Source organism: Pinirhizobacter sp. (assembly GCF_036499745.1).
Classification (GTDB): domain Bacteria; phylum Pseudomonadota; class Gammaproteobacteria; order Xanthomonadales; family Rhodanobacteraceae; genus Pinirhizobacter.
In genome coordinates this window covers 56746-103418 of sequence record NZ_DASYDG010000050.1, presented here as the reverse complement: position 1 = coordinate 103418, position 46673 = coordinate 56746, and the positions used below count along the sequence as shown (strand labels likewise).

The window sequence follows — 46673 nt, the reverse complement described above, 5'->3', positions numbered from 1 at the left end:
TCCAGGATCAACGGCGAGCCCTTGAGCGCGCGCGCATGCTGCAGCAAATGGCGGCCTGCGCCTTTGCCCATGTGCGAAGGATCGACGAACAGCGCTTCCACCTTGCGTCCGTTCAGGCTTACGAAGCCCAGGATGTCGCCGCGGTCCACCAGCACCCAGGTCTCGATCACCGGGAACACATGGCGCCGGACGATCGGCACGAGCTGCCCGATCACCGCTGCGCCCAGGAAGTCGTGCGTGGCGCGCACGCTGCGTTCCCACAGGGACATCAGCGGCTCGAGATCGGGAAGGTCGTAGGGACGAATGCGCATGGCGTGGATAAGAAGGGAGCCGGCGAACCGGCTCCCTGGTATCGATCAGCGATTGGCCACGAGCCTTTCCAGGGCGGCGTTGAAGGTCGGGCTGGGGCGCATGGCCTTGGCCAGGAGATTCAGGTCCGGGTGGTAGTAGCCTCGGATTTCGACCGGCTGGCCCTGCACGCTGTTGAGCTCGCCGACGATGGTGTCTTCGTTGTCGGTGAGGGTTTTGGCGATCTCGGTGAACAGCGCCTGCAGGGGCTTGTCTTCATCCTGGGCTGCCAGGGCCTGGGCCCAGTACATGGCCAGGTAGAAATGACTGCCGCGGTTGTCGAGCTCGCCCACCTTGCGTGCCGGTGACTTGTTGCTGTCGAGGAACTTGCCGTTGGCCTGGTCCAGCGTACGCGCCAGCAAGGAGGCACGGGCGTTGTGGTAGTGCTCGCCCAGGTGCTCTAGCGAGGCGGCCAGGGCCAGGAATTCACCCAGCGAATCCCAGCGCAGGTAATTTTCCTCGACGAACTGCTGCACGTGCTTGGGCGCCGAACCGCCGGCGCCAGTCTCGAACAACCCGCCACCGGCCATCAGCGGCACCACCGAGAGCATCTTGGCGCTGGTGCCCAGCTCCATGATCGGGAAGAGGTCGGTGAGGTAGTCGCGCAGCACGTTGCCCGTGACGGAAATCGTGTCCTGCCCCTTGCGGATGCGCTCGAGCGAATGCTTCGTGGCGTCCACCGGATTCATGACGCGGATGTCCAGGCCCGACGTGTCGTGATCCTTCAGGTAGCGCTCGACCTTGGCGATCATCTGGGCATCGTGGCCGCGCTTTGCATCGAGCCAGAACACAGCCGGCGTATCGGACAGGCGGGCACGGCTGACGGCAAGCTTCACCCAATCCTGGATGGGCGCGTCCTTGGTCTGGCACATGCGGAAGATGTCGCCTTCTTCCACGGGCTGTTCAAGCACCGCGTTACCGGTGTCGTCCACCACGCGCACCTGGCCTGCGCCGGGCAGCTGGAAGGTCTTGTCGTGCGAACCGTATTCCTCGGCCTTCTGCGCCATCAGGCCGACATTGGGCACGCTGCCCATGGTGGCGGGGTCAAAGGCGCCATGGGCTTTGCAGTCCTCGATCACGGCCTGGTACACGCCGGCGTACGAGCGATCCGGGATCACCGCCTTGGTGTCCTGGAGCTTGCCCTCGGCGTTCCACATGCCACCGGAGTCGCGGATCATCGCCGGCATCGAGGCGTCGATGATGACATCGCTGGGCACGTGCAGGCTGGTGATGCCCTTGTCGGAGTTCACCATGGCAAGCTTCGGGCGGTCGGCGTAAAGGGCATTGATATCCGCCTCGATGGCGGACTTCTGATCGGCAGGGAGGCTTGCGATGCGGGTGTAAAGGTCGCCGATGCCGTTGTTGGGGTTGAATCCCACCGACTTCAGCGCCGCGGCATGCTTGTGGAGCACGCCCTTGTAGAACTCGCCCACCGCGACGCCGAACATGATCGGGTCGGACACCTTCATCATGGTGGCCTTCAGGTGCAGCGAGAACAGCACGTTCGAAGCCTTTGCATCGGCGATCTGCACATCGATGAAGCTTGCCAGTGCCTTGCGGCTCATCACGGCCGCATCCACCACTTCGGCCAGTTCCGCCTTGATCTTGTCTTTGAGCACCGTGACGGTGCCGTCTTTGGCCACGAACTCGATGCGTAGCGTGCCCGCCTTGCCGATGGTGGCGGAGGTTTCGCTGCCGTAGAAATCGCCGCCGTCCATGTGCGCCACGTGCGTCTTCGAATCACCGGCCCACTTGCCCATGCGATGCGGATGCTTGCGGGCGTAGTTTTTCACCGAGAGCGGCGCGCGGCGGTCGGAATTGCCCTCGCGAAGCACGGGATTCACCGCGCTGCCCATCACCCGTCCGTAGCGCGCCTGGATATCCTTCGAGGTTTCGTCGCTGGCGACGTCCGGATAGTCGGGCAGGGCGTAACCCTGGGATTGCAGTTCCTTCACCGCGGCCTTCAGCTGGGGCACCGAGGCGCTGATGTTGGGCAGCTTGATGATGTTGGCGTCGGGCGTGGTGGCCAGCTTGCCCAGTTCGGCCAGGTCGTCGGCCACGCGCTGGTTGTCCTTGAGCACATCAGGAAATTGCGAAAGGATGCGCCCGGCGAGCGAGATGTCGCGGGTTTCCACCTTCACGCCGGCGGTACCGGTGAAGGCGTCGATGATGGGGAGCAGTGATTGCGTGGCCAGGAACGGCGCTTCGTCGGTCAGCGTGTAGATGATCGTCGGGGAGTGGGACATGTAGGGATGGACCTCTCGGTACGGCATGGCGCCAGTTAAGGGTCACCGGACCATCGCGTAACGCGCAGGGCCGGGCAAGCCGCTCATTGTCGCGCGCGGAGGTGCCGGAGGCAAAGCGCGGGCGCAGCATAAGGGTCATTCCCGGGGCGCATGGAAGAGCGTGGCACTTACACGCAGCGCCCGCGCGCATTCGGGACGGCCATCACGAATTCCCACCTTACTTCGCATGGCCTATGCACTCCGTTGAATTGCCTGAGAATGTGCGTGAGGGTCTACTTCAACGCGGAGCGGGCGGCTGAGGGGCGCCCCTACCTTCTTCGTACGACTGCATCGGAGCTATGCGGCCAACTACCACCGGCCACGGCACACCTTTCGTGACCGGACGCCCGCAGCGGCGGCTTTCGCACATCGGCATCGAACCGAACCGAACAGGCCTGTACGGCGGGCCTGCGGTGCCGGCCGCCCATGTGCCATCGGGGATGTGCGCCTGACCGGGCGCCGACCAGGAGATGAGCATGCCAGTGACCCTGAGTTATCCAGGCGTATACGTCGAGGAAATTCCCAGCGGCGTCCACACCATTACCGGCGTGGCCACCTCCATCGCCGCCTTCGTCGGCTGGGCACCCACAGGCCCCACCGACAAGGCCGGGCTGGTATTGAGCTTCACCGATTTCGTGCGCAGCTACGGCGGCATTGATGCACGCAGCAAGCTGGGCAATGCGGTAAACCAGTTCTTCCAGAACGGTGGTGGCCAGGCTTATATCGTGCGCCTGGCCGCGGCGGACGCCAAAGCCGCTACCGTCACCCTGGACGGCAAGATCAAGCTCACCGCCAAGAGTGTTGGTGGATGGGCCGGCGACTACGCCGTGCTGACCAAGGCCGCGAGCGACGGCAAGACGTTCCGCCTGACGGTACTGAACACGAAAACGGGCGCCAGCGAGGTGTTCGACGCGCTGTCGATCACATCGACCGATCCCCGATTCGTGGCCAACGTGCTGACCCACCAATCCGCCTTCGTCAATGCAGAACTGGTGGGAACGCCGACCTCGCCGCCGGCCGACACGGTATTGAACGCCGATGGCACGCCACCGGACACGGCCAAGCTTGCTGGCGGCGCGGATGGCGCCATCCTCGCCGAGACGGACCCAACGTTCATTGCGGCGATGCAACCAGCGGATCAGGCTGGCGGGGTCTACCTGCTTGACCGGGTCGACCTCTTCAACCTGCTGGTGGTGCCAGGCTTGTCCGATGGCACCGCGCTTGGCGCACTGGAAGCCTTCTGCAAGGCGCGTCGGGCGTTCCTGATCGCCGACGCCGATGCGGAGCTCACTTTCGATACGCTCAAGGACGGCCTGCCCGCGGGCCTTGCCAGCGATGCGGCCACCAACGCGGCGTTCTATTTCCCCTGGCTGCTCACGCCTGATCCCTTGCAGATGAACCGGCCCACGCCGTTTCCGCCCAGCGGCGCCTTGGCTGGCATCTATGCGCGCACTGATGCGACCCGCGGCGTGTGGAAGGCGCCGGCCGGCGTGGATGCGTCCGTGACTGGCGCCATGGGCCTTGCCACCGTGCTTACCGACGGCGAGAACGGTGTGCTGAACCCGATGGCGGTGAACTGCCTGCGCAACCGGCCCGGCTACGGCACCGTGGTGTGGGGCGCGCGCACCCTGCGTGGCGCCGATGCCACGCCCGACGACTGGAAATATATCCCGGTGCGGCGCACGGCGCTGTTCATCGAGGAGAGCCTTTTCCGCGGCACGCAATGGGTGGTGTTCGAACCCAACGACGAGCCGCTGTGGTCGCAGATCCGCCTGAACGTCGGTGCGTTCATGCACGACCTCTTCCGCCAGGGAGCCTTCCAGGGCACCACGCCGCAGGATGCCTACTTCGTCAAGTGCGACAAGGAAACGACGACGCAAAGCGACATCAACAACGGCATCGTCAACATCCTGGTCGGCTTCGCGCCGCTCAAGCCCGCCGAATTCGTCGTCATCCAGTTGCAGCAGATGGCCGGCCAGATCCAGACCTGAAGGAACCGACATGGCCCAGTTCAGTGTCAACGCCCAGCGTTTCGATCCATACAAGAACTTCAAATTCCGCCTGAAATGGGATGGCCGCTACGTGGCGGGCGTCAGCAAGGTATCGGGCTTGAAGCGCAGCACCGAGGTGGTCAAGCACCGCGAAGGCGGCGATCCCAGCAGTAGCCGCAAATCGCCCGGCCGCACCGAGTACGACGCCATCACCATCGAGCGCGGTGTCACCCACGACGTTGAATTCGAGAAGTGGGCGAACAAAGTGTGGAATTACGGCTCGGGCCTGGGTGCCGAGGTATCGCTGAAGGACTTCCGCAAGGACCTTATCCTGGAGATCTACAACGAAGCCGGGCAGGTGGCGCTGTCGTACAAGATCTACCGCTGCTGGGTGTCCGAATACCAGGCGATGCCCGACCTCGACGCCAATGCCAACGCGGTAGCCATCCAGCACATCAAGCTTGAGAACGAAGGCTTCGAACGCGACCAGGGTGTGCCGGAGCCGGCCGAACCCACCTTCACCAATCCTGCCGTGGGCTAAGGCCATGCGCGCGCCCACGCCAGCCACCTTGCTGGACGCCTGGGAACGCGGTGGCGAAGGGAGCCCCGCGATGCGCGGGCTGTTGTTGCTCGACACCGCCGATACCGGGCTGGGCCGCGATGGCCTGGCGCGCCTGGCCATCGGGCGCCGCGATGCCTTGTTGTTGCGCCTTCGCCAGCGCCTGTTCGGCGATGCGATGGAAGCGGTGGTGGCGTGCCCGGCGTGTGCCGCGCGCGTCGAGTTGTCGCTTTCGTGCGCTGGGCTGCTTGCGGTGGATGCCGGTGATGGCGAGGTTCCCGTCGCGATTGATATTCCACTGGCAGGGAAGGTGGTGACGGCGCAGCTTCCCGCCACCGTAGACCTGCTGGCCGTCGAGGCCTGCCAAACACCTGCCGAGGCCCGCGACCTGCTGTTGCAGCGATGTACCGGAAGCCTGGCATGGACCGATGAGGAAGCTACGCGGCTGGAGGCGGCCATGGCCGCTGCCGATCCCCTGGCCGACATCGAGCTTGCCTGCCATTGCCCGGAATGCTCGCGCCCCTGGACACCCGGCTTTGATATCGCGCGCTACCTGTGGTCTGAAGTGCACGCATGGGCGCTGCGCTTCCTTCGTGAGGTGGACCTGATTGCCCGTACCTACCACTGGCGTGAGGAGGACATCCTGGCGCTGTCGCCCTCACGGCGCCAGGCCTACCTGGAGTTGTGCGCGTCATGAACGGATTCCTTGGCAGGCTTGCTGCACGTGTCGTCGACCCAGCGCCCATGCTGGGGCCCCGGCAGCCGTCGATGTTCGAGGCGGCGCGACTTGCGGACAGTGCCGGCGATGCCACCGATGGTGGATGGGCGGCTGCAGCGCACGCTGCTTCTTCCGATCGCGTGAAGGTTGTGGCCGCGCCGCCAGCCGTGAATCCCGTAACGGCCGTCGGTGGAGTAGGGCGCGTGCCCGATCGGCGTTCACGCCGGGGGCGGTTATCGTCGATCGAATCGCCGGACAGCACACCCGGAAGCGTTCCGCCGAACCCGGCCCCGGCAGCGTTGTCGATCGAGGCTGAACATCCGCGGATATTCCCGCGGGCAACGCTTGTTGCCGGTGTTCCTGCCATCGACGCCCGCCGGTCGCTGCCCGGTGACGAAACCCTTCGGCACGGTACGCTGGCCGCCCGTGCGCCGTTGTATCAGGCACCACCGGCAAACGCGTCCTCGCCACGCATGGGAAGCATGCCCGCGGTGTCCCGTACGTCGCCCGAGCCCGTAGTGCATGTCAGCATCGGTCGCATCGAGCTGCGTGCCACGGCGCCATCGAAGCCGGTGCGCCGCCAGGACGCGCCCCAGGGCACATCGCTCGACGACTACCTGCGCCAGCGCGGCGACCGGGCGCGGCCATGAGCAATTCGCTTGCCATCGCAGCGGCCAGCCGCACCCTTCGCAATGTGCTGTTGACGCGCATGCCCGAGCTCGATCCAGAGCTTGCGGATCTCGAAGTGACGCTTCAATCGCCGGAGGACGCGCGCAAGAACGTAACCAAGGCGCAGCTGAATGTGTTCCTGTTCCAGGTGGTTACCAATGCGGCGTGGCGAAACATGGACATGCCAGGCCAGGTACGCCCGGGTGAGACCGCGCCGCCGGCGCTGGCGCTGAACCTGCATTACCTGTTCACCGCCTGGGGGCGGGGCGACGTCGACAACGACGCCATCGCACACCGCGTGCTGGCCGCGGCGATGAGCTGCCTGCACGACCGGCCGTTACTGGACCCGTCGGACATCAGCGGCGCCCTGTCGGGCAACGACCTGGCAAGCCAGGTCGAGCGCGTGCGCCTGACGCCGCTGCCGCAAAGCGTGGAGGAACTCTCCAAGCTATGGACCGCGATCGGTTCCGGCTACCGGCTTTCCGTGGCCTACGAGGCCGCCGTGGTGCTGATCGACAGCAATGCTGCCCGTCGCTCGCCGCTGCCGGTGTTGAAGCGCGGTGCGCAGGACCAGGGTGTATTCGCCGTGGCGTCCGGCACACCCATCCTTGACGCCATTGCTTACCCACGGGGCCAGGGTGCCGCGCGCCTGGGCGATAGCGTGGATATCGCGGGGCGTAACCTTGCCGGTGCCACCTTGCGCATCGATGGTGGTCCGCTAACCGCCGCCTTTGCCGTGTCCGGGACGACGGTGGACGATGGCCTGGCCCTGGTCATTCCTGCCGTTTCGGACGATGCCACGGCGATGGCCACCTGGGCGCCCGGTGTGTTCGCCATCGCAGCGTTGTCGCAAACGGCGGGCCTGCCGGCCACGGCGAGCAACGTTCTGCCGCTGGCGATCGCGCCCACCATCACCATCACGCCTGACGCAGCCGCGCCGGGGGACATCGCGTTGACCATCACCTGCGCGCCGCGCGTACGTGACGGCCAGCGCGTGATGCTGCTTTTCGGCGAGCAACCGGTGCCACTGGGGACCATCAGCAACCCGGCCGACACCACCTTGCCCACGACACTCACCTTTACCGTGCCGGCGGTGGCAGCGGGTACCTACACGGTGCGCCTGCGCGTGGATGGTGTCGACAGCATACCGGTGGACTTCACAGGTACCACGCCGGCATTCGCGGCGAGTCAGCAGGTGGTGGTGTCATGAGCGCGCGCGGCGACTGGCTCGAAGCCAATGACCGCTACCTTGCCGATGGCCTGGCGCGCTTGCGGACGGTGCTTTTCACCAGGGCATCCGGGCCCGCGCCCGTTCAATCATCCCCGCCTGGCGTGATCGAGGTCGAAGAACCCGCTGAAGGTACGCAGCTTGCGATTTCGCTGGATGACACGGCCGGTGGTGATGCCCACGTACCGGCATTGGAACTACTGGCTGAACGCATGGAGCTCACCGACTTCGAGCGCGACATCCTGTTGCTGTGCATCGGCATGGAAATGGATACGCGTTGGCCGGCACTGTGCGCCGATGCGCAGCACGATGCGACCAAGCCGTTCCCCACCTTCGGCCTGGCCTTCGCCGCGCTGGAGGGCCCAAGCTGGGATGCGATGTCGCCGCAACGGCCTTTGCGCTACTGGCAGCTGCTGGACATCCACCAACCCGGCACCCAACCGATGATCGGCGCAGCTCTGATGGCCGATGAGCGCATCGTCAATTTCGCCAAGGGTATGAATTACCTCGACCCGCGTATCGCACCCCTGGTCATGGTGTTGCCTTCGGCGGCGTTACCCGCCTCGCAAGAAGGCGTCGCGCGTTCCATCGCCACCACACTTGGACAGGTGCCGCGAGGGCAGCCTCTGCCGGTGGTGCAGTTGCTCGGATCCGACGGCGCCAGCAAGCGCGCCGTGGCCCGCGCTGTGGCCGACCTGATGCAGGCGCAGGGGCTGGAACTGGCGTCCGACCTGCTGCCGGCTAGCGTGGCCGAACAGGAGAACCTGCTGCGGCTTTGGCAGCGTGAAAACCAGTTGTTGTCGCTGGCACTGCTGGTGGCCGCCACCGATACGCAAGACGAACAAGGCACGCCGCGCCTGCGCAGGTTCCTGGCACGCGCGGGCGGACTGACGCTGGTGGATGTACGCGAGCCACTGGCATCACTGGGCGTGGACACCATCGCCATCGATGTGGACAAACCCACCGCCTCCGAGCAGCGCGCGGCCTGGAAGGGGGTGCTCGGTGACGGCAGCGACGATCACGCCAGGCAACTGGCAGGTCATTTCGACTTCGACACCGGCAGCATCCAGCGTATTGCCCAGGCCGCGCTTGGCGCGGTGACCCAGGCGTCGCCGGCCTCGGCCGCGGTGCCGACATCCGGCAAGAGCAACCAAACCGGTGCGCCCGACCTCGTTGCCGCGCTCTGGCAAGGCGCCATCGACCGCACGCGTCCCGCGCTGGAAGGCCTCGCCCAGCGCATCGAGCCGAAAGCCGGCTGGGCCGACCTGAAATTACCCGATGCCGAGAAGAATCTGCTGCAGCAGATCGCCGACCAGGTGGCCCATCGGGGCACGGTCTACGAAGACTGGGGTTTCCGCGATCGCATGAACCGCGGGCTCGCCATCACTGCGCTGTTCGCCGGCGAAAGTGGCACGGGCAAGACCATGGCAGCGGAAGTGCTGGCCAATCACCTGAAGCTGCCGCTCTACCGCATCGACCTCTCCGCCGTGGTCAGCAAGTACATCGGTGAGACGGAGAAGAACCTGGCGCGTCTGTTCGATGCGGCCGAGCAGGGTGGGGCAATCCTCTTCTTCGACGAAGCCGATGCGCTGTTCGGCCGCCGCAGCGAGGTGAAGGACAGTCACGACCGCTACGCCAACATCGAGGTGAATTACCTTCTGCAGCGGCTGGAATCGTTCAAGGGGCTGGCCATCCTCGCTACCAACATGAAGGGGGCGCTCGACGGCGCGTTCCTGCGCCGCATCCGCTTCGTAGTGAATTTCCCATTCCCGGGAGTAGCCGAACGGCAGGCCATCTGGTCTTCGGTGTTCCCCGCGCAGGCAGCGACCAACGCCCTGGACGTGGCCCGGCTTGCGCGGCTGGCGCTTAGCGGCGGTAGCATCCAGGGCATTGCATTGAATGCGGCTTTCATGGCTGCCCGCGCCGGTGTGCAGGTAGGCATGCCCTTGCTGCTGCAGGCGGCGCGCGAGGAGTTTCGCAAGCTCGACAAGCCGGTGAACGAAGCCGACTTCCATGTGCAAGGCAGCGGGGCATCGACATGAGCATCCACCTGCGTATCGATCGCCTGATCGTCGATCCGGCCTTGCTCGCGGGGGTAACACCCCGGCAGTTCCAAAAAGCGCTGCAGGCGGAGCTTGCCATGCACCTTGCAGGTCCAGATGCGCACGAAAGCCTAAAGGCACTGGGTAACGTTCCCGCGTTGCCAACGACCACTGCCGGCCACGTGGGTAAACCGCTGGCCATCGGCGTGGGCGCGAGCCTCGCTGGGGCGATGGGCATCTCCCGGAGTCCGCGCCGTGGCTAACGCAAGCCTCCAATCCGCCGGACCGGTACGGACGATCGACCCAGGCCATGTGCTTCGTCGCAAATGTGCCTGCGGCACGCACACGGTAGCCGGTGGTGAGTGCGATGCATGCAAGAGGGACAAACTCCAGCGTAAGTCGATAAGTGGTGGGGCACCATCATCGGTGCCGTCCAGTGTCCACCATGTGCTCAGTTCGACAGGTGCGGCGCTTTCCACCGGGGTCCGCGCTCATTTCGAGCACGGCTTTGGCCACGATTTCAGCCATGTTCGCGTCCACGACGACAGCGCCGCGGCGCGCTCAGCGGCCGATGTCGATGCCCTGGCCTATACGGTGGGCTCGCACGTGGTCTTCGGCGCGGGCCAGTTCTCCCCAGGATCCCCAAACGGACGTCATCTGCTTGCCCATGAACTGGCTCACGTGGTGCAGCAGCGAGGAGATCATCTGCAGCACCAGGCCACATCCGCGCTCGTCATCGGCGGAGCAGGGGATGCGGCGGAGAAGGAGGCCGATGCCGCTGCCCACCTCGTCACCGTCGGTGGTACGGCGGCTGGGCTATCGCCCGGACCCCAGGTACTGCAACGCGAACCACGGCCGGGGCAAAGGGTCGTGCCACCGGCGCCGCCCGGGCAAGTGCACCCCAACGAGGGGGCACATCAGGATAAACCGGATACCGATGCCGCCGGGAAGGATGCCGAACTCAAGCGATGCATGAAAGGCACCGACGGCATTCCAGATGCTTGCCCGCAGCCGCCCCTTGCCTGGTCGGATTTCAAGGCCGACGATTCCATCGGCTGGCCTGCCCAGGTGCAGCCGGAGTTAAAACCCAAGGTCATGGATCCGGCGGCCGCGTCTTGCGTGGAACGCGTTCTCGGCTGGTCCCCGGAACGCACTCACGTGTTCCAGGCCGTGCTGGGTAAGGCGCAGGCGCGCAAGTTGACGTTGGGCATGCTCGACGACACCAAGAACGGGTGTGGAGCACTCTGGTCGCGGTGCCAGGACTATTTTGCCGGGGCAGGTGAACGGTCAGCTGCACCCTTCACCGTCACCGGGCGTACTCGAACGACCTGCCCGGCCACCGTGACAGTAGAAGGCATGCAGGCGAAGTCGTTCGAGGAATGCTCGGCACTTTCCAAACCGTGCCATGAGCGCGCCGAACTCGACCAGGCGCGCCTGCTTCGACACGAACAGGGCCACATGGACATCGCCTGCGTACTGGCGCGCAAGATCAACGCATCGATCGCGGCGGGTGCACAGGCATGCGCCTTCGATCAGACCGGAACGGACAAGTTGAACAAACTGACAAAGCAATATGACGACGAGACCAGGCACGGTTGCCTTCCAGGCAAGCAGGCAGGTTGGGAAACCAAGATCCGTCTGGGTCTTACCGACCAGACGGTCCGGCGCGGTGCGTGCCCCACGCCGCGTCCGCCACGGCCACCGCGAGGCGGCAGGCCAAGCGGGCGCGCTCCCGGGTCACGGCCGACCACCATGAGGTTGCCATGAGCGCCTTCCCCGGTTCCCCGCGCATCCTCAAGGGCGGCATCGTGCTGATCGATCCGGATACTTCCGCGGTCAGGCGCGTGGTGTCGCTGCAGTACAACCCCGACACACTCACGCGCACGTTGAGCGTGCAATCGATGGCTGCCGATGGCGGCGACCGTGCCGAGGTGTTGCGGCTGAAGGGACCGCCGGTGGAAACCTTCAAGCTGGAAGCCGAGATCGACGCTACCGACCAGCTGGAAACGCCCGACCAGTTCCCCGGTGCGGTGCAGTCGGGCATCTTTGCCCAGCTCGCCGCACTGGAGACCATGCTCTATCCGACATCGGCGCAGCTGCGTGCCAACGACGCGCTGGCCGCGGCAGGCACGCTTGAGATCGTGCCAGTGGAAACGCCGCTGGCGTTGTTCGTCTGGAGCGCATCGCGCATCGTGCCGGTGCGCATCACCGAGTTCAGCGTGACCGAAGAAGCCTTCGATCCATCGCTCAATCCCATTCGCGCCCGGGTATCGCTTGGATTCCGCGTGTTGTCCGTGACCGATGTGCCCACCGGCCACAAGGCCGCGGGGCTGTTCATGAATTACCTCCAGCAGAAGGAAAAGCTCGCCGGCAGTTTCACCGCTGCGCCGCTTTCCGCGCTGGGCGTGACGGGGGTGCCTTAGATGGTCACGATTGCCGCCAACAGCCGATACCTCACCACGCCGACGGCCACCTTCACCCAGGCCGACGGCACGCCGGTCGTTTACTTCACGCGGCGCTTCGTTCCGCAGCCAGGGAAATTCGCCACGATGCAGTGGCACGTGGTGAAGCAGGGCGAACGCCTGGACCAGATCGCCTGGGCTGCCTTCGGCGACGCGGAACTGTTCTGGCGCATCTGCGATGCCAACCGTACGCTCCGGCCCGAAGACCTCACCGATGAGATCGGTACCCGCCTCCGCATCACCTTGCCTGAAGGCGTACCGGGAGTGGGCGATGCTTAAGGGCGTACACCTGACCTTGATGGTGGGGCCCGTGGTGCCGATCCCGGTGCCACAGGTGGTGCTTGATGCCCTGACTGATGTCGAGGTGGTGGCACCGGACGAGGCCGCCGGTGCCTTCACCCTGACGTTCTCAATGAGCGTGCGCTCGCCGCTTCATACCCTGTTCCTGCTCAGCGGCGGGGCAGTCATCCCGTTGCTGCGGGTGATTCTGGTGGCCACGGTGAACGGCTCGCCCACGGTGCTGATCGATGGGGTGGTCACGCGTACGGAAATCCTTCCTGGTTCCGACGCGCGGCATACCAGCCTGCAGGTGACCGGTGACGACCTCACCGCAGTGATGCAGCAGTTGCTGTTCTCCGGCATCCCGGGCACGCCGTATCCAGCGATGCCGGCGGAAGCCGTGGTAGCGCTGATACTGGCCAAGTATGCGTTCCTGGGTGTGATACCGATGGTGCTGCCGAGCATCGCGCTGGATGTGCCCATCCCCACCAACCGCGTTCCCAGCCAGCGGGGTAACGACCTGGAGTACATCCGCGTGCTCGCCGAGCGCGTGGGTTATGTCTTCTACATCGACCCGGGTCCGGCTCCTGGCATGAGCCTGGCCTACTGGGGACCGAAGGTGAAGGTGGGTGCACCGCAGCCGGCGCTGAACGTGGACATGGATGCGGCCAGCAACGTGGACTCCTTGAGCTTCAGTTACCAGGGCAATGCCCGCAGCCTGCCGCTGGTGTACATCCAGAACGAACAGACCAAGGTCCCGCTGCCGATCCCGATTCCCGACATCGGACCGCTGAACCCGCCGCTTGGCCTGATCGATCCGCCTCCGCAAACACTGAGGCCACTACCTGAGACGGCGAAGTATTCCCCCGTGCGGGCGATGTTGCTGGGCATGGCGGAGGCGGCGAAATCTGCCGACACCGTCACCGGGCGCGGCAGCCTGGATGTCACCCGCTACGGCCGGGTGCTGAAGTCGCGGCAGCTGGTGGGCGTGCGCGGGGCAGGGCCCGCATTCGATGGCCTGCATTATGTCAGCGAGGTGCGGCACACCATCCGCCGCGGTGAGTACAAGCAGGCTTTCACCTTGTCCCGGAAGGGACTTCTTTCCACCGTGCCGGCAGTACCGGCATGAACGCCATCCGGGAGCAAGCGCGCTTGGACAAGTATTACGGCAAGTACCGCGGCACCGTGGTCAACAATGTCGACCCCGAACAGCGCGGCCGCATCATGGCCATCGTGCCTGATGTCGCGGGTGTTATTCCCGGTAGCTGGGCCTTGCCGTGCGTGGCCTTCGCGGGCAAGCAGAGTGGCGTGTACGTGGTGCCCCAGGTGGGCGCCGGCGTGTGGATCGAGTTCGAACAGGGCGATCCGGATTACCCGATCTGGACCGGCGGCTTCTGGGGCTCGGCGGCCGAAGTGCCGACCTTGGCGGTGGCAGGCAATCCGGTGAGCCCGAGCGTGATCCTGGCATCGGGGTTGCTGAACTCGATCAGCATCAGTGACGTTCCGGGACCCGCCGGCGGCATCATGATCAAGGCGATCAGCGGCGCCATGATCCTGGTCAACGAGATCGGCATCACCATCTCCAACGGGCAGGGCGCGAGCATCGTGATGACGGGGCCGACGGTGAACGTCAACAACGGCGCGCTGGCGATTACGTGAGGGAATGACCATGCCCGGACCCCTCATTCATGTCGGTGCCACCGTGATGTGCATGCACGCAGGGCAGGCGCAGCCAACGACTCCCAACGCGCGCGTTACGGTAAGCGGGCAGGCGACGGTCACCATGGCTCCGCCCTGGACTGTCACCGGCTGCATCCTGCCTCCGCCCAGCGCCGGCAACGGCCCCTGCATCACGGCGCAGTTCACCACCGCCGCCACCAGGGTCACGTCCAGCGGCCAACCGCTGCTGTTGTTCGACAGCCAGGCCATGTGTGCGCCCACGGCCACGCCGCTGATGATCATGGCCGGCCAGACCCGCGCGGTGGCGCAGTGAGGACGCGATGAACATCCACTATCCCTTTGCCTTTGATCGACGTGGCCGGGTGGCGGAAACACCCCGCGACGACCACGTGCGCGACATGATCGAACAGCTGCTCTTCACCGGCCCCGGGGAACGGGTGAATCGTCCGGATTTCGGCAGCGGCCTGCAGCAGCTGGTGTTCGCGCCCAACAGCGTGGAACTGGCGGCAGCGTTGCAGTTCACCATGCAGGCGTCGCTGCAGCGCTGGCTGGGTGACGTGATCAGTGTGGATGCCTTAAGTGTGGATGTGCGTGACGCCACGCTTGATGTTGCGTTGTCGTACACCATCCTTGCCACCGGTGAAGTGCGCAACGATATGCTGTCCAGGAGCGTGTCGTGAATGCCGCGCTGGACCGTTGCCTGGCTTCGCCAGCCTGCGCGTTGCCCTTGCGACGCCTGAAACTTCTGGGCGGTGAATCGCTTAACGGTATCGACTACGTAGAGGTGGGCGAGGACGGCACCAGCCTGTGCGTGCACCTCTTCGGCGCCATCCCGCAAGGCTTGGGCGTGGCCAACGTACGCATCGAAGGTGGTGACCGCATCACCGGGCTGAAGGCGCTCAGCGTCACACCGGAGACCGAGCCGGACCTGCATGACGATCCGTGCCTGCGCGTCATGTTGGACCGACAGGGTGACCACACGGCGTATTGCCTGTGCCTGGTCGATGCCGGTTCCGGCGCCGACCCTGCGACATGGCAGCCATTGGCAGGCTTCGATCCGCGCCATGCCTGCACCACCTTGCGCTTCCGCCTGGATTGCGGACGCGACCTGGACTGTGCCGCCGCTGCGCCATGCGTGCCCGAACCTGCACCCGGGCCTGCCATCGATTACCTGGCCCGCGACTTCGAGGGCTTCCGCCAGATGTTCCTGGACCGGCTGGCGGTATCGATGCCCTCGTGGAAGGAACGGCATATTCCCGACATCGGCATCGCCCTGGTGGAGGTGCTGGCCTATACGGCGGACTACCTGGCGTACTACCAGGACGCCGTGGCTACCGAGGCCTACCTGGATACCTCGCGCCGGCGGATCTCCGTGCGACGTCATGCGCGCCTGGTCGACTATGTCATGCATGAGGGTTGCAACGCCCGCGCCTTCGTCACCATCGCCCACGAGGGCGACGACTTCGACCTGGTGCTCGGCGATACGCTATTGCTCGCCCCGCCTGCCGATGCGCGCGATGCCAAGCCGGGTGCGATCGACCCGGCTGCGCTTGCTGCTGCACGCACGGCCGGTGCCACGGTCTACGCGCCGATGGTGCTCGACGGACAGGCGACGCGCACGATCGTCGCCGCTCACTCCACGATCCACATATATACATGGGGCGACGAACTGTGTTGCCTGCACAAGGGCGCCACGCGCGCAACGCTGGTGGACGGTAGCGCACCCAACCCCGACGGCGGCGGTGGTCGTGCGTTGAAGCTGGCCGTCGGCGACTTCATCGTGTTCGAGGAAGTGCTGGGAATAGTCACGGGCAATCCTGCCGATGCGGACCCTGCCCATCGCCAGGTCGTGCGACTGACGGCGGTGGAGCCTTCGCAGGATCCCCTCGATGGCACACCCCTGGTGGACGTCACCTGGGATGCGTGCGACACACTCACCTTTGACCTGTGCCTGTCGATCCGGCGCGCATCACCGGACTGTTCGCTGGTCACCGGGGTAAGCGTGGTTCGGGGCAATGTGTTGCTGGTGGATCACGGCGACGATGGCAATACCGACACCTGGACGGTGCCGGGTGCGCCGACACCCGGATGCTGCCACTGCGAGGGTGCGGTGGTGGATGTGACGTATGGTGCGCAGCGCGACGACCACGTGGTTCCCGGTACACCGCTGACCTTCGCTGAAGCCCAGCCTGCCGGAGCACCGGTTTGCAAGCTGTTGCAACGTGACCCGCGGCAGGCCCGGCCCGGGATCAGCGTGGCATCGTCAGGTTCCACGTGGGCTGCGCAGGGTGATCTGCTTTCAAGCGCGCCGGATGATCGCCAGTTCGTGGTCGAGATCGACGATGAGGCCCGCACGCACCTGCGTTTCGGCGATGGCGCGAATGGCCGCCGGCCCCAGGCGGGCGATGTATTTACTGCCACGCCACGCCTTGGCAACGGGCCAGCTGGCAATGTTGGCGCAGACAGCATCATCTGGATAGCCTCCAGAACCGGAACGCTTGGGCTTGATCTGCGCCCGCGCAATCCGATCGCAGCCACCGGTGGCACCGCCGCTGAAACACTGGCGGAGGTGAAGGCATACGCACCAGGCGCGTTCCGGGCGGTGCCCTTGCGGGCCATCGTGCCGGCCGACTACGCCGCATTCGCCCAGCAGGTGGCCGGGGTACAGGGGGCCAGTTGCGCCATGGCATGGACGGGCAGTGGCTACGAGGCCCGGGTATCGGTAGATCCCTTGGGTACCGAAGTGATGCCGGTATCGCTTGCGCCGCTGGTGCGTGCGGACCTTTGGCGCTATCGCCGCATCGGCCACGACGTGGCTGTGGTGCCGGCCCGCTATGTACCAGTGCTGGTGGAGGTGTTCGTCTGCGTGTTGCCCGACTTCATCGTGGCCCACGTCAAGGCGGCGCTCATCGAGCGATTCGGCAACCGGCGCCGCAGCGACGGAACCCTGGGCTTCTTCCACCCTGATCGCTTGAACCTGGGAGCGCCGGTGCTCGCTAGCGCGATCATCGCCCAGGCCCAGGCCGTAACGGGCGTGGCCCACGTTGAGTTGCGCACCTTGGTACGGCAGGAAATCGGTACCTCGGGAGATATTCCCGCCGACGGGATACTCCATCTGGCGCCCGACGAAGTGGCGCAAGCCGACAATGACCCCGACCACCCGGACCACGGGCGGATCGCCTTCACCTTTGGAGGTGGCCGATGAGCTGCTGCAGCGCTTGTGGCGCCCACGCCTGTGCCTGCGGGTGCGGCGCGCCGGCACGTACGCCCCTTGCCGTGTACAACCGTCCGGGGCTCGACACCATCGCCTGGCGCGTGGGCACCTACGGCGATTTCCGCGCGACGATGCAGATGGACCTTTCGGGCGCCGCGTATCCGGCGCTCTCTGCCTTGCGCACGCGTGAGTCGGACGACCCGGTGATGGCCCTGGTCGACGCGTGGTCCGCCGGCGCGGATGTACTCACGTTTTATGGTGAGCGCATCGCCAATGAAGGCTACCTGCGCACGGCCACCGAGCGGCGGTCGGTGCTGGAACTGGCCCGCCTGGTCGACTACCGGCCGCGGCCCGGCGTGGCCGCCAGCGTCTACCTGGCCTTTACTGTCGACGACAATGCCGGCGCGGTCACTATCACCGCCGGATCACCGGCGCAATCGGTGCCCGGGCCGGGCGAGCAGATGCAGACGTTCGAGACAGCCGAGGCGCTCGATGCCAGGCCAGTATGGAATGCGCTATTGCCGCGGATGACGCAGCCTCAGCTGGTGTCGCGGGACAATCTCGATGCGCTCGATTCGATGTACTTCACAAGCGACGCAAACGATCTCAAGCAGGGTCAATGGCTGGTCTTCGATTTCGATGATGGCCAGATGCCTGCCGTGCGCAAGATCGCATCGGTGACGGTCGACCATGCCGCCAAACGCACGATCGTAGGCTTCGAAGCGGTCGCAGGGACGGCTGCGATGGGTGTCATGGCCATGGTGCGCGGCCAGACACCGTTCCAGACCCTGATCGATTCATTGACACGGCCGCCAACGCTGCAGCCGGCCAATGCGCTACGACTGTCCAGGAGCATCGAGGGGGCGCTGGGCAAGGGCAGCGATGCCCGACCGCAGTTGCTGCAACTGTTCCAGCCGCGCCTGGTGGGCACGCTCTATAACGCGTGGGGTGGCCTGGCCTCGCCGCGCGGCAGCGCCCAGGTGCAGCGAATTTACGTGCAGCGTGTGTCGGCGCCGAGGTTCGGGTACAACGCTGCCGTTCCGATGAAGATCAAGACGGCATCGGATGGAACAGTAACGACGTCGCCCACGGGCGTCGATTGGCCGGTGGATGGGTCGGAGGGTACCGATACCTTTTTCCTCGACAATGCTTACGACGGCATCCAGCCGGGTACCTATGTGGTACAGACGGATCCGACTGCGACGCAGCCGATCGTGCGCCGCATTGCCACTGTGTCGGTCCATCCGCGCACGGCCTATGGCATCCCGGGCAAGACCACGGAACTGACCCTTGAACCTGTACAGGATTCATCGCCTGCCCGGGCCATCGCGATGATTGCCGCTCCGGCAAAGACCATCGCCACCACCATCCGCGTCCAGCAACTGTCGGTGAAGGGCGAGCTCCTGACGCTGGCCGACGTGCCCATTGCCACCGACGTCGGCGGCGCACCGGCAAGTGCCACGCGCCTGGCACTGGAGCAGGTGGTGGATGGGCTTCAAGGAGGCCGGTGGCTCATCGTCCAGGGCGTGCGAAGCGACCTTCCCGGCAGTGCGCAGGTGGTTTCATCCGAACTGGTGATGGTGGAGGCGGTGGAGCAGGGTATCGACCCGGCCTTGCCGGGTGATTCGCTGCACAGCACGCTGGTGCTTGCCAACGAAGGTATTGCCTACGGCTACCGCCGCGACACGGTGAAGATCCTCGCCAACGTGGTCCGCGCAACGCATGGGCAATCACGCACGGAAGTGCTGGGTAACGGTGATGGTGCACAGGCTATGCAGGCGTTTGTGCTGAAGCAGCCACCGCTGACCTTTACCTCAGCTTCGAACCCCGACGGCGTGGCCAGCTCCCTGCAGGTGCGCGTGGACAACCTGGAATGGCACGAGGTACGCAACATGGCATTCGCTGCCGCGGTGGACCGCAGTTTCGTCACCCGTACGGCGGATGATGGCAAGACCACGGTGACGTTCGGCGATGGCGTGCACGGCCGGCGTCTTTCCACCGGCGCTGCCAACGTGGTGGCCCGCTACCGCAACGGCATAGGCAGTCCAGGCAATGTGGCGGCGGGCCAGGTGAGCCTGCTTGCCAGCCGGCCCCTGGGCGTGAAGGACGTCATCAATCCGCTGCCGGCATCGGGCGGCGCGGACCCGGAGACGCGCGACCAGGCACGCGGGAATGTTCCCTTGGCCGTCATGGCGCTGGATCGGCTGGTCTCGGTTCCCGACTATGCGAATTTCTCGCGGGCGTTCGGCGGCGTGGGCAAGGCAGCAGCGGTGGCGTTGGCCGGGGGCGTGCGCGTAACCGTTGCAGGGGCAGGCGATATTCGCATCGATACCACATCAGATGTTTATCGTAACTTGCTGTCTTCGCTGCAAATTTACGGTGATCCGTCGTTGCCGGTGGCACTGGATGTCCGCGAGCTGTTGGCTCTGTCGCTGAGCGCGAAGGTGGGCCTGGCGGCGGACTACGCCTGGGAGTTCGTCGAGCCGGTCATCCGTGACACCCTGCTGGACGCCTTCGGCTTCGAGCGCTCGGCACTGGCCCGCAACGTCTACCTGAGCCAGGTGATCGCGTGCATCCAGGGTGTACCGGGCGTGGCCTGGGTGGACGTCGATGCCTTCGACACCCTCGACGAGTCGACGGTGCTTGCAAGCCTTGCCGACGGCGGAGATGACGACCTGCCCGATGTCCCGGGCCTCGTGCAGCGCGTACTGGTTCAGCCCGCGCGGCTGGATACCCAGGGCCAGGCGCTGTCAGCTCAGCTGGCGTACTTCCTGCCCAACGTTCCCGATACCTTGCTGTTGCAGGAGGCCATCCCATGAGCCTGAGTCCTGATCGTCTTTACGACCTGCTGCCTGCCATCTACCGCGCCCGGGATGAGGAAGAAGGTTTTCCGTTGCGCGATTTCCTCCGCGTATTGGCCGCCCAGGCCAATGTGGTGGAAGAGGACATCGGGCGCCTCTACGACAACTGGTTCATCGAAACCTGCGACGACTGGGTAGTGCCCTATCTGGCGGACCTGCTCGGTTACTCGCCGTTGCCGGAAGCTGCCACCCTGGATGGCAGCGAGCCGGCGCTCGGCCGAGCCCTGAGTCCCCGCAGCGACGTCGCCCACACCATCGATGCACGCCGCCGCAAGGGCACGTTGTCCCTGCTGGAAGACCTCTCCCGCGACGCCGCGGGATGGCCCGGACGGGCAGTGGAATTCCGCACGAAGCTGGGCTGCACGCAGCACCTGGATCATCAGCATCCCAACCGCGGAGCCACCATCGACGTGCGTCGTCCCGGTCCACTGCAGCTGCTGCGTTTCGCGCGCGGCGCCTTCGATCCATGGGCCCATCGCGTAGATGTAAGGCGACTGGGCAGCCAGCGCCGCCGTGGGCGCTTCAATATTCCCGATGTCGGGATCTTCGCCTTCCGCTTGCGTAGCTATCCCGTAACCACGACACCCGCCTATTGCGTCGAAGAAAGTGGCCCACAGTGCTACACCTTCAGCGTCCTGGGCCATGATACGACCTTGTTCCAGTTGCCCGTGGCGGAGCCGTCGCCCACGCATATCGCGGGCGAGGCGAACCTGCCGGTACCGTTGCGCCGCTACCGCTTCGCGCTTCGCGGAGACGCTGCTGATTACTCGCGCGTGTCGCCGGAACTCTACGGTGAGGGCAAGAGCGTGCAGGTGTTCGCGCCGGACTGGCCTGCCAAGGGACAGGGCATGCCGGTGCCGATCGGCGCCCTGATCGCCGCCAACCTGGACGACTGGCAATATCAGGTACCGCGCAACCACCTTGCGCTCGATCCCCACACCGGGCGCCTGCAGTTTCCTGCCAACCAGAGGCCCAAGCGTGGCGTCTGGGTCAGCTACTACCAAGGCTTCGCAGGCGACATCGGGGGCGGGGAATATGCGCGCCCCCTGGTGTCGCTCGACGGCGCTTCGTTGTACGTGGTGCACACCGCAACGCCCCTGACGCCGCTGGCTGATCCCCTGCCGGAAAACCACTTCGCTTCCATCAAGGACGCGCTTCAGGCGTGGGCCTCCGCCAAGACCGCCACGCCATCGGCACGGGCCCTGGTGATCGAGTTGGCCGAAAGCGGCCTCTATGACGGTGGCCTGGACATCCAGCTCGAAGAAGGCGAAGCGATCCAGATCCGTGCCGCAGAGCGGACGCGACCCGTACTTCGCCTGCTGGACGTGCACGCGAGCCGACCGGACGCGTTGAGCATTGGTGGCCTGGCCGGAAGCCGCTTCATCCTCGACGGCCTGCTGGTGATGGGCCGCGGCGTGGAAGTGCGCGGGCCGCAGGAAGACGATCCGAACGCCATGCCGGGCGACCTGTGTGAACTGGTGATCCGCCACTGCACCCTGGTGCCGGGCTGGTCGTTGCATTGCGATTGTGATCCGAAGCGCCCCGGTGAGCCCAGCATTACGCTCGATGGCACCACCGCCTCGCTACGCGTGGAAAACAGCATCCTTGGACCGGTCTCGGTGGTATCGCCGGCCCGCCGTACTGAGCCGGTGGATATCAGTTTCTGCAATAGCATCCTGGATGCCACCGGTTCCGCGCGCGTGGCACTGGGTGCACCGGACGAAGCTGTTGCACACGCCAGTGTCGTTTTTCGCCGGTGCTCGGTGATCGGGCTGACGCAGGTCCACGCGCTGGCATTTGCCGAAGACAGCATCTTCGGAAGCACCGTGCGCGTGTTGCGCCGACAGGTGGGATGCGTTCGCTTCTGCTTCGTGCCATCGGGCTCGCGTACACCGCCGCGTTTCCATTGCCAGCCCGATCTTGCCGTGGCGGCAGCGACACCGGCAGCGAAGGCAGCAACGCTAGTGCGCGTACTTCCTGAATTTCGAAGCCTGCGCTATGGCTCGCCGCACTATATGCGCCTGGACGATGCCTGTTGCCAGGAAATTGTCACCGGGGCCTCCGATGCCGCTTCGATGGGCGCATGGCACGACCTTTTCGAACCGCAGCGGCAGGCCAACCTTGCCGCGCGCCTTGGTGAATCCGTGCCGGCAGGGGCGGACGCCGGAATCATCTTCGCCAGTTAGGAGAGCACCATGAAAGGCGACTTCGCCAGGGTCACCTTCGACCCCACGCGGCATTTCAGCCAGGTCTTCCAGCAGCAGGGAAGGGTACAACTGGAATCGGACTGGAATGAGCAGGCCACCATCGGGCTGTACTTGCTGCGCACCATGGTGACGGACCTGGTCGGCCCCTGCTGGGCCGCCGGTACGGGCTTTTCGATCACGCGGCAGAACCTGCTGGCGAACTGGCAACTGTCGCCGGGGCACTTCTATGTCGATGGCATTCTGTGCCAGAACGAAGCGGCATGTACCGTGGCGACCCAGCCGTATGCGCCCACGCCCGGCAACGGTTTCGACCTTGCCGAGCCGCCCACGGGGTTCGTCGTGTGGCTGGACGTGTGGGAGCGGCACCTTTCTGCCATTGAAGCACCATCGATCCTGGACGCGGCCCTCGAGGGCGTCGACACCGCGACGCGCGCGCAGGTGGTGTGGCAGCTTCGGCTCACTGATTCCGCCGCGCTCGGGCCGCAACTGGATGTGCTGGCCGTGGCGTTGAAGCTGCGTATGGGCGGTGACCTCTCCGATGCAGACAAGGCAATGCTGCAGCAGCAGATCAATGAGCTCGCCGCCTTGCGCCGAAGCCTGGATGCCGGGCAGGACGACCCCTGCACCATCTTGCGCGCCGTGCTCAACGCCCGCGCCACGTATGCATGGCCGCGCCTGCGCGCGCAGGCAGGTCCTGTGGATAGCGATGACGACCCTTGCGTGATCGCCGCCGACGCCCGCTACCGGGGACTTGAGAACCAGCTTTATCGCGTGGAGATCCACGATGGCGCCTCGATCGGGCCCAATGGCGCGGCCGTGGGGGCGACCTTCAAGTGGTCGCGCGAGAACGGCTCGGTGATATTCCCGGTCACAGCAGCCGCGGGCGGATCGGCGCAGGATGGCTCGCCGCAACTGGTAGTGGGCCTGGGCAACCTTGGCCGCGACCAGCGCCTTGGCCTGGCCGCCAACGAGTGGGTGGAGGTGCTCGACGACAACGTGACGCTGTCGCAACTGGCCGCTCCCTTGCTGCAGATCGTGGCCATCGATGCTTCCAGCCGCACGGTTACCCTGCAGGGGCGCAAGGGCGACACGATTGCGTTGCCGTCGCTTGATCCCGGCAGGCACGCGTTGCTCCGCCGCTGGGACCAGCAGGACGGTGTATCCGCCGATGGTGTATTGCCCGTCGCCGAAGGCGGCTGGATCATCCTTGAGGATGGCCTGCAGGTGTGGTTCGAGCCCGGCGGTGCCTACGAGACGGGCGATTACTGGCAGGTGCCCGCGCGCGTGGCCGGGAATGGCAGCCTTGATTGGTCCACGACCAACGGCGCACCAGACGCGGTGAAATCCCGCGGTATGCATCATCGCGCAGCCCTTGGTGTTTCCACCCTTCGTGCGAATTACACCGAGTGCTGCTGCCGTGTCGTTTCGTTGTGCGAGCAGATGCGGGCGGCGAGCGGGGCGAAGAAGACGACCCCAGGGACAGTCACGCCAGCGCCATCGAAACCCCTGGTGCCCTTGACACCGGGAAAGCTGGTGGGGCCGACGAAGACGGCCAAGGCGGCGGTGAAAGTTAGGAAGGCGACCAAAGCAACCAAAGCCGTGAAGTCAACCAAGGCTGTCAAGCCGACACGCAGAGGGCGCTAAAGCTGCAGCCTGTACTAGAGACCCTTCACCAAGGCAATAATGCCCACGAGTAGCATCAGGGTGCTTAGCCTTGCGAAGAGGTGGCCACGTCGGTCATAGCCGTGGGCCATCACGGCTCCGCGTATTTCGCCGAAGCTGTTTCGCAACAGGCGATGATTTAGCCAAAGACTGGTAGCGGCGAAAATACCCCCGGCGCCGAAGCAGGCCGGTACGACCGAGTGCTCCCTGAGAGAGAAGACAATCAGACCTGCACCCATAACAAGTCCAGATCCGATCAGTACCCATGCAGTACGTTTGCCCATGGCTTGAGCCTGCTTGGCGAGAATGGTCGGATGCTACGCCGCTTCGCTGCCCTCGCGCGAACGCGTCGATATTGTCAATCGCAACATCCTGCGATCACCCTTCGCCATCCTGTGGGAAACTTCGCCTATCCGAACGCAGTGGACAAGGACGGTAGATGCGGATCGCCATCGTGGGCTATGGAACGGCTGGACAGGCTTCAGCGTTATTGTTGTCGGGGCAAGGACACCAGATCACGGTATTCGAGCAGGCGTTCGCTCCAGGCCCGGTGGGCGCGGGCTTCCTGCTGCAGCCCACGGGCCTGGCCGTGCTCGCCCGGCTCGGCTTGCACGAACAGGCGCTTGCCCAGGGCCAGCGCATTGATGAGCTCCATGGCAGTACGCCTCGCGGCCGGGCGGTGATGGCGATGCGCTACGCAGACCATCGCGAAGGATGCTTCGGATTGGGGATGACCCGCGGCGCCTTGTTCGAGACACTGAGGCAGGCATGGACGGGCGCGGCTGGCATCCGCACAGGCATCCGGATTGAACGCTACGATCCCGCCACGCGCACGTTGCACGACGCCGAAGGCCGTGTGCATGCCGCCTCCAGCCGCACCCGGTGCGCTAGCCGCTGAATAGCGTTGCCACCCACTCGGCGAACACGCGCACGCGGGCGATGTTCTGGCGGCCCGGTGGGAACACCAGGTAGGCGGGTATCGGATCGGGCTGGAAGTCGTCGAGCAACGACACCAGCCGGCCCGACGCAATATAGGGATCGGCGGCGAACGCCAGCGTCTGCACAAGCCCCAACCCCGACACGGCAGCCGCCACGTGGGTGTTGCTTTCGTTCACAACGACTTCCGCCGTGGCATTGATCTCGACGGTTGCGCCGGCCACCTTGAAGCGCAACGGGGTGATCTGGCCGCTTCGCGCCGAGAAATAACCGACCACGGCGTGGCCGTCATGCAGGATGTCATTCGGAACTGACGGTGTGCCGGCTTTGGCAAGATACGCGGGCGTGGCGCACGTGCGAAAGGCCAGCGTACCCAGCTTGCGTACTACCAGGCTTCCATCGTCAGCAGTGCTGCGCACGGCGCAATCGATATTCTCGCCAATCAGGTCCGTGGTTCGATCGGTCACCCCCAGTTGCACGCGAATGCCCGGATAACGCGCGCGGAACTGGCCGAGCTTTGGCAGGATGATGCCGCTGGCCACCGACCCACCCGTGTCGACGCGGAGGGTGCCTTGCGGGTTCGAACCACCCGCGACCAGTGTGGTTTCCAGGTCGTCGAGATCACCCAGGATCGAGCGAGTGCGTTCGTAATATTCAGCGCCCTCGACGGTCACCGTGACGCGGCGCGTGGTTCGTTGCAGCAGGCGTACCCCAAGCGAGGCTTCCAGGGCCTGGATCATCTTGGTCACCGAGGCATTTGGCAACTGCATGGAAGTAGCGGCCCGGGTGAAGCTTCCCGTCTCGACGACGCGGCCGAAGGCGCGGATGGCGGCCAGGCGATCCATGAGGCACCTATTATTTCCGTGGGGAAATAATGATTACACGGAATGTCCGTTTATTCGCTGGGTGGCAATAAATACCTTGTGGACAACGGGGCGCGCTTCGCCCCATCCACAGGACCATCCGCCATGAACAACCCACTTTCCAATGTCCATGCCAGCCGGCATGCCGGCAAGGTCGCCCTCGTCACCGGGGGCAGCTCCGGCCTTGGCCTTGCCACGGCAACGCGCCTGGTAGCCGAAGGCGCCATCGTCTACATCACCGGCCGTCGCCAGGCAGAGCTCGATGTTGCCGTGCATACGATCGGCAAGGGCGTCACGGCCATCCAGGGTGACATCAGCTCCAACGCCGACCTGGAACGCATCTTCCGCACCATCGGCGAGCGTCACGCCAAACTCGACATTCTCTTCGCCAATGCCGGCGGTGGCGCCTTCGCCCCATTGGGCCAGGTGACGGAGGAGCAATTCGACAAGTACTTCGGCATCAACGTCAAAGGCACGCTCTTTACCGTGCAGAAGGCGATCGAGCTCATGGGCCCCGGCGCGGCCATCGTGGTCAATGGCTCGATGGTGTCGATCAAGGGCGCCCCTGCGTTTGGCGTATACGCCGCGACCAAGGCGGCGCTTCGGTCTTTCGTACGTAGCTGGGCATCGGACCTGAAGGGTCGGGATATCCGCGTGAACATCGTGGCGCCGGGGACGATCGTCACTCCCGGCTACAAGAGTGAGCTTGGCATGTCCGACGAAGATATCGCCATCTTCAGCAAGCACACCGCCGAGATCACACCGCTGGGCCGCGTTGGCCAGCCGGATGAAGTAGCGGCCGCGGTGAGTTTCCTGGCCTCGGACGAGGCCAGCTACATCACCGGCATCGAGCTCTTCATCGACGGTGGCCAGGCACAAGTCTGATGCTCCAGGCAGTGTCCGCCGGGCAGGGGAATCTGTCCGCGGACACCGGCCCACACCAACGGTTTGCGGTTTTTCCCCGGATCCACGCAAATGGCCCGTGGCACGGCAGTTGCAATGCCACGGCATGGGCGCGGGATGCGCGGGAGGGACGGACATGTTCGCTTACAACCTGGAGATGGCCCTGCGCAGCCTGAAGCGGAACCGTGCGCTCACGCTGCTGATGGTGCTGGCGATCGCGCTGGGGATCGGGGCGAGCATGACCACGCTCACCGTGCTGCACGTGCTGTCCGGCGACCCGATTCCCGGTAGCAGCGCCCAGCTCTACTACCCGCAGCTGGACCCGCGTGACATGGACGGCTACACGCCCACCAGCAAGCCGCCGGAGCAGCTTTCCTGGCCCGACGGCATGTACCTGCTCAAGGCGGCCCGGGGCAGCCACCAGGCGCTGATGACCGGTGGCGCGGTACCGATCCAGTCCACGCAGTCGACCATCGAGCCGTTCTTCGAGGACGCGCGATACACCACGGCCGATTTCTTCCCGATGTTCAACGTGCCCTTCATCTTCGGCCACGCCTGGACCGCGGCCGAAGACCAGGCCAAGGCCCGCGTGGCGGTGATCACCCGCGATCTTAACGACAAGCTCTTCAGCGGCAAGGACAGCACGGGGCAGTCGCTGCGCGTGAACGGACACGATCTGCGCATCATCGGCGTGATCGATAATTGGCGCCCGAACCCGCATTTCTACGACCTCAACATGAGCACGTTCTCGGAGAAGGAGAACGTCTTCATACCCTTGTTCACCTCCCGCGACCTGTTGCTCGAGCGCAATGGATCGTCAGACTGCTGGGGCACTGACGGCAACGACGGCGACCACATGGAAACGTCCGAGTGTGTATGGCTGCAGTTCTGGGTACAGCTCGATTCACCCGCCAAGGCTGCTGCCTACAAGGAATTCCTGGTCCATTACAGCCAGGAGCAGAAGGCCCTGGGCCGGTTCCAGCGCCCGCCGAACGTGGTTTTGCCCAACTTGATGCAATGGCTGGACATCAACAAGGTAGTGCCGGGCGATGTCCGCCTGCAGGTATGGCTGGCCCTGGGCTTCCTGGTGGTGTGCCTGGTCAATACGGTGGGATTGATGCTGGCCAAGTTCCTGCGCCGGGCCTCCGAACTTGGTGTGCGCCGCGCCCTGGGTGCGTCACGCCGGGTGATCTTCGCCCAACTGCTGGTGGAAGCGGGCCTGGTGGGCCTGGTGGGAGGCGCCGGCGGCCTGCTGCTGTCGCTGCTGGGCTTGTGGCTGGTGCGCCTGCAACCTTCCGATTATGCCTCGCTGGCCCATCTGGACCTGCCGATGCTCCTGGCGACTTTCCTGCTGGCGGTATCGGCCACCCTCGTCGCCGGCCTGCTGCCTGCCTGGCGCGCGTGCCAGGTGGTGCCCGCCCTTCAACTCAAGAGCAACTAGGGGAACCAGGATGGACATCATGCCGATTCTTGCCTCGTTGCGGCATCACAAGATCACCGCGTTGCTGGTGATCCTGGAGATCGCCCTTACCTGCGCCATCGTCTGTAACTCGGTGTTCCTCATTTCCCAGCGCATCGACCGCATGAACATCCCCAGCGGGATCGCGGAAAACGAAGTGATCCGGGTGCAGACAGCCGACATCGGACGTCGCGCCGACACCATGGCACGCGCCGAGGAAGACCTCGCCGCCATCAAGAAGATCGCCGGCGTCAAGGCCGTGGCACTGAGCAACCAGGTACCCTTCGGGCGTTCGTCCAACAACAGCACGATCAAACTCGACCCCACCCAGAAGAACGAATCGCTCAACGCCACCATCTACCAGGGCCAGGATGTTGTCCAGGCGTTGGGTGCGCAAGTGATTGCCGGCCGCGACCTTACCCACGAGGACAACGTGGATTTCTCGGTGGCGGTTGCCTCGAAGCTAAAGATCATTCCCAAGGTGGTCGTGATCTCAAGCGGCATGGCCGAAAAGCTCTGGCCGGGCCAGAATGCCGTCGGCAAGACGATTTACATGGGCGACAAGCCGATGATGGTGGTAGGGGTGTTGAGGCACCTGGTGCGGCCTTCCATATGGGACTGGCATACCGCCGACTACAGCATCGTCTTACCCCTGCGCATCGGCGCCACCCCTGGCACGAACTACATTATCCGTACCTCACCGGCTGATCGCGAGCGCGTACTCCAGCAAGCCGTCGCTGCACTCAAGGTGACCAATCCGAACCGCATCATCCTGAAGAAAAGCACGTTCGATGAAGTGCGTCGCACTTACTTCCAGGACGACCGCGCCATGATCGGACTGCTGGTGGGGGTTTGCATTGCGCTACTGGTGGTCACCGCACTGGGCATCGTGGGCCTGGGAAGTTTCTGGGTGGCGCAGAGGCGCCGGCAGATCGGCGTGCGCCGCGCGCTGGGCGCCACGCGCGCGAATATCCTGCATTACTTCCAGACCGAGAATTTCATCCTGACCACCGTGGGCATCGCCAGCGGCGCCGCCCTGGCATATGGCGTGAACGGATTGTTGATGCAGCACTACGAACTGCCACGCCTTCCCGGTGCGTATCCGGTGGCCGGGGCCATCCTGCTGTGGATCGTGGGCCAGGCCGCGGTGCTGTGGCCGGCCATGCGTGCAGCGGCGGTGCCTCCGGTGGTGGCCACGCGCAGCTCATAGCTGCGATTCGAACGGCCGCGTCAGCACCTCGCCAAGTTTTTGCCAGGCCGGGCGCTGCTTCCACATGTCGAGGGTGTAACGCCGGGCATGGCGCAGGTCAGCCTCCATCATGTCGGTCATCGTGCGGGCGAAGTCGTCCGAATAGACATTCAGGCTTGCCTCGTCATTGAGGTTGAATGAGCGCATGTCGAAGTTGGTGGAACCCACCGATACCATGTGACGGTCCATGATCAGGACCTTGTTGTGCATCATGGTGGGCTGGTACTCATAGATTTCCACACCTGCCGCCAGAAGTTTGCCCCAGGTACGCCTGGAAGCCATGCGCACGAGCTTCGAATCGATATAGCGGCCCGGTACCAGGATGCGAATGCGCGCCCCGCGATCCCTGGCGCCAAGAATCGCATTGAGGGTGATGCTGTCGGGAATAAAATACGAGGCCTGCAGATCGAAGCTTTCCACCACCGCGGCGATGGCAAGCAGGTACATCATGTGCATGCTTGAGTTGCCGCCGGCAGCGGGCGAGCTGACGAACAAGTGCATCGCATGGTCGCCTGCCGGCCCAAGCACGGGATAATAACCATCGCTGTGCTGCACGGTACCTGTGGTCTTGATCCAGTTGTCCATGAAGCAGGCCTGCATCTGCGCCACCACCGGGCCTTCCACACGGAAGTGCACATCGCGCCAGTGGCCGGGGTCCTGGGCGTGCCCCGTCCACTGGTCGGCGATACCGACGCCACCGGTGAAGCCGATGCGCCCGTCCACCACCAGCATCTTCCTGTGCGTGCGGTTGTTCATGCGGGCCATGGTGTACCAGCGCAGCGGATGGTAGCGCTCCACTTCCACGCCACCGTCGCGAAGTTCTTCCAGCAGGCGCTTGTCCATCTTTTCGCTGCCGGCCCAGTCCAGCATCACGTGCACGGTGACGCCGGCCAGCGAACGCTCCTTCAGTGCGTCGGCGAACTTCTTGCCGATATCCCCCGACCAGTAGATATAGGTTTCGAATGTGATGGTGCGTGTGGCTGAAGCAATGGCTGCCAGCATGGCCGGGAATATCTCCTCGCCGTTTTGCAGCGGCAGGACGCGGTTTCCCTCCAATATGTCCGGGCCCAGCATGGCGTCCATTTCCAGGCGGAACGGGGGGTCGCGCACGGCATGGCAGTGTTCGACCGGAAAGCGCACGGCTTTCTCGGGCTTATGGAAGTTCACCGCAATGACGATGACCATGGCAGTAACCAACGCGGTGATGACGATCGCGGTCCACATGAATGGCCGGTTCCCTCGGGCTTGGAGCGTGCAGGGTAGCCGGGCAGGGTACAAGGTGAGGTGAGCGTCCGCAGGCCGCCGCTTGCCCCCCGGTTGTCTTGCGTGTTATTCCAGTGCGTGGTGTTTCGCGGTTGCGAACTCCGCGGCATCAGTGTGGCAGGGGTGGGATATGAAGGAGAATGCGACGTGAAACGCTTGAACCGGTCGGCCCTGCTGCTGGCCCTGTTGCTCATCGCCGCGCCTTGCGCTTTCGCCGATCCCACGCCACGGGCGGCCACACAGTCCAGTCCATGGCTGTTCGTATCCACCGGCTTCGCGCCCACCGAAACCGGCATGCCCTATGTGGGCAATGGTTACTTCAGCCAGAGAATTCCACCGGCCGGCGCCGGATACCTTGCCGGGGTCGGCCGCACCAACTGGCCGATCGATGCCGTCCGCGGCGTGCAGTCGCTCCTGGCCGGCTTCTACGCCTCAGGCAAGTTCTCCAACTTCTATCCCGACGAAACCAAGCGCGTGCCGGCACTGCTGCCCACGTGGAGTTCGTTGGATTTCGCATCCCCGTCCGGGCAATACACTGCTTCGACCGCGAAGCTTACCGACATCGACGGTTACCGCCAGGTGCAGGACCTGCGTACCGGGCAGATCACCACCTCCGGTACCTGGAAAGCACCGGGTGGCGAAACCACGGCCTTCCAGTATCGAGTGTTCACCAGCCGCGCACGCAAGCATGTGGGTATCGTTGAACTGCGGTTGACGCCGAACTGGAATGGCACGCTGAAGGTGACCGGGTGGTTCGATGGCGCCGGTGCGGCACGCCTTGCCGCTGGCAACGCACAGGTAGACACCCGTGCACACCGCACGACGCTCACGGCCAGCACGGCGGGTACCCGGCTGGGCCTGGTGATGACCTCGATCCTGCGTCTGCAGGGCGACGCCACGATGACCGGCGAGGCCACGGCTACGGGCAAGCCCTTGAGCGGCGGCGAACGGGTGAGCGTGGCGGCGAAAACCGGGCAGACCTATACCTTCACCAAGTACGTGGCCGTCGCCACCTCGAAGGATTCGCCCGATCCAGCCACCGTGGCGGCAACCGAAGCACAGGCAGCCGCCAGTGCGGGGGGTGATGCCGTGCTTGCCGAAAGCCGCTCCGCCTGGGACAAGATCTGGCAGGGCGACATCGTGGTCGACGGCGCACCACAACTGCAGAACGTGGTGCGCTCAGGCATCTACAACCTCTACGCCAGCATCCGTGACGATGCACCCGGCGTGCTCGGTCCGTCCGGCCTCAGCAGCGACAGCTACGCTGGCATGGCCTTCTGGGATTCAGACACCTGGATGATGCCCGCACTTCTGGCCGTGCATCCGGACATTGCCCGGTCCATGGTCGATTACCGCTTCGACACCCTTGCCGCGGCAAAGAAGAACGCAAGCGCCAATGGCCACATGGGCGCGTATTACCCGTGGACGGCGGCCGACGACGGCTCCATCCATGAAGACTGCTACGGCACCAGGGCGGATGACAACGACAAGATCCTCGCCGACCCGAATTACAGCTGTAGCCAGGAATTCCACTTGCAGGCCGACGTTGCCATGGCGCAGTGGAACTACTTCGCGGCCACGGGCGACCGCGCGTGGCTGGCTTCGAAGGGTTTCCCGGTGCTGGCGGCCATCGCTGATTTCTGGACCAGCGTGGCGACACCGGTCGCCAATGGGGGCTTCGCGGTGAACAACGTGCAGCCGCCCGACGAAGACCATTTCGGCGTGAACAACTCCGCCTATACCAATGCCGCCGCCTCGCAGGCGATCAAGCATGCCATCGCTGCGGCGGGCCTGTTGGGCAAGCCCGTGCAGCCGCGCTGGCAGGAAGTGGCCGACGGCCTGGTCAAGACCATACCCTTCGACGCAGTGAACCAGCGCCATCTGGAATACGACGGCTATGACGGATCCACTGTCAAACAGGCCGACGTGGTGCTGATGACCTATCCGCTGCATTACCCGATGCCTGCCCAGGTGGCGCTGAACGACATCAACTATTACGTGCCGCGTACCCGTGCCAACGGGCCGGCCATGACCGATGCCATTCATTCGATCGCGACGTCCGCGCTGGACCTGCCTGGATGCGCGGCCTACACGTTCATGATCCGCAGCTACCTGCCGCAGCTGCACGAACCGTTCTTCCAGACCAGCGAAACCACCGAAGGCGGCCCGTTGAATTTCCTTACCGGTACCGGTGGCGTGCTGCAGCAGTTCCTTTATGGCTTCAGTGGGCTGCGATTCGGTCCCGATGCCATCGAACTGGATCCCAGCCTTCCGCCGCAGTTGCAGGGGCTGACATTGAAAGGCCTGCAGTGGCAGGGCCGCGTGTTCGCCATGCGCATCACCCGTGACAAGACCACAGTGACGCTGGCCTCGGGCAAGGCGATCCCGGTGACCACCCGCGCCGGCAAGCGAATGCTCGAGTCAGGCACACCACTGGTGCTCGATACCCGCAAGCCCGATCTTCAACCCACCGATAACCTGGCTCGTTGCCAGGCCACGTCGGCCACTTCGGCGATCGCCGCCAACCCCCCGGTGGCCGCGGTGGATGGTTCGATCGCCACCAGCTGGATGCCGGTGGCCGGGAAGGGCACGCTTAACATCGCCCTGGGCAAGCCCGCGGTGATCACGAGCGTGCAGTTGACGCGAGGTGCCGGCGAGACGTTCCACTACACCGTGGATGCTTCCAGCGATGGCCAGACATGGTGGCCGGTGGGATCAACGCCTGTCCACGCCGCCGGTGATGTGGACACCATTACCGCGGCGGGGGGCGGCAAAAGTGCGCGGTTCCTGCGCGTGGTGGTGGATGGCAAGGCACCGGCCCACGTGGTTGAGGTTTCAGTTAGCGGCGGGAGCCATCCATGAGGAGGTCGGCTTTTGCATCCATCTGTTGCATGGCCCAAGGGCGGAATTAAGGCCTGATTCCTCACCGCAAGAAATTGCTGTTGGTGGTGAGCGGCCGGCGTGCGGCTGCGGGCTGCCATCCGTACACGTAACCCACAACTTCATGAACCCATGCGCAACATGATGTTGCGATGCATGATGACAGCGGCAAATTCCTTCGCGCATGCTCCATTTGCAGCGCCGAGGGGGGCGCTTTCATCGGCTCTGGGGAGAATTGATGGAACATCGTTGCTTGTCGCACGTGCTCACCGTGCGCTCCTTCCGTCTGCGTCCAAGGCCGCTTTCCGCCGCCTGCGCCACGGCCCTACTGCTGGCTTTCATCGCCCCGGGCGCCCTGGCGCAGGACACTGCCCAGCCACCACCTGCCAACGACAACACGACCCAGACGACCCCGCCTGCCGGCAAGACCCCGGCCAAGGTCGACAAGAAGAACCAGAAGAAATCCGAAGATTCCGTCAGCAATCTCGATGCCGTGATCGTCACCGGCATCCAGGGCAGTATCCAGAGCTCGCTGAAGGCCAAGGAGAATTCCAACAGCATCATCGAGGCGATCTCGGCCGAGGACATCGGCAAGCTGCCTGATTCGTCCATCGCCGAAAGCCTGTCCCGCCTGGCGGGCCTGGCCACCCAGCGTGTGGCCGGACGCGCGGACATGATTTCCATCCGCGGTACCTCGCCGGACTTCACCGGTACGACCCTCAACGGCCGGGAGCAAGCCACGATCGGCGAGAACCGTGGCGTGGAGTTCGACCAGTATCCCTCCGAGCTCATCAGCGGCGCGGCCGTCTACAAGACGCCCGACGCCACGCTGATCGGTCAGGGCCTTTCCGGCACGGTGGACCTCCATACCATCAAGCCGCTGGATCTCCCCCAGCGCACCATCGCCATGAACCTTCGTGGCGAACACACCACCAATGGCGAGTTGAACCCTGCCAGCGGCGTCAACACCTGGGGTCACCGCGCGAGCTTCTCGTATATCGACCAGTTCTTCGACCACACCCTCGGTGTGGCGGTGGGCGTAGCGCAGTTGGACTCGCCCATCCAGGAACGGCAGTACCAGGCGTGGTGGTGGGCGAACAACAATGGCCCGGACGGCGCGGAAGGCATCTGGGGTGCCCCGCATACGCCGGGACTTCCCGATGGCGTGATCTCCCAAGAAGGCATGCAGGTTCGCGCCCGTAGCGAGCGTCAACTGCGCAACGGCCTGATGACGGTGATCGAGTGGGCGCCCGGTGACAACTACCACTCCACCCTCGACCTGTACTACTCCACCTTCAACCAGCGCCAGATCACCAATGGCGTGCAGTGGACGAGCAGCCCGTACGACAACGTCTCGTATTCCGATGTCGGCATTACCCCGAAACTGCCGTATCCGATCGTCACCTCCGGCACCATCAGCGGCCTGAAGCCCGTCCTGCAGAACGAATACAACAAAGAGCACGACAAGCTGTTCTCGGCCGGCTGGAACAACCAGTACGACTTCGGCAACGACTGGCTGGCCACGGCCGACCTGTCGTATTCGTCGGCCAAGGTCAACCTGCACGATGCCTACCTGTTCTCAGGCCTGGCCGGCGGCGCCACCACCACATCCGCGTTTTCCAACCATGCGGACAATGGGTATCCATACTTTACCCCCGGCGTCGATCTTGCCGATCCGGCCAATGTCGGCTTCACCGATCCGCTCAATTACGGCTACAACGGACGCGAGGAATTCGACAAGCAGAAGGACACGATCAAGGCGATCCGCCTGGAAATGAGCCATCCGGTGGGTTGGATCTTCTCCACGGTCGACTTCGGCGTGGACTATTCGGACCGGAAGAAAACCAAGACCGCCGACGTCAACTTCGCTTTCCTCAACGGCAATGGCTCCACCCAGGACACCTACGACAACAACATCTTCGCGCCGGTCAACCCGTCGTACCTGTACAACCCCAGCTACGTTGGCTACGGCGGCATTCCCGGAGCATTGAACTACGACGTGCTCAATGCGCTGCGCAGCCAGTTCTACCTGGTGCCACGCAATGGCGCGGGCGATTACTCGCGGAATTACACGATCGAGGAAAAGGTCCCGGTTGCCTACGCCAGGTTCAACATCGACACCACCGTGGGCGATATTCCCCTGGGTGGCAACGTCGGCCTGCAGGCGGTGCATACCGACCAGTCGTCGGATGCTTTGCAGACCAATGGCGATACCCTTGCCGGCCACATTTCCGACGGGACCAAGTACAACAAGTTCCTGCCCAGCCTTAACCTGAAGGCCACGATCGGCGAGCGGCAATACCTTCGCTTCGGCTTCGCCAAGACGATGACGCGTGGCCGCATCGACGACGAGAAGGTGGCGACCTCAGCTGGCGTGGCGCAGATCCAGGATGGCCCGCAAGCGGGGCAGGTGCTGTGGTCGGGCAGCGGCGGCAATCCGAAACTCAAACCCTACGTGGCCGTGGGCACGGATCTTTCCTGGGAGAAATACTTCGGCAAGGCCAGCTTTGTCGGCGCCGCGGTGTTTCACAAGAACCTGCTGAACTATATCTACAACAAGACTGTCCTCGACCACGACTTTTCCAAGAACATCAACGACACTCCCACCCTGGTACCGTCATCGAACATCGGCTCGTTCACGCTGCCGGAAAACGGCACGGGCGGCAAGATCGACGGCGTGGAGCTACAGGCCAACCTGGAAGGCGCCGTCGTGGCCCGCGCGCTGGACGGCTTCGGCATCGGCGGTAATTTCTCGCTGACGAACAGTTCCATCCCGGTCAGTTCGGTGTCGTCCATCCCCGGAGGACCCAAGACTCTTCCGGGGTTGTCGCGCAAAGTGGCGAACCTCGCCATTTATTATGAGAAATATGGGTTCTCCTTCCGCGTGGCCGAACGCTATCGCTCGGCATTCACCGGCGAGGCGGTGGCACTGTTCGACCAGTTGGGCTATCAGCAGATCCTGGCCGACAAGCAGACCGACGTCCAGGCCGGCTATGCCTTCGACCAGGGCCGCTGGAGTGGTTTGTCGATCCTGCTGCAGGTCGTCAATGCCACCAATGCTCCCTACAAGACCGTACAGATTTCCGGACTTCCCAACGGCACGCAGGTGATGCGCCCACTGGATTTCAATTCCTGGGGCCGCACGGTGATGTTCGGCGTCAACTACAAGCTTTGATGCACATTTCCGGCGTTACGAACTCGTAACGCCGGCAGGTGTTGAATGCGTGGACCTTTACATGGAGGCACGCTCATGAAGATGCGGATCAGTGTGATCGCCCTTGCCTGTGCAGGTGCATTGCTCGCAATGGCTGGTAGTGCTACAGCACAGGACTTGAGCAAGCTCGGCGGCATGCTCGGTGGCGGCGGCACGTCGATGAAGTCCGGAAGCATGGGCAATGTCTCGGGCCTGCTGCAGTATTGCGTACAGAACAATTACCTGGGTGGAAATTCCGGTGCCGCGGGAATCAAGGACAAGCTCCTTGGCAAGATGGGCGGTGCCTCATCCACACCCATGGCCGGTGGCGATACCTCGGCCAGCAAGGGCAACATGTTGTCAAAGCTTACCGGCGGGTCAAACGCCAGCGCGCAGGGCGGTGGTACTTCCACCAGCGATCCGGGCTACCTGAGCGGTGCGAAAGGCATCCTGCAGGGTGGTAACGGCCAGTCGGTGGATTTGAACAGCCTCGGTGGCGGCAACAGCGATTTGAAGTCCAAGCTCACCACCAAGGTCTGCGATACGGTGCTCAAGCAAGGGAAATCATTCCTGGGCAAGTAATTCGATGCAGGTGCTGGCCATTACCTGCTTTCCATGGGCAGGCTACAGGGTGACATGGAGGGAGAGTCGGTATTCGCGAGGCTGCCCGGGGTGCACCGTTACCCCGTCAGCCACCAGCGGGCTTGAAGGCGTTAACCGATAGTCCTGGTCGTAAGCGATGTCAAAGTACTTCCGGTCGAAGGCGTTCAGCACGTCCAGGGTCAATGCCACGCGGGGGGAGAATTCCCGCCGCAGGCGCAGGTTGGTGACCACCGAGGGTGGTGCGCGCAGCGAACCGTCTTGCGACAGCGGGTAGCCGCCGATGTACAGCGTCTTGATGTCCGCGCTCCATGGGCCGAGCCGGTGCAGGGTGATCCCGATCGAGCCCACCTTGCTTACGGCGTTGGGAATGCGGTCGCCGTCCTGGCCGTTTTCGTCGTCGTGGGCATAGCGAGCGTGGGTCCAGGCAAGGTCGGCGTCCAACAGCACATGGTCATTGATGATCCAGTGGTTGTTCCACTCCACCCCATGGCGCCGGCTGGCGCCGTTGATTTCGGTGCCGCCGGCGTCGGCGCCGTAGACCAGCTCCGAGTCGCTGTTGAGCTGCCACAGGGCAAGTGAACTCTGCAGACCGGCAATGATCTCGGTACGCACGCCCAGTTCCTCGCCCACGCTTCCCACCAGCGCCGGGGCACGGTGCAAGGGTTCGCCAGTGGTTTCGTCGAAGCGATTGACCACGCCACGGGCGTCGTTGCTGTGCAGGCCGCTGCCTGCGTTGAGAAAGAATTCGGTCTTTTGCCAAGGCCCGAACACCAGGGCGAGTTTGGGAGAGATGCGCTGGTCGTACACGCGCCCGTTATTGCGCGCAAAGGTTGCGGAATCCAGGTCCAGGGCGATCGCGTCCAGGCGTGCGCCGGCCAGGCTGCGAAACCATGGGGTCCAGGCGGTTGAGTTCTCCACATATAGGCCGGCTTCGGTTTCGCCGACCTGATTGTTGCTGACGGTGGCGAACGGTTGCCGGCCCTGCGAGTCCAGCAGGGACACGTGGATCTGGTCGTGGCGCAACTGGAGGCCGGCCTCGGTCGTTGTGTCGTGGCCGAACCAGGATCCTTCCCAGCCTTTAGCCAGGGTCGTCCCATAGATATTGCGCGCGTCGCGTTGGTTGAACTGGTCCCCGCGAACCGGGTCGTCCTCGAAATAGGTAAAGTTCGACCATAGCTGCAGGCGGTAATGCTCCAGGTAGGCTGAAGCCCTGAGGTAGCCATCGCGATCCTGGATATGCCATTGTCCGGACACGATGGCCCGCGCGGTACGGCCGCCGTCGGAAGGGTCCAGTGCGCAGAACCGGCACAGGGCACCGGACTGGATCAGTTCCAGTGGCACCTGGTCGGTGGAATTCCACCGGGCCGTGTAGACCAGGGTGTCGACCGACCAGCCATGTTGCGCATCGCCGTTTTCAAGGCGCGCGAAGCCGTTTGCCTTGCGCATGCGGTCGGGATGGCGCCAGGGTCCGTCCTCGCGTATGGATTCGACGGCACCAAGCAAGGTGGGACCCTGCGCGAGGGTGGTGGATCCTGCCAGCAAGGCGCGGCGATAGCCGTCGGTGCCGTACGTAAGATCGAGGATCGGCGCGGGCAGGGAGGAACGGTAATGAATGTCTGCGGATCCCGCCGATGAAAAGTCACCGTTGCCGGCAAAATACGGACCCTTCCGGTAGTCGATGCGTTCGACCAATTCGGGTATCAGGAAATTGATGTCACTGTAGCCCTGCCCATGCCCGTTGGTCGGCATGTTCACCGGTACGCCATCGACGGAGGTGGCGAAGTCGGTGCCATGATCGAGGTTGTAGCCGCGCGGGAAATACTGGTTGGCCTTGCCTTCGCCGGAGTGCTGGGTCACCACCAGCCCGGGAATGGCCTCCAGTATCTCGCCGGGTCGCAAGAGGGGGATGTCCTGCAACAGTGTGCCCAGGATCACGCCCTGCGAAGCGGCATTCGAGGTTCCCACGCCATTGTCGTAGTGGCCGACAACGTTCACCTGGGCAAGCGTGGCTGCCGATGAAGGGCTGGCCGGCGCATCGGCTGCTGTTGTCGTCGATGCGGCTACTGCCAGGCGCGGAGCGAACGCCGCCAGGCAGGTACACAGCACTCCGACGCAGGTCAAGGCGAATGAGGTCATGGTTCGGCCCCTAGTTCGGCAGGATCGATGCAAAACCCGGGATCACCACATCGAAGGCGCGTTCGATGAACCATCCCGCGGCAATGGCCACGATCAACCAGGAGCCCACGCGCACCACGCCGAACCGGTAGAAGCGTGTTAATCGCACCAGGAAGGCCAGCGGCAGGAACGCCAGCACGATCGCTTCCTGGCCAATTTCCACGCCTACGCTGAAACCACCGAGCGAGGCCGCCATGGCGCCCGGTGGCAGTTGCAGGCCGGTGAGTGCGCTGGCAAAACCCAAACCGTGGATGAAGCCGAAGGCGAAGGCAATCAACCACACACGGCGATGCACCAGCGGGTAGACGTTGTTCAACGCTGCCACCAGCACCGATAGCGCGATGCCTGATTCCACCAGCCGGCTAGGTACGTGCACGATGCCCAGCACCGCCAGCGATAAGGTGACCGAATGCGACACGCTGAAAGCCGAGACGATCTTGATCACGTCCACGCATGCTGGCCAGAAGCGGCGTACCAGCACGGCGGGGAACAGCAACGAGAGCAGGAAGAGGATATGGTCGGTGCCCGTCCAGATGTGCCACACGCCATCGACCAGGAAACTGGTGAATTCACTCCAGCGCCCAGGCTCGTGCAGGTCAAGGCTGGCTTGGGTATGCGATGGGCCCAATACGGCACCGGCGACTTTCGCGCCATCGTGGATGGTGACGATGCCACGATGGTACGGATCCACTTCGTACATGAGGTTGTAGACCACGGTCAGGCGGCTGGGTATGTTCTTGTCGCAGACGGCGTCGAAGGTGAGCACGTTATAGGTGCCATCGGTGTGCGCGTCGATCGCCTGGCCGGTGGCCTGCAGTTCGCAGGTCAAACCATCGCCCTTCACCACCAGGCGGGGCAGGGCGTAGGCTTCGATCGCTCCCTTATGCGCCTGCACTTCGCCCCAGGTGATCGCGCCATCGTGGTTGCTGTCGATGCCGATGGCGAAATCAAGGTCACGCAGGGCGATGTCCCACTGGCCATGCAAGCGGTGGGGGTCACCCGGGTCTGTCTTCAACGTCAGGTAGGCGTCGCTTTCCTTGTGGGCCATGGCATCGGGCGGCGAGACAAGGCAGGCCGTCGCGATCAGCACGAGCGCGAACCACCTCATCGGCGTTTCGCCTTCGAGTCCACGGCTGCGGCCGTGGCCTGTTGTACCAGCGGGTCGAGGATCGGGTCAGACATGCCCGTTGCCCTGATGAAGTCGATCACTTCGCTGGCCGCCGCCGGATGGCCTGTGGCGATCGCGGCAGCAAGATAAGCGCGTGCATCCTTCGAGGCCCGTTGCACCTTCCAGTTTTCGCGGGCCAGGGTCAATGCGCCGTTGGCGTCCTGGTGCGCCACGCGTCGGAAGTCGGCCTCCTCACGCAGGAATACGTGGTCGCCGCGCTGGTCCATGGCAGCAAAGCGCGCATCCATCTGGGCGATGTCCTTCGCTGCATCCGGCGCGTTCATCATCACCTTCGCCGTCACGCGGACCAGGAACGAGGTATCGGAGGTCGGGTCGTCGGCTACCAACGCCAGCGCTTCCCGTGGCCGGCCCTGGCCGAGCAGGAATTCACCGTAGTCCGCCAACAGGAAATTATCTCCTGGCGTGAATTGCAGCGCCTGGCGGAAATGGCCGTCGGCGGCGGCCGCATCGCCCATGCGCGCCGCGGTGTCGGCCATCAGGCCTTCAATCCATGAATGAATGGCCGGTGGCGCCTTGGGGCCGGGATCCTGGACCAGGGTCAGCATGGCGTAGGCCTGGCGCGCATGGCCGTCGAGCGAGCGCAACGAAGCGCTGCATACAAGGCCCATGAAGTCGCCGCCGGTATTGGCCAGATGTACACATGCCTTGTTGGCGGTGCTGAAATCACCCTGCACCATGGCCACGGTGGCGAGCGTCAGCCACCCCTGCACGTTCCCGGGATCACGCTTGAGCACCTGGTCCAATTCCGTACGTGACGCGGCGAAGGCGTGGCGGCTTTGCTGCACGGTGGCATGCAGCAGAAGCACCGGTACAGGTGGATCGACGGCCTTCATGAAGGGATCGATCACCGCGATGGCCCGGCCAAGGTAACGGGCATCGCCCGTAGCGCGGCCGTAGTCGACGTAGGCCTTGGCAAGCGCCACGGCGCGTGCGGCGTCCCCGGGATGATGCGCGGCATCCTGGCGCAATGCTTCGAACTGGCGCACGCGCGGATCGGTCGCCGGCGGCACGTGTTGCAGCACCGTGTCGGCGCTTGCAGGAATATAGGGGCTGGTGTCCTGGGCCGAAGTGGGTAGCGGCATCCATGCCACCAACCACAGGGAAAAGATCAACCATGCGCCACCCCATGTGGGGCGTCGCATGGCGTAGCGGCGTTCGAAGTCGATGCCTGCGGGCATGGCCATGGGCGAACGTCGCCGGTTTGCTACTGGGCCGCGATCGGGGTGTTTACCGAGCCGGGAACCGGGGTGTTGAGATACGGGAAGTGGTCAAGGTAGGTATCGGCTGCCGATACCGCGCCGGTAACCGACGAGGTGGCCGCGGTTGGGCCAGCCGCACGAGCGCCATCGGTGAACGGCGCGCCTGCGTTGGGATCGGTGGTCTGCCCACCGCAGGTGCCGATGGCCGTGCTGCACAGCGCGCCTTCCTCGGCACGCAGGGCAATGTCGACCACGTCATCGACAGGGCGGCGTCCGTTGGGGAAGCCGGAGGTGTCGCCGCCGATCACGCCCAGGTCGTTCTGGGCTGCCGGTGCCTTGGCCGCGATCGAGGTGTTGAGGCGAAGCTCCTCGGCCGGGGTGACATGGGCCGGCTGGTTCAGGCCGGCAACGCCCGTCAGGAATACGCTTACCAGGTCCTGGCGTGGTGTCTGCGGCACGGCGGTGGCGAACAGCACGTTCAACAGCACAGGTACCGTCGGGTTGGTCACATAGCTGAGGAACTGGCGGTCCTGCGAGGGTGAACTGCCGTTGAACTTGTCCTTGTCCTTAAGCCCGATCACCAGTTCATTGACCAGTGGCGAGCCCAGGCGTGACACCTGGACGTAATCGGCAAAGCCATAAGGCTTGTCGCCGTTGTTCAGCACGCGGTAGCGAGGTGTGCTCGATGTGGTCCAGCCACCGATGATCGGCTGCTTGCTCGATGCCACCAGGCACGATGCCGGTACCTCCAGGGCGAGGGTGGTCACGTTCTTCTGTGTCAGTGCGTTGGGGGTGGAATCCCGGGCGCCGAGCGGGTTGAGGTTGACAAGGTCGAAGATCGCGCCGAGGTCGGCCACGAATCCATCCTTGCGCTGCCCGGCGAACACGCGACCGGGCGCTGCGCAGCCGGGGATCTTTACGTTATAGACGTAAGCGCTGGCATAACCTTCGTAGTTGGCGATGGACTTGTTGCCGATGTTGTCCACCGGCTTGGTAAACGTACTCGAGCCATTGGCGGTGTTCACCAGCGATTTCCCGCGCCAGAGCGAGTACTCGCCTTTCATTACTTCCACCGAATAGGTTTCGATCCGGTTGAGCTTGCTCTGGTCGGTGCTGGTGATGCCACCGATGTTGATCAGCGGCACGGCCTGGTTCTGGCCGCCGGCGGGAACGGAAAGATTCCTGGTGTTGTTGTTGAAGCGGAAGCGGAAGGTCAGGTCGGCGCGGCCATTGCCGCTATTGTCGATGTGGAAATCGTAGGCGGCATCTTCATCGAGCGAGTGGAAGTTAGGCCCGCTATAGGCGTCCTGCAGCGGGTCGTAGTTGGCCAACAAGGTCACATAGCCGGCCCGGTTGGCTTCGTAGCTCATGAACATGTAGAAATCGCTGGCATCGAGTTGCGGTTGGGTGGCGATGAACGGGGCCTCGCGATGGCTTGATGCCATCGCCCATGCCGGCGCCAGTCCCAGCGCAATGGCCATGCAGGTAAGTTTCAATTTCACGGTGGTACCTCACGTCGATCTCTCGGATGTGACCGCGGACGACCCGTCGAAGGCCGCGCCGCGGCTCCCTAACCACGGTCGATCTCCTGATCCTTCATCGATTCGTGCGTCTCACCGCCCCTGCCCACGGAAACACTGTCATCGACCCCCCGGTCACCTGCGCTTTCCTTGCGTAGACCCTATGGGTACGGAGCGGGACGCCAGGCGGATGCACACCGGGCATATCGTCTACCACTGCCGTCCGTTGGGTCACACCGTGGTGAATCCCGGCGGGCCGCCCATCGACAGCTCGAATGTTGCAGTTTTTTGACTAAATCGGGAATGTCCCCTATAAATCCGCACTATTCGTAGATATTAGTCGGGCAGGGGAATATGAAGTCGAAGTCGTGGGCATGGGCGCCTTTGCTGCTTGCCGTGCCGTTTTTCGCCATTGCCGCGGACGCTGCCAATGGCCCCTATGGGTTCGATAACTGGCCCACGCACTACGTCTTCGCCGATGGCACGGACCTGGGCATGTCGGTGAAATACCAATACGACGTCGATCGCTATTCCGGCAGCGATGGTGCCCTTGAGGACGCGCAGACCAACCGGCGCAAGGAGTTCGGTGCCTTCATCAAGAAGGCCGGCGTTTACGACGCCACTGCCGTCTATGACTTCCAGGCGAAGACCTGGCTTGACGTCTTCGCCCGCGTGCAGACCAAGGCCCTGTTCGGTACCGACATGGGTGCCTTGCGAGCCGGCTTTACCAAGACTCCCGTTGGATTCGAGGGCAACACCGGCACCGGTTCCACCACGTTCATGGAGACGGCGCTGCCGATCCAGGCCATCTATGCGTCACGCCGGGTTGGCGTGGATTGGGCCCTGGCGCGACCGTCATACATCATCAATCTCGGTTACTACACCGGCGGCGACCTGGGGGGCGATTCAGATGGGCACATGGCGGCCGGCCGTGTCGCCTGGACACCCTTCAATGCGCCGGGAAATGTGCTGCACCTGGGCGTTTCCGCATCGCGCGAAACGCCGGATTGGATCACCGACGGACGTGGCGTTGCAACGCCTCCAGGCGCACGGCTGCGCAGCAAACCGGAAGCCAGCCTCACCGATACGCGGCTGGTGGATTCGGGTGTCGTGGCCTTCACCGATTCGATCGACCGGCGTGGCCTGGAAGGGCTCATGATCGAAGGTCCCTGGTCCGTACAGGCTGAATACCTTCACGCCGACATCAATCGCCAGGGCGGCAGGCCCTCGTATTCGGCCGATGGTTACTACGCCTTTGTCAGCTGGGTGATCACCGGCGAATCGCGCGGCTATGCCGCGGGCAACGTCGCCGACGTCAAGCCCAAAGGGCCCTGGGGCGCCGTGGAACTTGCCCTGCGTTACAGCGAGCTCAACCTCGACGACGGCGCTAACCTCGGTGGCAAGGAGCACGACGTCACCTTCGGTGCGAACTGGTACATCAACCGTTATCTGAAGCTCCAGGGCAACTACGTGCATGCCGACAGCACTCGCCGCGACGTGGTGGTGGATCCCAACGTCCTGGAGTTTCGCGCGCAGGTGATGTTCTGATATCAATTCCCTGATCGGGGAATTGCTTCGGCGATTCCCATCGCCCGCGCAAAACGCGCGGCGATATCGCGCAGTTCCGCAGCGATCGGCGGATCGTCCAGGAGCTCAGCTTCCACGCCCGCCATGATCGCCAGGCTCGCCACGCCAAGGGTGGAATCAGCACCGGTGGTAAGGATGCACGTGCTCGTGGTCTCGGCCTCGAGCACACCGCACCAGCTGGGAATACGCAGGGAAAGTTCGCCAAGCGAGCCGCTCAGCCGCAGGCGGATGCGATGTTCGAATGGCGCGATGGCAATCGCCTGCTGAATATAGGCCGCAATACCCCCGGGAGGTTCGGACGGTTCGAAGGTGGATCCGGTCGCTTCCGCCGAACGAATCCGGTCGACACGAAAACTGCGCCAGTCGGCGCGTTCGACGTCCCACGCCACCAGGTACCAGCGGTGGCCCAGCCTTGCCAGTGAGCATGGTTCCACCGTCCGGCGGCTCACAACTCCTTCGTGGCTGGAGTATTCAAAGCGCAGGCGACGGTGATCGCGGCAGGCGGCAGCGACAGCGGTAAGTGTCGCGGCATCGGACAAAGGCCCCATCTCGTGCAAGCTGATCGTCACCGCCTGTATGGCGGTGGCGCGATCGCGCAGGCGCGTCGGCAACATCTGGCCAAGCTTCTGCAACAAGGATCGCGCGGCGGGTTCCAGGTTGCCCACCATGCCGCCGGCCGCATGCAGCGCCACCGACAAGGTCACCGCCTCGTCGTCGTCCAGCAGCACCGGTGGCATGGAGGGACCGCTACCCAGGGCGTAGCCACCCCCATGTCCTGCGCTGGCATGCACGGCGTAGCCAAGTGAACGCAGCTTGTCCACATCACGCCTCAACGTACGCGGGTCTATTTCGAGGCGGTTGGCGAGTTCCGTGCCCGCCCAGGCCTGCCGTTGCTGGAGCAGCGAGAGCAGCCGGAGCAGGCGGGCAGAGGTGGGGATCATGGGCAGAATTGTATCTTCGCGGACCGTTCCTGTCCGCAAAGCGCGCTTATCTTGGAGCTACCTACCCACGCACCGGAGCACCCTGATGGCTACTTCCACCCACACTGGCAGCTGCCATTGCCGTGCCGTCCGCTACCAGGCCGAACTGGACCTGGAAGCGGGCAGCGGCAAATGCAATTGTTCGATCTGCAGCAAGGTCCGGCTGTGGGGCGTGATCGTCAAACCCGACCAGTTCAAGCTGATCAGTGGCGAAGACGCCCTGTCCGATTATCAGTTCGGCACGCACAGCATGCACTGGCTGTTTTGCAGGCACTGCGGTGTGCATGCTTTCGGCAAGGGAAATATCGCCGAGCTTGGTGGGGAGTTCTTCTCGGTGAACGTGGCCAGCCTCGATGACATTACCCCCGAGGTGCTGGCGGCCATTCCCGTGAGGGTCGCCGACGGCCGCCACGACAACTGGATGGAGTCGCCCGCGGTCACTAGTTATCTCTGATTATCGGTGTAGGCG

37 protein-coding genes are annotated in these 46673 nt (G+C 64.2%); 27 read left to right on the top strand and 10 right to left on the bottom strand.

The genetic code is table 11. The features are described 5' to 3' along the window. Positions 1-311 (bottom strand): GNAT family N-acetyltransferase (locus VGM61_RS17180; RefSeq protein ID WP_331524122.1); only part of this gene is annotated, 311 nt, incomplete at its 3' end. A 45-nt stretch (positions 312-356) separates the two neighbouring features. Next, positions 357-2594, bottom strand: a complete 2238-nt coding sequence (locus VGM61_RS17175) for an NADP-dependent isocitrate dehydrogenase (protein WP_331524121.1) — start codon at positions 2592-2594, stop codon at positions 357-359. Between the two features lie 515 nt (positions 2595-3109). Between VGM61_RS17175 and VGM61_RS17170 the strand changes: the two genes are divergently transcribed. From VGM61_RS17170 to VGM61_RS17085, 18 genes are all read left to right on the top strand, one after another. Further along, positions 3110-4624, top strand: a complete 1515-nt coding sequence (locus VGM61_RS17170; protein ID WP_331524120.1) for a phage tail sheath family protein — start codon at positions 3110-3112, stop codon at positions 4622-4624. 10 nt (positions 4625-4634) lie between these two features. Continuing rightward, positions 4635-5165, top strand: coding sequence for a phage tail protein (locus VGM61_RS17165; protein ID WP_331524119.1), 531 nt, complete (start codon positions 4635-4637; stop codon positions 5163-5165). 4 nt (positions 5166-5169) lie between these two features. Further along, the gene (locus tag VGM61_RS17160) at positions 5170-5880 is read left to right on the top strand and encodes a hypothetical protein (protein WP_331524118.1); all 711 of its coding nucleotides are present in this window, start codon (positions 5170-5172) and stop codon (positions 5878-5880) included. Continuing rightward, on the top strand, positions 5877-6551 hold the full coding sequence (locus tag VGM61_RS17155) for a hypothetical protein (RefSeq protein WP_331524116.1): 675 nt from the start codon (positions 5877-5879) through the stop codon (positions 6549-6551). Before VGM61_RS17160 ends, VGM61_RS17155 begins: the two co-directional genes overlap by 4 nt. Then, positions 6548-7780 (top strand): DUF4255 domain-containing protein, encoded by a 1233-nt coding sequence (locus VGM61_RS17150; RefSeq protein WP_331524115.1) that lies wholly within the window; start codon positions 6548-6550, stop codon positions 7778-7780. Before VGM61_RS17155 ends, VGM61_RS17150 begins: the two co-directional genes overlap by 4 nt. Then, on the top strand, positions 7777-9840 hold the full coding sequence (locus VGM61_RS17145; RefSeq protein ID WP_331524114.1) for an ATP-binding protein: 2064 nt from the start codon (positions 7777-7779) through the stop codon (positions 9838-9840). The genes VGM61_RS17150 and VGM61_RS17145 overlap by 4 nt, the downstream gene beginning before the upstream one ends. Next, the gene (locus tag VGM61_RS17140; protein WP_331524113.1) at positions 9837-10103 is read left to right on the top strand and encodes a hypothetical protein; all 267 of its coding nucleotides are present in this window, start codon (positions 9837-9839) and stop codon (positions 10101-10103) included. Before VGM61_RS17145 ends, VGM61_RS17140 begins: the two co-directional genes overlap by 4 nt. A 163-nt stretch (positions 10104-10266) precedes the next feature. After that, the gene (locus VGM61_RS17135; RefSeq protein ID WP_331524112.1) at positions 10267-11607 is read left to right on the top strand and encodes a DUF4157 domain-containing protein; all 1341 of its coding nucleotides are present in this window, start codon (positions 10267-10269) and stop codon (positions 11605-11607) included. Beyond that, positions 11604-12263 (top strand): hypothetical protein, encoded by a 660-nt coding sequence (locus tag VGM61_RS17130; protein ID WP_331524111.1) that lies wholly within the window; start codon positions 11604-11606, stop codon positions 12261-12263. The genes VGM61_RS17135 and VGM61_RS17130 overlap by 4 nt, the downstream gene beginning before the upstream one ends. Then, on the top strand, positions 12264-12581 hold the full coding sequence (locus VGM61_RS17125) for a LysM domain-containing protein (RefSeq protein ID WP_331524110.1): 318 nt from the start codon (positions 12264-12266) through the stop codon (positions 12579-12581). Beyond that, positions 12574-13710: a hypothetical protein gene (locus VGM61_RS17120; RefSeq protein ID WP_331524109.1), complete on the top strand. Its 1137-nt coding sequence runs from the start codon at positions 12574-12576 to the stop codon at positions 13708-13710. Before VGM61_RS17125 ends, VGM61_RS17120 begins: the two co-directional genes overlap by 8 nt. Continuing rightward, positions 13707-14240 carry a phage baseplate assembly protein V gene (locus VGM61_RS17115; protein ID WP_331524108.1) on the top strand — a complete coding sequence of 178 codons (534 nt, stop codon included), beginning with the start codon at positions 13707-13709 and terminating at the stop codon, positions 14238-14240. The genes VGM61_RS17120 and VGM61_RS17115 overlap by 4 nt, the downstream gene beginning before the upstream one ends. Before the next feature lie 10 nt (positions 14241-14250). Beyond that, positions 14251-14574, top strand: coding sequence for a hypothetical protein (locus tag VGM61_RS17110; RefSeq protein ID WP_331524106.1), 324 nt, complete (start codon positions 14251-14253; stop codon positions 14572-14574). Between the two features lie 7 nt (positions 14575-14581). Then, the gene (locus VGM61_RS17105; protein ID WP_331524105.1) at positions 14582-14941 is read left to right on the top strand and encodes a GPW/gp25 family protein; all 360 of its coding nucleotides are present in this window, start codon (positions 14582-14584) and stop codon (positions 14939-14941) included. Beyond that, a complete protein-coding gene (locus VGM61_RS17100) occupies positions 14938-17466 on the top strand; it encodes a putative baseplate assembly protein (RefSeq protein ID WP_331524104.1) in 2529 nt (842 codons plus the stop codon). The genes VGM61_RS17105 and VGM61_RS17100 overlap by 4 nt, the downstream gene beginning before the upstream one ends. Next, on the top strand, positions 17463-20294 hold the full coding sequence (locus VGM61_RS17095) for a putative baseplate assembly protein (protein WP_331524103.1): 2832 nt from the start codon (positions 17463-17465) through the stop codon (positions 20292-20294). Before VGM61_RS17100 ends, VGM61_RS17095 begins: the two co-directional genes overlap by 4 nt. Then, positions 20291-22522, top strand: a complete 2232-nt coding sequence (locus VGM61_RS17090) for a hypothetical protein (protein WP_331524102.1) — start codon at positions 20291-20293, stop codon at positions 22520-22522. Before VGM61_RS17095 ends, VGM61_RS17090 begins: the two co-directional genes overlap by 4 nt. A 9-nt stretch (positions 22523-22531) precedes the next feature. After that, entirely contained in the window at positions 22532-24187 is a 1656-nt protein-coding gene (locus VGM61_RS17085; protein WP_331524101.1) for a DUF6519 domain-containing protein, read from the top strand. 14 nt (positions 24188-24201) lie between these two features. On the opposite strand, the gene VGM61_RS17080 is transcribed toward VGM61_RS17085, so the two are convergent. After that, the gene (locus tag VGM61_RS17080) at positions 24202-24489 is read right to left on the bottom strand and encodes a hypothetical protein (protein WP_331524100.1); all 288 of its coding nucleotides are present in this window, start codon (positions 24487-24489) and stop codon (positions 24202-24204) included. A gap of 155 nt (positions 24490-24644) precedes the next feature. On the opposite strand from VGM61_RS17080, the gene VGM61_RS17075 reads away from it, so the two are divergent. Further along, positions 24645-25103 (top strand): FAD-dependent oxidoreductase, encoded by a 459-nt coding sequence (locus VGM61_RS17075; protein ID WP_414694908.1) that lies wholly within the window; start codon positions 24645-24647, stop codon positions 25101-25103. On the opposite strand, the gene VGM61_RS17070 is transcribed toward VGM61_RS17075, so the two are convergent. Continuing rightward, positions 25093-25986: a LysR family transcriptional regulator gene (locus tag VGM61_RS17070; protein WP_331524099.1), complete on the bottom strand. Its 894-nt coding sequence runs from the start codon at positions 25984-25986 to the stop codon at positions 25093-25095. The genes VGM61_RS17075 and VGM61_RS17070 overlap by 11 nt on opposite strands. A gap of 123 nt (positions 25987-26109) precedes the next feature. Here VGM61_RS17070 and VGM61_RS17065 point away from each other — a divergent pair, with 123 nt between their 5' ends. The 3 genes from VGM61_RS17065 (at position 26110) to VGM61_RS17055 (ending at position 29576) form a co-directional block, all read left to right on the top strand. Beyond that, positions 26110-26889 carry an SDR family NAD(P)-dependent oxidoreductase gene (locus tag VGM61_RS17065; RefSeq protein ID WP_331524098.1) on the top strand — a complete coding sequence of 260 codons (780 nt, stop codon included), beginning with the start codon at positions 26110-26112 and terminating at the stop codon, positions 26887-26889. 154 nt (positions 26890-27043) lie between these two features. Then, positions 27044-28348 (top strand): ABC transporter permease, encoded by a 1305-nt coding sequence (locus VGM61_RS17060; protein ID WP_331524097.1) that lies wholly within the window; start codon positions 27044-27046, stop codon positions 28346-28348. A gap of 19 nt (positions 28349-28367) precedes the next feature. Further along, complete coding sequence (locus tag VGM61_RS17055; protein WP_331524095.1) at positions 28368-29576, top strand: ABC transporter permease; 1209 nt, start codon at positions 28368-28370, stop codon at positions 29574-29576. Here the strand turns inward: VGM61_RS17055 and VGM61_RS17050 are convergent. Further along, positions 29571-30839: a phospholipase D-like domain-containing protein gene (locus VGM61_RS17050; protein ID WP_331524094.1), complete on the bottom strand. Its 1269-nt coding sequence runs from the start codon at positions 30837-30839 to the stop codon at positions 29571-29573. The genes VGM61_RS17055 and VGM61_RS17050 overlap by 6 nt on opposite strands. Positions 30840-31025: 186 nt before the next feature. On the opposite strand from VGM61_RS17050, the gene VGM61_RS17045 reads away from it, so the two are divergent. The 3 genes from VGM61_RS17045 (at position 31026) to VGM61_RS17035 (ending at position 37533) form a co-directional block, all read left to right on the top strand. Beyond that, the gene (locus tag VGM61_RS17045; protein WP_331524093.1) at positions 31026-33740 is read left to right on the top strand and encodes a glycosyl hydrolase family 65 protein; all 2715 of its coding nucleotides are present in this window, start codon (positions 31026-31028) and stop codon (positions 33738-33740) included. A 256-nt stretch (positions 33741-33996) separates the two neighbouring features. Further along, positions 33997-36933: a TonB-dependent receptor gene (locus VGM61_RS17040; RefSeq protein ID WP_331524092.1), complete on the top strand. Its 2937-nt coding sequence runs from the start codon at positions 33997-33999 to the stop codon at positions 36931-36933. Positions 36934-37008: 75 nt separating this feature from the next. Continuing rightward, positions 37009-37533, top strand: coding sequence for a DUF2501 domain-containing protein (locus VGM61_RS17035; RefSeq protein ID WP_331524091.1), 525 nt, complete (start codon positions 37009-37011; stop codon positions 37531-37533). A gap of 42 nt (positions 37534-37575) precedes the next feature. Here the strand turns inward: VGM61_RS17035 and VGM61_RS17030 are convergent, their stop codons facing one another. Genes VGM61_RS17030 through VGM61_RS17015 form a run of 4 tightly spaced genes read right to left on the bottom strand, consistent with a single transcriptional unit; the run spans position 37576 to position 43619 of the window. Next, positions 37576-39690 carry a TonB-dependent receptor gene (locus VGM61_RS17030; RefSeq protein WP_331524090.1) on the bottom strand — a complete coding sequence of 705 codons (2115 nt, stop codon included), beginning with the start codon at positions 39688-39690 and terminating at the stop codon, positions 37576-37578. Between the two features lie 10 nt (positions 39691-39700). After that, positions 39701-40837 (bottom strand): HupE/UreJ family protein, encoded by a 1137-nt coding sequence (locus VGM61_RS17025; RefSeq protein WP_331524089.1) that lies wholly within the window; start codon positions 40835-40837, stop codon positions 39701-39703. Next, the gene (locus VGM61_RS17020; RefSeq protein WP_331524088.1) at positions 40834-42102 is read right to left on the bottom strand and encodes a hypothetical protein; all 1269 of its coding nucleotides are present in this window, start codon (positions 42100-42102) and stop codon (positions 40834-40836) included. The genes VGM61_RS17025 and VGM61_RS17020 overlap by 4 nt, the downstream gene beginning before the upstream one ends. Before the next feature lie 20 nt (positions 42103-42122). Next, positions 42123-43619 (bottom strand): DUF4331 domain-containing protein, encoded by a 1497-nt coding sequence (locus VGM61_RS17015; RefSeq protein ID WP_331524087.1) that lies wholly within the window; start codon positions 43617-43619, stop codon positions 42123-42125. Positions 43620-43991: 372 nt separating this feature from the next. Between VGM61_RS17015 and VGM61_RS17010 the strand changes: the two genes are divergently transcribed. Next, a complete protein-coding gene (locus VGM61_RS17010; protein WP_331524086.1) occupies positions 43992-45185 on the top strand; it encodes an OprO/OprP family phosphate-selective porin in 1194 nt (397 codons plus the stop codon). A 2-nt stretch (positions 45186-45187) separates the two neighbouring features. Here the strand turns inward: VGM61_RS17010 and VGM61_RS17005 are convergent, their stop codons facing one another. Next, entirely contained in the window at positions 45188-46165 is a 978-nt protein-coding gene (locus tag VGM61_RS17005) for a helix-turn-helix transcriptional regulator (RefSeq protein ID WP_331524084.1), read from the bottom strand. Positions 46166-46250: 85 nt separating this feature from the next. Between VGM61_RS17005 and VGM61_RS17000 the strand changes: the two genes are divergently transcribed. Next, positions 46251-46658, top strand: coding sequence for a GFA family protein (locus tag VGM61_RS17000; protein ID WP_331524083.1), 408 nt, complete (start codon positions 46251-46253; stop codon positions 46656-46658). The last annotated feature ends 15 nt before the right edge of the window (positions 46659-46673 follow it).

Excerpts from the sequence above, each read along its gene's own strand:
- VGM61_RS17175 (WP_331524121.1), bottom strand. The coding sequence starts at position 2,594 with ATGTCCCACTCCCCGACGATCATCTACACGCTGACCGACGAAGCGCCG.
- VGM61_RS17170 (WP_331524120.1), top strand. The coding sequence starts at position 3,110 with ATGCCAGTGACCCTGAGTTATCCAGGCGTATACGTCGAGGAAATTCCC.
- VGM61_RS17165 (WP_331524119.1), top strand. The coding sequence starts at position 4,635 with ATGGCCCAGTTCAGTGTCAACGCCCAGCGTTTCGATCCATACAAGAAC.
- VGM61_RS17160 (WP_331524118.1), top strand. The coding sequence starts at position 5,170 with ATGCGCGCGCCCACGCCAGCCACCTTGCTGGACGCCTGGGAACGCGGT.
- VGM61_RS17155 (WP_331524116.1), top strand. The coding sequence starts at position 5,877 with ATGAACGGATTCCTTGGCAGGCTTGCTGCACGTGTCGTCGACCCAGCG.
- VGM61_RS17150 (WP_331524115.1), top strand. The coding sequence starts at position 6,548 with ATGAGCAATTCGCTTGCCATCGCAGCGGCCAGCCGCACCCTTCGCAAT.
- VGM61_RS17145 (WP_331524114.1), top strand. The coding sequence starts at position 7,777 with ATGAGCGCGCGCGGCGACTGGCTCGAAGCCAATGACCGCTACCTTGCC.
- VGM61_RS17140 (WP_331524113.1), top strand. The coding sequence starts at position 9,837 with ATGAGCATCCACCTGCGTATCGATCGCCTGATCGTCGATCCGGCCTTG.
- VGM61_RS17130 (WP_331524111.1), top strand. The coding sequence starts at position 11,604 with ATGAGCGCCTTCCCCGGTTCCCCGCGCATCCTCAAGGGCGGCATCGTG.
- VGM61_RS17125 (WP_331524110.1), top strand. The coding sequence starts at position 12,264 with ATGGTCACGATTGCCGCCAACAGCCGATACCTCACCACGCCGACGGCC.
- VGM61_RS17120 (WP_331524109.1), top strand. The coding sequence starts at position 12,574 with ATGCTTAAGGGCGTACACCTGACCTTGATGGTGGGGCCCGTGGTGCCG.
- VGM61_RS17115 (WP_331524108.1), top strand. The coding sequence starts at position 13,707 with ATGAACGCCATCCGGGAGCAAGCGCGCTTGGACAAGTATTACGGCAAG.
- VGM61_RS17110 (WP_331524106.1), top strand. The coding sequence starts at position 14,251 with ATGCCCGGACCCCTCATTCATGTCGGTGCCACCGTGATGTGCATGCAC.
- VGM61_RS17105 (WP_331524105.1), top strand. The coding sequence starts at position 14,582 with ATGAACATCCACTATCCCTTTGCCTTTGATCGACGTGGCCGGGTGGCG.
- VGM61_RS17095 (WP_331524103.1), top strand. The coding sequence starts at position 17,463 with ATGAGCTGCTGCAGCGCTTGTGGCGCCCACGCCTGTGCCTGCGGGTGC.
- VGM61_RS17090 (WP_331524102.1), top strand. The coding sequence starts at position 20,291 with ATGAGCCTGAGTCCTGATCGTCTTTACGACCTGCTGCCTGCCATCTAC.
- VGM61_RS17085 (WP_331524101.1), top strand. The coding sequence starts at position 22,532 with ATGAAAGGCGACTTCGCCAGGGTCACCTTCGACCCCACGCGGCATTTC.
- VGM61_RS17080 (WP_331524100.1), bottom strand. The coding sequence starts at position 24,489 with ATGGGCAAACGTACTGCATGGGTACTGATCGGATCTGGACTTGTTATG.
- VGM61_RS17075 (WP_414694908.1), top strand. The coding sequence starts at position 24,645 with ATGCGGATCGCCATCGTGGGCTATGGAACGGCTGGACAGGCTTCAGCG.
- VGM61_RS17070 (WP_331524099.1), bottom strand. The coding sequence starts at position 25,986 with ATGGATCGCCTGGCCGCCATCCGCGCCTTCGGCCGCGTCGTCGAGACG.
- VGM61_RS17065 (WP_331524098.1), top strand. The coding sequence starts at position 26,110 with ATGAACAACCCACTTTCCAATGTCCATGCCAGCCGGCATGCCGGCAAG.
- VGM61_RS17060 (WP_331524097.1), top strand. The coding sequence starts at position 27,044 with ATGTTCGCTTACAACCTGGAGATGGCCCTGCGCAGCCTGAAGCGGAAC.
- VGM61_RS17055 (WP_331524095.1), top strand. The coding sequence starts at position 28,368 with ATGCCGATTCTTGCCTCGTTGCGGCATCACAAGATCACCGCGTTGCTG.
- VGM61_RS17050 (WP_331524094.1), bottom strand. The coding sequence starts at position 30,839 with ATGTGGACCGCGATCGTCATCACCGCGTTGGTTACTGCCATGGTCATC.
- VGM61_RS17040 (WP_331524092.1), top strand. The coding sequence starts at position 33,997 with ATGGAACATCGTTGCTTGTCGCACGTGCTCACCGTGCGCTCCTTCCGT.
- VGM61_RS17035 (WP_331524091.1), top strand. The coding sequence starts at position 37,009 with ATGAAGATGCGGATCAGTGTGATCGCCCTTGCCTGTGCAGGTGCATTG.
- VGM61_RS17030 (WP_331524090.1), bottom strand. The coding sequence starts at position 39,690 with ATGACCTCATTCGCCTTGACCTGCGTCGGAGTGCTGTGTACCTGCCTG.
- VGM61_RS17025 (WP_331524089.1), bottom strand. The coding sequence starts at position 40,837 with ATGAGGTGGTTCGCGCTCGTGCTGATCGCGACGGCCTGCCTTGTCTCG.
- VGM61_RS17020 (WP_331524088.1), bottom strand. The coding sequence starts at position 42,102 with ATGGCCATGCCCGCAGGCATCGACTTCGAACGCCGCTACGCCATGCGA.
- VGM61_RS17010 (WP_331524086.1), top strand. The coding sequence starts at position 43,992 with ATGAAGTCGAAGTCGTGGGCATGGGCGCCTTTGCTGCTTGCCGTGCCG.
- VGM61_RS17005 (WP_331524084.1), bottom strand. The coding sequence starts at position 46,165 with ATGATCCCCACCTCTGCCCGCCTGCTCCGGCTGCTCTCGCTGCTCCAG.
- VGM61_RS17000 (WP_331524083.1), top strand. The coding sequence starts at position 46,251 with ATGGCTACTTCCACCCACACTGGCAGCTGCCATTGCCGTGCCGTCCGC.